This window comes from Propionispira arboris (genome assembly GCF_900109225.1).
GTDB classification, from domain to species: Bacteria; Bacillota; Negativicutes; order Selenomonadales; family Selenomonadaceae; genus Propionispira; species Propionispira arboris.
The window spans coordinates 115,343-173,013 of the sequence record NZ_FNZK01000001.1 but is presented as its reverse complement, the minus strand read 5'-3'; the positions used below and the strand labels follow the sequence as shown (position 1 = coordinate 173,013).

Below are 57,671 nucleotides of genomic sequence, written 5' to 3'. Positions count from 1 at the left end.
AGATTCATATATGAATCCATTCCATCCATGTTGACTTTACCATGCAAAGCAAGTTTTTGATCTGCTATAACCGCATTACTAAATACCAGCAAATCTTTTTCATTAAATACAAGTAATGCATTAATATCTTCAATATCCGTATTCATAGCATTTACGGACCCGCCACTAAGTTCAACTTCTCCATTGACGGTATAATCATCAATGTTTTTGACTTTCAGCAGTGTAACATTCACTGATTTTAAAACACCTTTTTTAATCGTAATTCCTAAATCAGCCGGTAAAAACTGCGTGTAATTTTCAACATCAAAATCACCGCCATTAATACTAACGGCCTGGTGTGCTCCCCCCAAAGTACCTGAAACATCAGCATGACCCGTTTCATCGGCGAATGCCGCTTTAAAACTGACCGCCGGCTGGCTGGCAAAATTAAGTTCACCATTGATTTCCGTAAGCTTTAGTGTTTTCCCATCTATTTTTCCGGTTACCATGGCATCTTCAATATAGACTTTACCCGCAAAATCATGCGTAGTCTGCTGGTTCTCACTTATAATATCGGAATAGTTCCATGTACCATCTGCATTTTGTTCAAGCAGAACGTTCGGTTTTATAACGGTAACTGACGCAATTCCTTTAAGCGGCGCAGCTTGAAACATCAGCCATGGATCGAAATTCACCTTCATGGAATCCGCTGTTACAAGTACTGCTCCAGTTTTATCATAAAGCGTAATGCCACCTGCCGTCATTGAATGAAATGAATCTATCTGAATTTGATCAAATTTCAATTTCGTTCCTACTATTTTCACTGCTTCTTGCGAAACCAACTCGCCTGCGGTTGTCATAAATGATTGCGATTTGCTATACCAATAACCACAGAATCCAACAAGCACCACGAATATGGTTATAATTCCTATTATAATAAACGGCTTATGCCTCACTGTCTTTCCCTCCAAGCTAAACTAACCATAAAAGGGTATCTTCGACATGAACCTGCTGCCTTCCTGTTAATCAGTAGACATTTCTATTATACGCACTGTTTCTTTGAAAAAACTTTGTCATTTCTAGTAAAATGCAGGACCATAGTTTTATTTTAAGGGTAAGCTCATATTATCCATCGTATCGATAATAAAAAGCAGGACAGAAGCTTAATGATTGCCCTGCTTTTTATTTAAACATGCTTGAACATCTTACTTATTTTGTGTTTTGTCTGTTGAAACCACCTTATTATCATTGTATTGACTAACATCAAGATCTACCTGTATACCCATTGCTTTATCGAGTGTGGCTTTACTTGTATTATAATCATATAATGTTTGAATATAATTGGTTTGTGCTGTCGTTAATGCTACTTGTGCATCAATAACATCAATATTGGTCCCCACACCGGCACTATAACGTACCTGGGCTATTTTATAATCTTCCTGAGCTTGTGCGACAGCTACTTTTGTTGTCTGAATATTTTTTTCAGCGGATATCATACTGAGATAGGCCGTGCGCACTTCCAATTGAATCGTATCGAGTTGTTGATTTGCTGCAATTTCTGCTTTGTTTTTTGCAGCTTCCGCTGTTTTTATTTGTGAATTTGTTACATTACTATCAAATAAATTCCAGCTGGCCGAAACACCAATCCCCCATTTATCCGTTTTATCACCAAATGCCTTTGTATCATCGATTGTGTCACTTGCTACTAAATTTACTTGTGGTTTCTGACCTGCCTGGGCAACTTTTATAGAAGCTTCAGCCTGTTTAATTGCTTTGACAGCGGAAATTCCATCAGGGCGATGCTGCTGAGCATAAACGATACAATTGTCTAAAGAAAGATCATATTTTTCGTATTTAAGTTCGTCACGGATCATAACATTCGTGTCAAGTGGAAGTCCTATAACATTATTGAATGTGGATACGGACAAATCATAATCATTCTGTGCTGTAACCAAACTTTGCTGGGCATTTGCGAGTTCAACCTGGGAACGAAGTACGTCCGACTTGGCAACTGTCCCAACTGCGTATTGCGCACTGACATTTTTCAAATGTTCCTGCAATTTATCAACAGAATCTTTATCGACTTGAACCAGGTTACGATTTTGCAAAATCGTAAAATAATCTTTCGTTACCGTAAGTTTTACAGTTTGTTTGGTGTTTTCGAGATCAAGGGCTCCAACATCAATGCCAATTTCGGCTTTTTTTATGCTGCCTTCAATTTTACCACCACTATAAATCGGTAAAGAAGCACTTAGCGTGTTGGAAAAATCTCGATCCTTGCTCGATCCAGAATAATAATTCCCACCAATTTTCTCAGCTGTTGAACTCCATGACAAGGAAACTCCATTGCTGCCTTTTGCTTCTTTCAATGCCCATTTTGCGGTTTCAGTATCAGATAAAGATTGTTGAATATCCTTATTGTTTTTCAAGGCAAGTTCAATGCTTTCATCCAATGTCAAATCCACGGTATCCGCAGCCAAAGCCACCCCGCTAGCCAAAGACATGGTCATAAGTCCGCCTAATACCATAGCTGTTAATTTCTTCTTTACACTATATTTATTCACGCTAAAAATCCTCCTAAAATTATCTTCATTTTATATATTTTATGTTAAAAGGTGCGGCGTATCCCAAAATACGTGACACGCTCAGCACTTTTGTTGACATTATTTGTTTGTCCAACTAAATACGTATCCGGCATAAATTCATATTGTCCTCTGAATTTCAGCCTTATATCATTTGGATCATAGGCATCAAGGGAAAATTTCAATTTATCATTTATATAGCTATCTACTCCTATACCAACTTTACTATCGATGATGCCAACTCTGCCTGCTAAGGTATCATTTCCTGAGCCAAGCTGCAAATTGGTTTGGTCATCTCCACCAATATCATCTACGCCCAGCAGTAAAAATTGATTTGGGCTGGTCGAAACTTTCAAATCAAAATTCGTCATCCATTGGTCTTTACCACCACTGTATAAAAAATCAATACCGGGTTCTGCTGTAATATTAGAAACTTGGCTCATCATGGTATCGGCACGGGCTGTGACATTTTTGGCACTGGCCAAAATTGTTTTAAGGTCTTGAGCCGTTTGCGGATCTGCAACTACCGGTTCCAGATTTGCTGCCATATTTTCAATGCGGCGGCTTGTACTGCTAAGATTGACAATGGCCTGCCGCATTTGCTCGGCAGTCTGACCATCTCGCGAAAAATCTCGAATCATTCTGTCCATTCCATCGGCAGCACTTTTTGCACTTTGCGACATCATACTGAGATTTGTTATCATGACACGCAAATCTTGTTCATTATTCACTGCCATTCGCTCCATCACGATACTCATGTGATTAAAATTATCTGTCATAGTCTTAATATTTTTTGCTGACTCTATCATTGAATTTTTAACTTGTTCATTCCCCAAAACATCATTTAATGATTTAATTAGTGTTTGCAATTCATCAAGCGTTGTTCCGGCATTGGCCATTAAATATTCCATGCCTCGTTCATCCACCCCTTGCACTACAGCACCATCTAATAGATAGGTATCACTTTCCATATCACCAGGCAATATATTAATGAATTTTTCTCCCATCAACCCATCACCACTGATTGTGACCAGCGCGTGATCCGGAATATTAATTCCAGGATTGATATGCAGCTTAACCCTTGCTCCTAAGCCATCTGCCTCAACAGTTTTCACACTACCAACCGTAACTCCGGCATAACGAACAAAAGCCGCAGGTTTTAGACCATTGACCTGTTTAAATAAAACTTGTATATGATATCCTTTTTCACCGCCAAAGCTAAATCCGCTTAAATGGATAACGATAAATGCTAATAATGCCAGTGAAATTAGTGTAAATGCACCAACTTTAGCTTCTGTCGACATGCGTCTGCCTCCTCTTTATTGGCTTAATTGTTCCATGGATGAATTCTCTGACCCTTAGATCTTGAGAATTTTTAATACCATCTACATCATCAATAGCAATCAGTTCACCATCATAAACCATGGCAATTCTGTCTGCTATATGAAAGGCACTATTCATATCATGCGTAACAACAACCGATGTAACCCCTAAGACTTGCTGCGTATTGACAATAAGTTCATCTATTTTTGCTGCCATAATTGGATCAAGTCCCGAACTTGGTTCATCATACAAAACAATTTCCGGTTCAAACGCAATCGCGCGTGCCAGGCTGATACGTTTTTTCATACCACCGGATAATTCATTCGGCATCATTGCCTCAAAACCTTCCAGCTCAACCAACTTTAATTTTTCCTGGACCACTTGCTGAATTTTTTCAGAAGTAAATTTTGTATGTTCTTTAAGACCAAAGGCAACATTATCGCCAACGGTCATGGAATCGAACAGTGCTGAATATTGAAATACCATTCCCATATTGAGGCGAATCTTATCTAAATCAATTTCAGGAAGCTGGGAAATTTCTGTATCTTTAATCCAAACTTCACCACTAGTTGGCTGCAAAAGGCCAATCATCAATCTGAGCAATGTACTCTTCCCTGAACCACTGGCACCGATGATAGCCAGAGTCTCCCCTTTTTCGACATTTAGATTTATGTTATGCAAAATAATTCTTCCATTAAATTCTTTATTTACATTCTTTAAATGAATCATAATCCACCTCTATCGATACAGTATAAGCGACATAAAACAATTTGAAATAAAAATCACAATAATTGCTCCTACCACGGATTGTGTCGTCGCTTTACCAACACCTTCAGCGCCATTCGGTGCATTAAGTCCATAATAACAACCGATCACTGCAATCGCAGCACCAAAAAACACGGACTTTATCAGACCACCTGTAATATCATGTACCACTGTAAAAGTAGTAATTGATTGTATATACATCGCCGAACTGATATTCGCGTAATATGTAGATATGATCCAACCGCCAAATGTTCCAATCACATCACCACAGATAACTAATAAGGGCAGCATTAGCATGCAGGCAATCACTCTGGGCACGACCAGGTAGCCAATCGGATTGGTGGCCATAACTTTAAGAGCGTCTATCTGCTCTGTTACTTTCATCGTACTGATTTCAGCCGTAATGGCAGCACCCACTCGTCCAGCCGCCACAACGCCGGTCAATACCGGTCCTAGTTCCCTGGCCACACCAATTGCAACGATCCCACCGATTGTGGATTGTGCACCATAACGGATGAATTCATTCGCTGTCTGCAATGTAATAACCATTCCCGTAAAAAGCATTGTCAATGCCACAATTGGTAAAGTGTCCACACCAAGGCTCGCCATCTGACGTAAAACATGTTTACCGCGGGGAACATGTTTTAATTGATAAAAAATCTGTCCAATTAAAATGATAACAGCGCCAAAGCCTTCCATGACATTTATAACACGGCTGCCTACTTTCTCTAAATAATGCATAAGCATGTTTATCTGACTCCTTCGACAAACAAAATTCCTCGTGACAGTCTTTTGAAACTTCCGTGAAAGCTCTTTCGAAAAAATCACTCACCGAAGTACTATTTATTGTATCAGTATTATTTATAATAGTACATATTAGTTTACTATTTTTTTGAATAATATTCAAATTTTTTTTACAAAGCGAAAAAGAGAGATGAAATATTTTTTTTCATCCCTCTACCATTAGTTCTTTTTTCCTATTACTTGAATTGAAGTTTTAATTATATTATCAATAATATAATTTGTATCAAATTTTGCTGGTAAGTCAGCTTCCGGTTTATCCAGTTTTGTTTTTTTATTTTCTATATTAACCTGGTCATTTGGTTTTATTTGATCCAATTGAGCCGATTGTTTTATAGCCGCTTCGATAGCAGCTGCCTGCTGAACTTCATTAAGCATTGGAGCCGCCGGACTAATAATAATTTCATTGTTTTTATTTGCTTTCATAAAGGCGTCTAACTTCTCGGACAATGGCTGCATTTTATCTTCTTCCGGACTTAAATCAAGACCTTGCTGCTGCATAAGAAGTTGTGCAACCGGCACCAGCCCACCACCACGAATTTCTAAAGTAGTCATCCCTGCCGGCTGGTTTTTTGCAATTTTATAAGGCACGATTAGAGTTTCTGCCGGTTTCCGATACGGCTTAATTTGAAGTTTTACATTAACCGTTTCACCCTGTTTTACTTTTTGTTTTTCAGGAACCGCTTCAATAATGGATGCTGTCCGACGATTTGCATCAACTTTTATGTTAACTTTAATGCCAACAATATCTGTTTCACCCATTGTATTCGTACAAAGAAGGTTTAACGCCTGATAAATTTCAGTAATTGAAAGTTGCCCTACATCTTGAGGACTATAGTACATATTCGATCGTTTTATAACTCCGCTGTCAACGGCATTGGTCAAAATCTCAAATTCTATTTTAGCTGTGCCGGTGCCAGCACGATCAATGGTTTGATCAATCGCATTGTAAACAACCGATGCAGCCAGCGATGAAGCCAATTCTTCATCATATGCAAGTTGTACTGCATAAGTTTGATGACGATTTAACTGCAGGTCATCCACATTAATTTGTATGGGGATAACACTTGGATATCTGCCAATGATACCAGCGACACCAGCTGAACGATCCTGATTAATCCGTCCCACTAAATTACCGGGAGCACCAACTTTAAATCCCGTATTATCTCCACTCGCCGTTGTGATAATATGAGCATCTGTCATAAAATAATTGACATTACCTTTGCGTAAAAAGGGATGTCCAAAGGCAAGGACTCTGCCATTATCGAGAGCAGTAACTGTACCGATTGCCGCTACGCTAAGGTCCCCTCGAACCACCTCAACGCCGACTGAGCTTCCCGGTTCAAGCGTTACAGTTTCACCTTTACCTTCATATGACCCTACTGCATAAGGAACCAGATTATAAGGAGCCATCTTTTCTTTCAAAAGGTTTAGTCCTGCATCCGTGAATCCCGATACCATCAAAGGGGTCATAAGTGGTTTACTTTTTTCTGCTGCAACCGCCGCCTGCGTCGTTGTTACTGTATTTTTCGAAGCCGTTTTTATATCTGTTTTATTATCTGCGGATAAAACGGTTGGCGGTTGTTTTAAATTCACTTGTTGAATCATCGTTTTATTTTTTAGATCTGGCATATCCCAAATTTTCATCATATCATGAATCGGTGTAATAATGCAGGTACGATTGTTAATTTCTTTCCAACCACCTGATACTGCACCAATCAGTTTATCGTCAATATATACAGGGCTGCCGCTCATCCCCTGAAGAACTCCACCTGTTTTATCAATAACGGGACCGGATGCAATCGCAATAATTCTGCCATCGCTGTCTTTGCCGGCATCAATAACACCCGTGATTTCAATATCAAATGTATCAATCGTTGTTCCTTCAATAACCGTTTTTGCAATTCCATGCATACCAGCCTGGATTTGATCTGTTCCCATTATTTCCGGCATTGCTGCTGCCTGGCTCCAAGGGAAAAAAACGATGATACAAAACGATACCATATAAATTTTTATGAACTTTGTCAAATATTTCACCTCTTTAGTTTCTCGATCCTGTTAGTTATTTCGCAATTCGAACTACAACTTCGCCGCTTTTCACGTTATCACCAGGCTTCACTAATACCTGCTGCACCGTCCCTGCTGTTGTAGCACGAGATGCTGCCGCTGAACCGGTAAGTGTTGACACCCGAACGAGTTCACTGCCTTCTGTCACAGCTTGCCCTACCGGAACAGTCCAGGTAACCTGTCCTGTCAAAGTCGTTTTTTCATCTATCATTGAAGCGGCCGCGGTAAGTTGCGCAAGCCCAAGTAAAACACAGACTAAAACTATAGCTATCAGCTTTTTTTTATGGAGCATAATCAGCCCTCCCCTTTCGTCTCGTACCTTTATCCCTGCTGAAATTATAAACAAGTATATTTAAAGCAGGTTTACTTTCATTATAACCGATTCATCCGTAATAGCAAGATTTATCCATCGCTTTTGTACGAACACGCTCCTGTATCACAACAATACTTCCCTCGCAAAAATTTATTTTTTTATTACAACTAAGGCTGCACCAACTTTACGTTCGCTGCCATCAGACGGGCTATTAATAATCGTACCACCAATGACCATTTCACTGGATCCCCCACCATCAAAGTTAATTGCATCAACTGCACCAAAGTCCTTCATCAGCTGCCCCATTTCATTCAAAGTGCAACCGATACTGCTGCTTTGTCGACCATCGACCACAAATAAAAGCACATGTTTATTTTTGGTAATTCCTACTGCAGTACGGGGAGCTCGACCGCTTGCCACATCACCGCCAAATTGTTCCTGCTGTGCCGTTACATTTACAAGACCATTTTTAACCAGAGTTGGGCCAACCCCAAGAATTTGTTTTGCCATGTTCCAGGGTGATCCAATATCTTCTTTTATTTCCATACGATCGCCAATTTTTACCGATGCTAGTGCATCCTTCGCTGTTCCATGTGCTGAAACAATAATTGTTCCCGGTAAAATTGGTGAGTTTGCCTGTTTTATATCAATTACTTTATTGTTCTTAACCGTGTATTCAATTCCGTATTCATTTGTCATCGTCGAATCGTCATAATAAGAATTGTAAATCGTCAGACCATTTTCGCCGCGTTCGCAGTTCACGCCTGCTATAGGTAAAATTATTCCCTTACTTGACACTGTACCAGTATAATCGACTACACCAGCAACCGGCGTACCATCGGGCATGATTCCAAAAGCGCTGCGAGGTAAATAGGTAGTGCTGACAATTGTTGAGTCAATCTTCGTAAGTCCTAAAAGTTCCCCGTTTAAAGCAAAGTATGAGGCGTTAACAGCCGCAATGGCGTTTGTATCATCTGATATCCCGCCAACTGTTTCACGTCCGCTGATTTTTCCATTTGCAATTGCCGGGCGTAAATTATAAAGAGCCGGATCTACATCCAAAATATGTGCCGTAAGCATCCCTAAATCATTATTTCGAACATAAGTAGTGTGAATCAGCCCTGGTGCAACCTCATCTATTTGTTTACTTTCATAATTTTTACTGATATCGATAAAAATCCGCTGTGGTCCCTGTAGTGTTTTTACAGTGTAGGCAGCTGCTCTCTTTAACTCAATAATCGTCCGAAAACCTTGATTATTTTTACTGAATATGACAGATTTAACGAGACTGTCATTTATATCTAAGTTCGCCAGATCAGTATGATTCACCGTAGCCGGAAAATCCAAAATCAAGCGAGTTCCATTGTTTTCCGTTGAAACTTTGTAATCAGGAATAACATCAACATCAAAAACAATCCTAACAGCAGCGGGCCCTGCACTAAAACGAATTCCATTAACATTTCCCTGAACACCTGCTGCCGAAGTAACCGCCGTTTGCACTAAAAACAGCAAAACTACTACTAAAGCTGTTAGATTACGATATGCGAATTTCATACTAAACCACTTCCAATCAAATTTTATTGCACTATACAAGGAATTAAAAAATTGTCGCTTTGTTTGACAGCCTGACCAAAAAGGACGATGGGCATTAATCCATATTTATCTTATTCAAAAAAAAGAATACAGAGTCAGGCTGTGCCTGACTCTGTATTTATTATAATTTATTTGTTAGAAAGTGACAACTGCTTATACATCATATCTGCTAAACCAACACCACCAGCATTGGCCATTTGCTTGGTGAGTTCTGTATCCATCATGGATTGCATGATTTTTTCACCATTCGATGAACCAAACAATGGATTATCCGGTACTGTTTCCCGCATTTTAGTGTACATCAAATTTAAATACATCGCTTCGAAATCTTTACAGGTATCACGAAGTTTCTTATCGTCTTTCGCTGCTGTTGTCACTTGTGTCTGTGCTTTTTTTAACTGATCGGAAAATGTAGTATCTTCCGCGACCGTTTGCGCACTCTGAAAGCTGTTGAAGCCCGACTGAGCACTAATTCCATTTATCTGCATAAATAATACACTTCCCCTTAAATGATTTGAAGATCTGCATGAAGAGCTCCCGCTGCCTTGATTGCCTGTAAGATTGATATGATATCACGTGGTGTTGCACCAACAGCATTCAGTGCACCAACGATATCATTTACATTGGCCGTGGCCTGCAAGACAATGGTATTGGCCTTATCTTCTTTCACGGTTGTCGTTGTATTTGAAGTCTTAATCGTTTCCCCTAAGGTATATGGTGCTGGCTGTGTCACATCCGTATTTTTTTGAATCGTAATATTCAAGCCGCCCTGAGCAATTGCGATTTCATCAACACCTACATTACCGCCCATTACAATCGTTCCAGTTCGTTCGTTGACAACAACTTTCGCAATATTATCTGTTGTTACATAAAGATCTTCCAGGTCCGCAACAAAACCAACAACGTTCCCCCGATAATAAGGCGGAACGGTAATGTCGACCCGTCCTGGATTTGCAGCACTTGCCACGCCCCCGTAACGAGAATTCACAGCGGCTGCTACCCGTGAAGCTGTGGTAAAATCCGGTTGACCAAGCGACAGAGAAATAGTTCCACTATCACCGAGTGAACTTTCCACTGTTTTTTCCACGATAGCACCATTTGGTGTCATCCCCACGGTAGGGAAGTTTTTCTGCTGGCTGCTTGCACCATTACCAGCAGCAAATCCGCCCGTTGAAACGGCTCCCTGCCCTACAGCATAAACTTGACCATTTGCCGCTTTTAACGGGGTCTGCAAAAGTGTTCCGCCTTGAATACTTTTTGCATCGCCCATTGATGACACTGTCATATCTATTGTATCCCCTTCACGGACAAAAGGCGGCAGAGTAGCCGTGACCATAACAGCAGCCACATTTTTTGTTTTCAAGGATGATGCCGTAATATTTACGCCAAATTCTTTCAGCATATTTGCTACGGATTGCAATGTTTCAAGTGTTTTATTTGAATCTCCTGTACCTGATAATCCGACGACAATTCCATAGCCCACGAGCTGATTGGAACGAACGCCCTGGACCTTGGCAATATCCTTAATTCTGCTGCTGACTACACTCGCTGCGGCAAAAGCCGTACTAAACGACAGAGACAAGACGATCAATGTCAAAATTGCTATAATTTTAGATAGTTTATGCATAGTTACCTCCATCAGATATTAAAATAATATATTTAATACCTGCGTCAAAATACCCTGACGTTGTTTTGCATTAAGTGGACCTTTTCCATCAAATTTAAGAGTAGCATTCGCCACCAGGTTCGATGGAACTGTATTATTTGATGTTACATCATCTCGGCGAACAATACCATTCAAAGTAATTTTATGTTCATCTTTATTTTGCCAAATTGATTGTGTTCCTTCGACGACCATGTTGCCGTTTGGTTGTACTTCTTTAACCGTAACAGACACATTACCCGTGACGCTGTTATTTGCACTAGCGGCACCATTTGCTTTAAAGCTGTCTGAACCAGCAGCTGAGGCTGCATTCAAAAATGTAAAAATCCCCACTCCGGCACTTAAGCTTTGGCTGCCTGATTTTGAGTTGGTATCACTTTTCGTTGTACTTGTTTTTGTTGATTCACTGATCACAATCGTAAGAATATCACCGACATTTCTTGCCTTATGATCGGCAAATAAATTCATTGCCCCATTATCGACCCAAAGCGACTCTGCTGCTGCAGACTGGATATTCGCAAAAGTCAAACTTCCCAGAACGACACAAAAAACCAATATATTTTTAATCCATTTATCCATTACTATCACCCGTTTTCATTAAGCTGCTACTTGGACCGTATCAGCATCAATAACTGTTCCGCTAACGATTTTTTTCGTAACGGTATTACGAACGCGAATAACCTGCCCATTTTTACCATCTTGCAGAGCAATGCCTTGCGTTTGCACGTTTGCCTCACCTATTTTAGCGGTAATATGAATCATACTTCCCGTTTTAAGAATCACTGGTTTATCGAGCATAGATTCCTCTATAACAGTACCACTATTTGTCATCCGTTTCATAATAAAGCCAATTGGTTTCTTACTATCCGTCATATACCCAGCCATCAAGGCACTAACTTCTTTTTTTTCGACATGAATATCATCCGGTGTCACTAATTCTCCTGCAGCCATTGCACGATTCGTCACCACCACAGATTCATACATATGAACTTTCGCGCGAAAAAATGCTTTTTTATAGGGCTCTCCATCAATGTTCACCCAAATATAAACACTAGTTGGCACAACAGATTTCACCCCCAAAGGTATCGACAAGTCATAAGATATTGTCCCCATTGGCACTCTCATGGGTTTAGGAACTGTTAAAACTTCGAGTGTATATTCCCGTTTATCCTGCTGTGATTTAAGTTGATCCGTGATCGCTTTTTGACCCATTTGAGAAAATATTTCACTGGCAATCGTTTGTGAATCGGTACTAATTGCAATCGTATCGGGAATAGTCCAAGAAATATCATCACAGTTGACACCAGAAGATCGTGTCCTGAGTTCAAAAACACGTGATGATAAAAGTATCTTCTGCCCCGGTACAGGAATAGTTCCCAGCTTCATAGCACTTAATTCAGCCGCACGATTTGCATCATCACAACTGATTTGTGCAATATCCCCCAACAAAATTTCCGATTTAGAAATCGTCACATTATCATAAACCGAAATCACTGCTGGTGCAGCCGCCAAAACTGTTGCTGTTGAAACAAAACATACCAGACTGATGCACAAAATACAAAATTTTTTAATCATAATACTTATCGTTTAAGACCATTAGCTACTTCCAGCATCGAATCTGATGTTGTGATAGCCTTCGAATTCGTTTCATAAGCACGCTGGGCGATAATCATATTTACCATTTCTTCCGCAATCTGTACATTTGACATTTCCAACGAGTTTTGTACAAGTTTTCCTGCGCCATCTTCCCCCGGGTTCCCCACAATTGGATCACCTGATGCTGCCGATTGTTCAAACAAATTATTGCCAATGCTCATAAGCCCTGATGGATTTACAAATCGAGCCAGTGTAATTTGTCCAACTTCTTCAGGAGTCGTAGTCCCAGCTGCTTTAGCTGAAACACGCCCATCTGCTGCAATCGTAATCGTATCACTCGGAGCATTTTCTGGTATATAAATTTCTGGTTCCAGCGGGTACCCTTCCGTTGTAACCAAACGACGGTTTTCATCAAGTTTCAACGACCCGTCACGTGTATAACCAAGAGTCCCGTCGGGCATTGTAATCTGTAAAAAGCCTTCACCATCGACCATTACATCTGTTGGATTGTCTGTAGTCTGATTATTCCCCTGCGTAAAAATACGATTCGTAGCTGACAAACGAGCTCCATGTCCCATTTGCAATCCACCTGGATACTGCGTATCTGCGCCACTAGGTGCACCGGCCTGACGTAAAGTCTGATACATAAGATCTTCAAACTCAGCGCGTTGTTTCTTGAAACCGGTTGTATTCACATTCGCTAAATTGTTTGCAATAACATCCATGTGTGATTGCTGCGTTCCCATACCCGTTGCAGCTGTCCAAAGTGCTCTCATCATAATAGCAAAACTCCTATCATTATATATGTGTTTCTTTAGTTTTACATTCCACTAAGGACCAAAAAAGCTTTATTTTTTTAAATAAAACCTTATGATCCTGTTCTTACTTTTATTATCGTAAAAAAACAGAAAATCTTAAGTCCTATTTTTTTAAAAAAACAGATTAAATTTAAAGAAAGCGAAAAAAGAAAGTTCCTCTAAACTTTCCTTTTCCGCTTTCTTTCATTCGTTTATAAGCGTCCGACTTCATTTACAGCCTTATCAAGCAGGCTGTCCTGTGTCGTCACTGATTTTGAATTTGCTTCATACATTCGGTAATTATTGATCAACTGCACCATTTCAGATACAACATTAACATTCGATTTTTCCAGTACACCTTGCGATACGGTTCCCGTCGCCGCGGTCGGCTGCGCACCTTGCTGAGGAGAAAATAAATTGTTTCCTTCTTTTAAGAGTGCACGCCGATCTTGAAAATCAACGAGTTGCAATGTTGTCAGCGGTTGATTGTCTGCATAGACCTGACCATTCGCACCAAATGTAAGTTTTGCATTTTGCGGCAATGTAACTGGTCTATTATTATTATCAAGAACAGCTTGTCCATCAACCGTCACAAGCTGACCTGTCTCCGAACGATAAAAATTACCATTACGTGTATATCGATTCCCCTGCGGTGTATTTACGACAAAATAGCCTTTACCAGATATAGCTAAATCATAAGGGTTCCCTGTTGTTTGCAATGCACCCTGATCTTGAATGGTTGCAATTTCAGATACTTTCGAACCTCGTCCCAGCGGACCAACAACAGGCGCTTCCGAACCAATACTGAAACCCTTAATCGAAGTTGCATTATTTTGTTTATCATTGATTCGATGTAATAATATAGCCTCAAACTCTTCACTTACCATCGTATCTTTTTTATAACCTGTCGTATCTACATTGGCCAAATTATTTGAAATTGTATCTGTTCGCAGCGATTCTGTAATCATCCCACTGGCTGCTGTATATAAACCACGTAACATTTAATCATACTCCAATCTATTCGTTCATTTCGGTAAGACTATATTGCTACGTGCCAGCCTTACCCTTTAAAGTTATTTGTTCTCAATGAAGTTAATCCATCTTCGATTTTATCCATCGAATCAAGAGCCTTACCTGTTCCAAGAGCTACGCAAGATAAAGGATCTTCCGCTAAATACGTAGGTATGCCGGTTTCATGCTGAATGAGTTTGTCCAAACCAAACAGCATGGATCCTCCTCCTGTCATAACAATACCACGGTCCATGATATCCGCGGATAGTTCCGGTGGTGTATCTTCGAGTACTTTTTTGACACATTGTACAATACGGTTTACTGGTTCATCAAGGGCTTCACAAGTTTCATTAACAACCATTTTAATTGTTTTCGGCAATCCTGAAAGTAAATCGCGGCCACGAACATCAAAAGACCCTTCACGGGCATTACGGCTGGCGGAACCAATCGTAATCTTAATTTCTTCGGCTGTACGTTCACCGATCATCATGTTATATTCTTTTTTGACATAACGAATAATTGCCTCATCAAATTTATCGCCGCCAATACGTAGCGATTCACTGATAACGATACCGCCTAAACTAATTACCGCAATATCGGTTGTACCGCCACCGATATCAACAACCATTGAACCATACGGTTCAGAAATTTCAAGTCCGGCACCAAGTGCTGCTGCTAAAGGTTCTTCAATCAAATATGTCTTACGGGCTCCAGCCTGGACAGCCGCTTCTAAAACAGCTCTCTTTTCAACAGTCGTTACGCCAGATGGAATACAAATCATAATACGAGGTTTAAACATGAAATTTTTGCCAGCAACTTTTTCAATAAAATGCCGCAGCATGCTTTCCGTTGTGTCATAATCAGCAATAACACCTTCGCGCAATGGACGGATTGCTACAATATTTCCCGGGGTTCGGCCAATCATTCGGCGAGCTTCTTCTCCAATTTCAAGAACTTTATTTGTATCTCGGTCAATTGCAACAACAGAAGGCTCTCTTAGTACGATTCCTTTGCCTTTTATATAAACTAAAACATTGGCGGTTCCTAAATCTACCCCAATATCCATTGACATTCCAAACATATGATTTATATTCCCCTTCCAAAATGATCTATTCCTAGATTTTTTTCCTACTTTATTATACACTATTGCATAATAGATTGCGTGGATTTTCCTTTAAATATTTATGCAATGTAAAATATTTTTGTCACTTTTATTAATATATAATAAATTAGAAGGGTTGACAATAGAAATCTAGTTTGTGTTGCCAAAAATACAGCATCTTGCTCAAACATAAAGATATCATTCTAAAGACAAGTAATTTTAACTAAAAATTAAATCATATACTAACTTTATCGTAAAAAAAAGATAAAACTTAATAGCCTAAAAAAAATTGAGCTATTGGTCTTAGACCTAAAGCTCATAAAAGAATGGAAGAATACATAATGAAAAATGTTTTAAAAAAAGATATGAAACCAGATATGCTATTAAAAACAGAACAGTTACATGAAATAGTCCATCCACTTTTACGCTGGTATCACAACCAGGCTCGTATACTTCCGTGGCGTGAAGATCCTACACCCTACCGCGTATGGATTTCTGAAATCATGTTGCAGCAGACTCGTGTGGAAGCGGTCAAACCATATTTTGAACGTTTTCTTACTGCCTTGCCGACTATAAAGGATTTAGCGGATGTGCCCCTTGATTCACTATTAAAATTATGGGAAGGTTTAGGCTACTATACCAGGGCCCGTAATCTGCAAAAAGCTGCCCAGCAAATTGTTGCTTGTTTTGGCGGGACTATGCCAAATGACTATAATGATCTTTTAAGTTTACCGGGAGTTGGTCGTTATACAGCCGGTGCAATCAGCTCAATTGCTTTCGGTCAAACTCGCGCTGCTGTTGATGGAAATGTATTGCGGGTAATTAGTCGAATCCTTGCGTATCATGAAGACATTATGTCTGCTAAAGTCAAGCTGGCCATCGAGCAAAAGCTGGAAAATATTTTACCCGCAGCACAGGCAGGCGATTTCAATCAAGCTCTCATGGAACTTGGTGCAATGATCTGCCTGCCCAAAACAGCTGCAAAATGTCCGTTATGTCCCCTAAAGCAGCTTTGCCTTGCTATGGCCCAGAATATTGTCCCAGATTTGCCTGTAAAAAAAGCAAAAAAGGCACGTCGAATTGAAAAGCGAACCATCTTGTTATTTGTCGAATCAGGTCGAACGGCACTAATGAGGCGACCAGCTGCTGGATTACTCGCCTCGATGTGGGAATTTCCGAATCTCGACGGCCATGTTTCGGAAAAATCCGTGCTTCAATACGCACGCAGCCTCGGTCTCACAGTAAAGAGCATCACAATTCTCCCTATCGCCAAACATGTTTTTTCACATGTAGAATGGCATATGATCGGCTATCAGATTAATCTGAACCCCGCCAGAAACATTGCTGAAACAAAAGCTGCTTATGATACCACACAAGTGCCTCCCCTGCCTCAGTTGCATTGGGCAGCCAAAAATGAGCTTCATACCGATTATGCCATCCCAACTGCATTTAAAGCCTATATTGATATTTTTACAAAATAATTTTATGAAGTTAATTGTCATCGTGCCTGCTGCTTAGTAAACGCGATTCTTTATAATGAACATATTATTTTACCAATTACAAATCACCGATTTTTTCTTCCATATTACACAGGATTCTATAATGTTAATATTTATTGAATTGCTGTCTTGCTTGTTTTATCGCTGCCACGAATACTTTTGCTGCCTGCGTTACCTTTTGATAATCTCCATCGTTGCTATGCGCTTTTGTGATATAACTGCCCACGCCAACAGCAACGCAGCCAGCAGACAGCCATTCACCAACATTCTCAGGGGTCACACCGCCGGTTGGTACAAGTGCCGCTTGCGGCAATGGACCATTCAATGTTTTTACATAATTGCTTCCAAATAGATCAGCTGGGAAAATCTTTACAATATCCGCACCCGCTTGAATAGAATTGAAAATTTCCGTTGGTGTTAAAGCCCCGGAAATAGTCACAATTTGATAATTATTCGCAAACTCAATCATCTTTGGATTCAAATTTGGGCTGACTAACAATTGAGCACCTGCTAAAACAGCAGCCGCAGCATCTTCTGAAGTAAGAACGGTACCAGCGCCAATAACAATTCCTGTTTTACTATATTCTTCTGTTAATCGTTTAATAGCCGTCAATGCATTCGGAACAGAAAATGTAATTTCAAGTGCTTTTGCGCCACCCTTAATTGCAGCTTTAGCAATTTGATAAGCATCTTCTGTATCTGATGAACGGATAATCACTACCATTCCACCATCTGTAATTGTTTTTAAAATTTCAAATTTTGTCCACATACGTATACATCATCCTTTTTTATAAATAGAAAACTCCCTAATTTTAATGCAAGTTATAATACGTTAATGTTTCTTGAATTTTCTCATCGATTTCTGCGTTAACAGCACTCACTGGAGAACGTGCAGATCCTACATTGATTCCAGATAAAGTCACAGCACGTTTAATAACAGACGGTGTGGTCCCGAGTTTCAAAACCGTTCGCAGTTTTTCAATTTCATCTTGATTTTTTTGTGCCTGTACCAAATCACCTTTTATAAAGTTCCGATAAATAGCTACATCAATGTCTGTCAGCAAATTACTGGTTGCCGCAATTGCACCAGTTGCACCAATTTGAAGAGCCTTTAGTATAAGTGAATCCGACCCTGATAATACAGAAAAATCCTCGCCCTTACTTACATTGATATAAGCTTCGATATTAGAAATATCACCACTGCTGTCTTTGATTCCGACAATGTTCTCTATTCGGGCTAATTCACGTACACTTTCCGGAGCTATATTAATTCCCGTATTTTTCGGGATATTATAGAGAACAATTGGCATATTTACCTTGGCAGCAATACATTTATAATGCTCTACCAGCTCATTTTGTTTAATTGGTACCAAAAAAGGCGTAATAATTGATAGTGCATCTGCTCCGACTTTTTCCATCCGTTTCGATAATTCAATAACGTGTTTGGTACTATTGCCCCCAGTACCTACATAAACAGGCACACGTTTATTCACTACCTTGACAACCATTTCTGTAAAATCGATTTTCTCATCGTCATTCAGAACATGAAATTCCCCATTGGTTCCCAAAATAAATATTCCGTCTACACCTTTGTTGATTAATTTGTTTATCAACTTTTGTGCAGCATCCTGATTGATGTTTTGGTTTTCATCAAATGGTGTAACCATCGCCGTAATAATGCCTTTTAACTGCATTCCGTTCAGCTCACTTTCCTTGAAGAATAGATTTCCCCAACGCACCACCTGGATGCCATTTTATATATTGTTCCAAATTTAATCCTTTTTCATATTCCAAAATCACACTTAGACATTGTAAAACGATGATTTCTGCCAGAATAGAAGTACGCGGTGGCTTATTTAAAATATCGCCTTCTACTTTAACACCAGCAAACAAAGTCACATCGGCCTGTTTTGCCAGCCAAGAATTTTTGTTTCCAGTGACTGCAATAATCTTAGCACCATTGTTTTTTAATGTTGTTATCGTCTGTTGCAGTTCTTTCGTTTCGCCGCTATTACTGATGGCAATAACCACATCACCTGCAGCTACTTGTCCTGCAGATCCATGCACGGCCTCTGTTCCATGCAATTCATAAGCCGCAGTCCCCGTTGATGATAGAAGTGATGCAATATAGCCAGCCACATGCCCTGGTTTTCCAATACCCGTAACGTGGACACGATTTTTATTTTTCTCAGCTTCAATAATTAGCTTTTTTCCCAAATCAATGGCTTCCATATCCAGTTCATCGGCAAAACTATAAACTTCACCGATGGAAATTTTCACATATTCTCGTAGTGCTTTTTTATTTTTTAAATCCATATATTTTTGCCTCCTCAAACGGTCTTTCTATACGGTTTTATCTTCTAATATTTTGAATTTAGCTTTCCCAGGCGAACACTCCCTAAAAAACACTTAACAGACTATTTAGCAGCATACCGATCATATTATAATCAACATTTGGGAACGTTGACCCTAACACCCCCATATCACCATATAATGGATACAATACACATGGCAGAAATGCTAGTAATAACCCAACAGCAAAGGAACCTGCTACAGCCCCTCGCCAGCCGCCATAAGCATTGCCAAACACACCTGCCGTTCCTCCTGAAAAGAAACATATATGCGCAGCTGGAATAATTACAACTGAAAATTTAAAAACAACCATCGTCACAATCGCCATCAACCCTGCAGCGTAAGAACAAAGGAACCCGACAATAACTGCCGTTGGCGCATAAGGGAATATAGTTGGTACGTCTAAAGCCGGACGAGATCCCGGAATGAATTTCTCGGAAATAGCAACAAATGCTTCTGTAATTTCTCCCAAGAACATGCGCACACCTGTCATCAGTACAGACATCCCTGCTGTGAATTGAAAAGCCTGCAACAATGGAAATACCAACCAATGTGTGGTACCGGACAATTTCGTAACAGCTTCTGGTCCTGCCGCAAAAGCAGAAACATAAAATAGAAGTAACATAACAAATGCACAGCCCATTAAGAAGTCACGGAAAAAAGATAACCAACCAGGGAAATTAATATCTTCGGTGGTTTCATCTCCCCACTTAATAAATAGCTTGCCGATATATCCGGATAATGCATAACCAAGCATGTTAAAATGTCCAATCGCCTGATCATCATTGCCTGTCATCTTACGCATAAAAGGCTGGCAAAGTTCTGGTAAAAAAGCAGAACAAAAACCTAAAATAATACCTCCGGTAAGAATTGCAGCCCCATCGCTAAACCCATGAAATTTTAAGATAAGGCCCAAAACACAAGCAAAAAACAGACTATGCCCCCCTGTAAAGAAAACATTTTTAAATCTTGTAACACGCGCAAAAAACAGATTCATAATAAACCCTAAAATCAAAATGGAGGATGTTACAAAACCATATGTGCTCTGCGCTAACGCAGTAGCCGCTTCTGGTGATGTGATAACCCCCGATACATGAAAGCCTGTCTGAAACAATTCATTAAAATTCTTCAAAGCTCCAGTCATAGTACTTGCACCAATTCCAAAGATCAAAAATCCAATTGCAGTCTTTGATGCTCCAGTGAATATCTCCGTCCCTGTTTTTTTCTGTGCCAACAATCCAATCAGGGCAACCAACCCCAGCATAATAGCAGGATTACTTAATAAACTTACTAAAAATTCCATTATTGCTCCTCCATTTTATAAAAATAATCTTTTCTTACTGCAAATTTTATATAAACTGTTTTTTTAATTAAGTATGGATGCTTATTCTTTTGTACTTTCTTCAACCAAAAATTTTTTCAGCTTATCAAAAATCTCTATTTTATTCATAATATTGTCTATACCAACAATTTTTTGTTTTAATTTTTTTGCTTTTAATTCTTTCGCAACATCACTTAATGTAATAATGACTTGTCCATTAAAACCCATAATAGAATCTAATGATCCATGTTCAATTTTAATTGGTAAATCATGTTCCTTAATTACCTGATTCAGTTTTATTTTCAGCATTAAACTCGACCCTACACCTGCACGGCAGGCAACTAATCCTTTGTATTGCATTTTCATTCACCCTTTTTTTATAAATTTTTAATAAAATCTATTATTTCTGATGGTTTTTCGGCACAATCTAATAATTCATAAAAATCTTTACGTTCCAATAAGTCCATCAGTTCTGCTAAAGCATTTAAGTGACTATTATTATCTGCAGCACTTAAACAGAATAAATATTTTACCGGATCATTCTCTTTATTGCCAAATGCAACAGGGTCTTTTAATGTTGCAATACCAATAGCACTTTCAATGGCCCCGGCTTCCGGTCTGGCATGTGGCAAAGCAACATACTTCGTGATTACGATATACGGACCAGTTTCTTGCACAGCTTTTATAATGGCATCAATATAAGCGTGTGTAATTTTTCCATTTTGCAGCAATGCATCTGCTGATTTTCGAATCGCCTCCTGCCAATTTTTTGCATCTATATTTAACCGAACAAGCTCTTCGTTAGTTAAGTCTTTCAGCATACTACTTAGCTCCTTTTCTCTACTATTGCTCTAATTTTTCTATCAGAACTTCAAATTTTGGATTTTTAATTAATGTATTTACACCAAAATCACTAATAAAATATCGATCTACTTTTTCAAAAACCGGTTCCCATATTTTACTTTTACTTTTAGGTATGCTCAATAAAAATACAACTTGTACTTTTTCCTTATCCCAAAGAATTGCTTTGTCTAAAATCGCCACTGAAATCACCGCTTCATCATTATGACTTTCCAATGCATGCGGAATAGCAACAAGATTTCCCAGCTCTGTTGATGACATATTTTCTCTATCAAACACTGATTTTTTCCCAGCTTGATTCATATATCCTTTTGTTACCATAACGTCTGTCAATTTTTCTAAAACATCGATTTTAGAATTGCCTTTTAATCTTGGAAAAAACAAGTCTTTGCGGAAAAATTTTTCCTGCTGCATATCCAATTTTCGTGTATCGTCTGTAATTACTGCTTCAATCCGACCTAGATCTTGTTCGGTTAAAATGGACTCTACAAAAACAATCTTTGCAGAAGAAATTGCCTGAATTGGTACGGTTGTAAAAACAAAGTCCACACTATTAACAAGTTCTTCGGTTATTTCGTATAGTGGACTTATCTTTACAACACGAAGCTGTTTGCCAAATTTTCTTTGCAGCCTGCTCTTTACAAGCATGGCTGTTGATAGACCTGTTCCACACACAATAATTGCTGTTTTTGCTGTCGGAACATTACATTTTCTACGTTCCAGTGCTGCCCCAAAATGAATCGCTAAAAAACCCATTTCGTTTTCATTCGTTCGTAAATTTTCTTTTTTTGCTAAAACTTTACTTGCAATAACAGCCATTTCAAAAGCCAAAGGATAATTTTTTTTAACAGGAACTAAAATTTCATTACGGATATTCATATTAAATTTCAACCGACTGACAGCAGCTCCCAAATGAATCATTAATCCAGAAATCAATTCCGTATCCGCAGATAAATCAACGCCAATATCTATTTGGATTTTTATTAAAATACTATCAATCAAATCCCTATATTCTTTTTTTATTTGTGTGTTCTTTTCATTTTCCATCAGCTTTTTACTCGATATAAAATGTTGTGTCAAATAATACACTTCATTTTCAATATCTATATTCATTTGGCTGGAAATAATAGTTATAATTTCTTGTGCTACAGAAAAATAAATAGACTGTTCTAATGTTTTCATTTCCATTTTGCTATACTCTGTTGTATTTTTGCTATCGGCCCGTTTCAATGTAATAATGACATGCACCAATAAATTTTTAAACGCAATATCTGTCAAATGAATATCATATTTTAAAATAATTTGTAATAAGATTTTCTTTACTTTCTCAATCTCTTCTGTTGAAAAAATATCACAATAAAATTCATTTTGCGCTAGATCTAATAGGTCATTGCTATTAAAAATATACTCTGAAATGCAGTAACGAATTTGCGCTTCATCTCCCTGAATACGAATTCCATTCAATCTATCAGCCATAATTTCCAGTCCAAAACGTTTCAGACTTTTCTTAATATCTTTTAAATATTTCTTTAATGTGGAAAGACTAATGTACAGTTTGTCTGCCATTTCTGATTCTGTGATTATTTTTTGATGTAGTGAATTCATCAATAGTTCAGCGATAATAAAAGAAATTCTGTCATTTGGATTGGATGGAATAATATGATTGACCAATCGATCCCGTCTGTTTTCATTAACTTGCCTATTTTTAAAAGCTTGATACCGTTCTGGATCGTCAACCTGCAGCCTATATCCAACACCTGTTTCCGAATAGATTGCTGCACCTTCATTGCGACATAAAGCATTGCATTCTTTAATATCATTACGGATTGTTCTGGAACTCACCCCAATTCGTGCTGCAATACTTGCACCATCCCATATTTTTTTTTCGCCGTTAAGTAATTCTAATATTTGAAAAATTCGTTTATTTTGAGTTTCCAATGCCTGATCACCTCGCTTACTACAAATTTATTATATAATCCTTTCAAGCATCCAACCTAGACATTTAACTGCCACAGCTTACGGAATCACAAATTAAAACCTGCGTATTTATTGAGCTGATCCACCTTTTTAACTTTCTCAACAAAAATATCATTCTTATTCAAAAAAAAGAATCAACTGCATAAGTTATTGAACCCTGCACAGTTGACCCATTGTTAAAAAAAGATAAATTGAATCGTTTATTTGATTTTCGCAAAAAAATAAATGTTGGAATTAACCAGCTATCGCCAGCATTCCAACATTTATTATAATATCTATATTGTTATAAATTTTCTATCATTTTTAGCAGGTTTTACATTTATCGTAAATACCGTTTTCTTTTAAAACTTTAATCATCGTTTCACCCATATGGGCTACTGTATCAGCAACTTGAATACCTGCTGCATTCAAAGCTTTAATTTTATCAGCCGCTGTACCTTTACCACCTGAAATAATAGCTCCAGCATGACCCATACGTTTCCCTGGAGGGGCTTGGCGCCCGCTGATAAAGCCAACAACTGGTTTTTTCATATTTTTATGAATCCATTCAGCTGCTTCTTCTTCTGCCGTACCACCGATTTCACCAATCAACATAACCGCTTCTGTATCAGGGTCTTGGTTAAAAGCTTCTAATGCATCAATAAAGTCAGTGCCTTTGATCGGATCGCCGCCAATACCAATTGCCGTCGTTTGACCGATACCAGATGTAGTCAATTGATATACAGCTTCATACGTGAGTGTTCCTGAACGCGAAATGACACCAACATGACCTTTTTTATGGATATATCCCGGTATAATACCTATTTTACATTCATCTGATGTAAGTATTCCTGGACAATTTGGACCAATAAGACGTGTTTTTTTGCCTTCCATATAACGTCTTACTTTTACCATATCAAGAACTGGAATATGCTCAGTAATACAAACAACAAGATCCAGCTCTGCATCCACAGCTTCAAGAATTGCATCAGCAGCAAATTTTGCCGGCACATAAATTACTGAAGCAGTAGCGCCCGTAGTATCAACCGCTTCTTGAAGTGTATTATATACCGGGATACCATCCACAACCTGTCCGCCCTTACCTGGCGTAACACCTGCAACAACATTTGTCCCGTAATCACGCATTTGTTTTGTATGAAATAACGCCGTTTTACCAGTAACACCCTGTACTACAACTTTTGTATTTTTATCAACATAAATGCCCATGATTTTTTCCCCCTCAGCCGATCAATTTCGCGTTTTGTTTTGCAACTAATTCGATAATCTTCTGTGCACCTTTTTCCATAGACTCTGCAAGAATTACTTCTGGAACATCTGCTTTGCGCAAGATTTCTCTGCCTTCTTTAACATTTGTTCCTTCAAGTCTTACAACAACCGGCACAGTCAAACCAACAAGTTTTGCCGCTTCTACGACACCACCTGCAATTACATCACACTTATTGATTCCGCCAAAGATATTGACAAATATACCTTTTACCTGATCATCAGAAAGCATAATTTTAAATGCTTTCGCTATTTTTTCAACGCTGGAATCACCACCAACATCAAGGAAATTTGCTGGTTCACCACCATAATGTTTAATGATGTCGACCGTAGCCATTGCTAAACCTGCACCATTTACCATACAAGCAACATTACCATCTAAGGTTACATAACTGAAACCTTCTTTAGCAGCATCATGTTCTTTAGGGTCTTCTTCCGATTCATCACGAAGTTCAGCAACATCCGGATGACGGTAGAGTGCACTATCATCAAAATTCAGTTTCGCATCAAGTGCAATAACTTTATCATCATTCGTTACAACCAACGGATTAATTTCAGCCAAAGAACAATCTTTTGCCATAAAAGCTCTATACAAAGCCCCCATGAGTTTTTCAACCTGACCAATAACTGTTGGGGCAAAATTCATTTTAAAAGCCATGCGTTTTGCTTGGAATGACGCAAGACCAACAAGCGGATCTATATATTCTTTAATAATTTTTTCCGGCATTGTATCAGCAACTGCTTCGATATCCATGCCGCCTTCTTCAGAACCCATCATAACTACACGAGCCGTATTGCGATCAATTACAAAGCTGAGATAATATTCTTTTTTGATATCACAACCCTCTTCGATCAGGAGCCGATTTACAACTTTACCAGCTGGACCAGTCTGATGTGTAACGAGGGTTTTGCCTAAAATTTCTGTAGCATATGCTTTGACTTCTTCAATGGATTTTGCTACTTTAACGCCGCCGGCTTTACCACGGCCGCCAGCATGTATCTGTGCTTTTACGACACATACTTTTGTGCCCAATTCTTTTGCTGCAGCCACTGCCTCTTCCACTGAAAAAGCTGCCTTTCCGTTCGGTACTACAACGCCATACGATTTCAATATGCTCTTGCCTTGATACTCATGAATGTTCATGTTTTTGCCTCCCCTATTTACTTCGTAATATAGACAAGACACCGGGATTTTCCATTGTATTCCACGAACGAATATACACTCAAAAATTCTGAGTCCAGCACGTTCCAGAACATCCCTATGTCGTGTTAACAACAATGATTTTTCATAAACAAAAAACTGTATTCACCTAGCTTTTAGAATCTCTTATATTATTTATTATTAATTCGTATCAGTTCAACAGTTCAATTGTATATGAATCGCAACAATTCGTCCACTACTTATTAACAATAGTAAAATTTACACAATTTATTATAAATTCTTTTTTTTTCGCAGAAAAAATTTTCCTCTGTAAAACCTTCAATAAACTAGGCATAATAGAAATATTATACAAAAATTCCATTTTATTTTAAATTATGATGTCATATATTCTATTTATTATTAATTTGGTCGAATTTGAAATGTTTCGTCGTCAAAGCACCACATCATACCTCTGTTTATACTTCGCTAAACAGAAGACTTATCCTCTTTCTTCGACAGCCTTCCGAGCCTATTAATGCAAATTTTACGATCATTCTATAAAAAAACAACCAGACTTTCTTTCATTCGAAAAAAGTTGGTTGTCCTTGTATTCGTCCATAAAAAAGATGCTGCTATTTTTTATTATAATCTTCCAGGGCCTGCACTGCATCCTGCAGCATTTTTTTACTAACTGGATATGGCGAATGAATAAGTTCCGCACTTTTAGCAGTAGATTCAAGAATCGGAACCAATTCTTCTAGTTTTATGTCAATATCAGCTAATTTCGTTGGTAAACCAACGCTTTTGCAAAATTCATATACTCTTTTCAAATCATCTAACTGCTGATCACACATCAGTAACACCAACACGCCATACATCACAACTTCACCGTGCAGATGCTTTGCCTCAATCTGCGGCAAAGTCGTGAGTTCACAAAATAAAGCATGGGCAATATGGCCATTGAAATCTTGCTGAACAAAATTGGAAACCATGCCCGTACTGACAACGATAGCCAGCATTACCTCTTCAAACGAGGCACTTGTCAGTTTGTTTTCATTATCAAGCAAAGCCTGTGCGCCATATTGTAGAATTGGTGCAGCACACATCGTACTAATTGCTACACCAAGTCCATCCGAATGTTTTAGACTATCCCCACGAGCAGAAATGTTTGCTTCATAATATTTTGCAATCGTGTCCCCCATGCCTGCCCACAGGAATGATTTCGGTGCCTCCACGGCAATCCGTGTACACATAAATACATGAACGGGTGGTATATTGGAAAATGAAATTTCTTTGTGCCTGCCATCAGGGTAGTACATTACCGCCAAACTAGTGAAGGCTGCACAATTGCTGGCAACTGTTGGGAATGTAAAAAATGGTATATTCAAAGTATGAGCCAGTACTTTAGCTGTATCAATGGCCTTGCCACCACCAACGGCAAAAATCATATCGGCTTCTTCAACTGCCTGATCCCTACTTAATTTATGTACATTTTCATAAGAGGCCTCGCCGCCATATAGTAAAAATCCGGTAAATTCCAAGCCAACCCCTTCAACGGCTTCAATCAATTTATCTTCAGCCTTAGCAATGGCCTTTTTCCCACCAATTACGACAACTTTTTTTCCATAACGTGGGCAGACTTGTTTTACGACCTCATAGGCATCTTTACCAATCGTGTATCCCGGAAAAACTACAGTGTATTTGCTATCGTTCATGTATTTTAGCTCCTTTATTGCGCATATTTCCCTATAAAGCGAATACTCCAAAAATTCTTATGAAGAATGAAGTATCATAAATTCAGTATAGCATAAAACATATCGCTTGCCAAAAACAAAACTACAATAAGATAGTGATAACTCAGCTATCTTACTGTAGTTTTTAAATTTTATAGTTTTCCAGCTTCCACAACAACATCATCCGGTTTAACGGTATCACCATAAGCTGGTTTTAACGTCGCTTCAAAATCTTTATGGAAAAATTGTTCAGCACCGAGTTTTGTTATTTCATCATTAAGCCAATTGAGTAATTCTGTATTACCTTTTTTAACGGCTGGCGCAATGGAATCCAAATCACCAAGTTTCGTTACACCAACTGTAAATCCAGCATTTTCTCTAGCCCAGGCAAAAACTAAAGTATTATCATGTGCCAGTGCCGCACCACGCCCATCTTTCAATGCTTGGAATGCTTCTGTATTTTGGTCATATTTCAAAAGTTCAATATCAGGATAGTTTTTCGTAAAATATGTTTCTGCTGTTGTACCTTTGTTTACGATTACTTTTTTGCCCTTAAGCTGATCCACACTCGTAATCGGCTGACCATCTGGCGAAACAATCCCCAAGGCAACTTTCATATACGGATTGGCGAAATCGACTTTTTCTTTACGTTCTGGTGTCACCGTAAAGTTCGCCAATGTAATATCAACCTTGTCCGCATCGAGAACTTCAGCCCGAGCAGCCGCTTCTGTCAAAACGAACTCAACGGCATTTTCATCTCCGAGTAAGTCTTTGGCAATGCGATGCGCAAAATATACGTCATAGCCTTGATTTTTCCCATTGGCATCCACAAAACCAAATGGTGGTTTGTCGCTAAATACTGCAATACGGATTTTACCACGATCTTTGATCTGCTGCAACGTAGATTTTTGATCCGCGGCTTTCGTATCAGAAGAAGCTGCTTCTTTTGTTTCATTGCCGCATCCAGCTAAAAGCCCTATTGCAAAAACCAAAGTAAATAAAAGTGCCAGTATTTTCCCTGCCTTATTCATCTAAATTCCCCTTTTCTATTTATAAATCTATTTTAATTTATAACGGCTTGCGCCTAAATTAACAAAATTAATGCTTTACGATACTTGTTCATTAAATTTAAAAATATTCAAAAACTTTTTGGCCCGTTCACTTTTAGGGCTCGTAAAAAACAATTCTGGTGTCGCTTCTTCAATAATTTGCCCCTGATCAATAAAAATGACACGATCGGCTGCCGCTTTAGCAAAACCCATTTCATGTGTTACAATGACCATCGTCATGCCAGCTTGTGCCAACTCCAGCATAACATCCAAAACTTCGCGGACCATTTCAGGATCTAATGAGGCAGTAACTTCATCAAATAACATAATTTCCGGATTCATACATAATGCCCGGATAATCGCAATTCTTTGTTTTTGACCACCAGAAAGTTGTGATGGATATGCTTCTTTCTTATCAAGCAAACCCACGCGTTCCAGTAATTTTTCTGCCTGCTGCAAAACCTCTAAACGGTCTCTGCCCTGTGCTTTAATAGGTCCTAATAAGATGTTCTCCAAAATCGTCATATGCGGAAATAAATCATAGCTTTGAAAAACCATTCCTATTTTTTGGCGAACGACATGCCATTTTGTAGCATCGGCATTGATGATCTGTCCATTTAGCTTGATTTCTCCTGCCTGAATTTCTTCAAGACCATTCAGACAGCGCAAAAAGGTTGACTTCCCGCAGCCAGATGGTCCAAGCAGCACCACAACTTCGCCCCGCTGAACCTCAAAATTAAAGTCCGGCAAAACCACAGTCTCACCATATTTTTTATTTAAATGTCTAACTTCCAATACTTTTTCATTGGACTGTTTTGCCATAACAACACACACTCCCTAAGCTTCTCTTATTTTTCTATCCATACTATAATGCTGTGTCGTTCTCTCATTTTTTTATTGCTGCCATTTCGTCTCTAGTTTTTTTGAAAACAAGGATACCGGATAACAGATAATAAAATAGAGAAAAAAGATACAACCATAAACCCAAAAAGATGCCGTCGGGGTTTTTAAAATCGATACTTCGATAATCTGCTGACCAACTTTTAATACTTCAACAACACCAATCAGAACAACGAGTGATGTCGTCTTAATCATCCGCGTGGCAAGATTGATTGCCGAGGGGATGAGGCGACGTAATGCCTGCGGAATCACAATGTATCTATAGACTTGCAATTTGGTAAGCCCAATCGCAAAACCACTATCCATTTGGTGTTTTGGCATGGAAGTAATTGCTCCCCGCACCAGATCACCCATTTCGGCCGTACCCCATAACGAAAAAACAATATCCGAAGCAAACTCAGCACTTAAATGAAAATGCAATATTTTCGTAAGACTGAAATAAAACAAGAACAGCCAGACAAGTGTAGGTATGATACGAATTGCTTCCAGATAAAACCGACAAATATAACGAATCAGCCGATAGCGTGACGTCATCAAGACCCCCAGCAAAATTCCAAAAACAGCTGAAAAAGCAATCGATACAGCTGCAATCCGAATACTCACGCTAAGTCCGTCGACAAGCCTAAATAGATTTTGACCTTCAAAAAGAACGCTAATTCCCCACGCCTGCATGACGCACTCTCCTTTCTATATACGTCAGAAAAATTGATATCGGCAATAAAAGAATCAAATACGCCAAGACCAAAAGCACCAATGCTTCCGTAGTTTTATAATACATACCGATCAAATCTTTGGCGACAAACATCAAATCCGCCAGGGCAATCGCTGACACAACGGATGTTTCTTTTAATAAAAAAATAGCATTCGCACCAAGAGCAGGTACAGCCACGGCGAAAGCCTGCGGTAAAATAATATACCGTGTCAATTGCCAGCGAGTAAGCCCAATACTGAGTCCTGACTCAATCTGGATTTTGCTCACAGCTTCCAGTCCAGCTCGAAATGCTTCTGACATGTAGCTGCCACCGAGAAAAGCCAGTCCTAATATTGCACAAGTATAGGCTTCCAGTTTAATCCCCAGCTTCGCCAAACCATAATACAAGAAAAACAACTGGATTAAAAGAGGTGTATTTCTTGATAATTCAATATAAATCCGCACGATTTTATCAAGTATTTTAATCTTATAATAGCCAATCAAAGCACAAATAAAGCCTATAATTAAAGACGATAAAATACCCCACACTGCCAAATCCAATGTCATTTTTGCCGCTTTGATATATAAGGGAATACTAGCTGACATAAAATTGAAATCCATTAAATCAGTCCTTTATAATATTTAAAGCATATTTGTAATATATGTTTTATTTTTTATCTGTTTGTATTATAATCTCTTTCATTTTCCTTGTCAATAGTTTTCATATATATATTATATGTTTTACTGTAAACAAAAAGCACGGCAGTCCACAATTGGTCTGCCGTGCCCCTGCGTTAAATAATATAATCAAAATAAAAGGTAAGTTTACGATATTTATTAAAGAAAAACCATTTATTGGAGAATTTTGCATTTACTTGTGGATTATTGTAATCAATCCCTGCATAATCTTTGAAGATATCTTGCACATCCAAAGTTGAATTCGCTTTGATCCCAAAGCCCCGCCCATTAACGAGTGGATACGCTTCATATTCGTATTCGCTAAATGGAATCAATGCCGCAACTTTGCCGCTGCGAATCTTGATTGCGACTTGATCACGAAATACTAAAATATCAAAATGCTCTGGGTAATCAAAACTTTCACCATGCGTTTTGATTGGATCACCAATTGTATATACATTGCTATGACCCGCTATTTTTGTGACTTCCAAAGAGTCAACATCATAATAAAATTCATCAAAAATGTCGCCATGAGCCGTCAGTTCATTGCCGAAAAATGTTGGCATTTTTTCAGCAATTGCTATTTTTTCACCGGCAATAACAATCCCGCCGCCAGCAACATCATATCCATCCACAACAACAAATCGTCCAGTCACATGGTTTTGCTGAAATACATCAAAAGCAATCGGCTCTTTTGTCTTAAAAATGACTTCCGCCACATCATTCAAAACAATTTTATCAACGACTTCCGTCGCGTGGAGCTGAGTTGCATCAATCACTCGAACAATCTGTTCCGCTTCGCATTCGACTTCTTGTGTCGCCAATTTCAGTTTATATTTTTTATGTAATACTAAATCGGTTTTTCCCATCCAAAAGATCGAAGCACGGAATCGGTTAGAAATAATGGGTTCGGAGCCGACACGTGTAATAATTTCACCACGCTTATTAAAAAATTCATCTTTCACCGTAATACCGGTCGACTCTCCGGCCGAAACAGTTTGTTTTTTATCACGTTCACTCCAATGTTCAATGGATTGAACGGTTGTTTTTTTGCCGCCCGGACAGATGATGATCTCATCGCCTACCGTCAACGTACCAGCTTCAATACGTCCGGCAATAATACGACGGTCATCAAATTTGTAAACATCTTGTATGGGAAAACGCAACGGCTTATTGCCGATCCCAGCGGCTGGTTCCAGTAAGTCAATCGCTGCCAGGATTGGTTCACCTTTAAACCACGGCATTTTATCCGACTGCTGCGAAATATTTTCACCAAAAAAACCAGAAACCGGAATATATTTGAGCGGATAAACGCCGAGCCCTGACAAAAATTCTTTCATTTCAGCCACAACGGAATGAAAAACGCTTTCGGAATAATCCACTAAGTCCATTTTATTGATTACTACATATACTTTTTTGATTCCGAGCAGCGACAGCATATAACCATGGCGCTTGGACTGTTCTTGCACCCCTTGTTTGGCATCAATTACCAAAAGTGCCGCTTCGGCATTGGCTGCACCGGAAATCATATTTTTCAGGAATTCTTTATGCCCGGGGGCATCGATAATGACATATTCTCTTTGTTTCGTGAAAAACTGTATCTGGGTCGTATCAATGGTAATGCCTTGTTTCTGTTCTTCTTCAAATGCATCGAGCAAATAAGCATACTCAAACGGTTTTCCTGTTTCTTTGGCAATGCGTTTGACTTTATCTACTGCACCTTCCGGCAGCGAATTCGTATCATATAAAAGTCTGCCGATCACCGTTGACTTCCCGTGATCCACATGACCAACTACAACAATTTTCAATCCATCTTTCTCTTGCGCCATAACTTAAACCTCCTAATAGTTCCCCATATATTTTGCAAAATCAATCTAAAACCGTGCTCTTATTTGCGCTTACATATAACCATCTTTCCTAAGTTTCTGCATGGCATAAGAATCTTCCTGATCCTGTTTGCGGCCAGCCCGTTCACTTGTTTTGGTCGTTTTTAATTCTTCAATAATTTTATCGAGTGTATCCGCCTCTGAATCGATTTGGCCGGTACACATTTCACAGCCCAAACTCCGATAGCGTTTACCATTTTTGGCAAAATACAGATCGATGATCGGTATATTTTCCCGGCGAATGTATTCCCAAATATCCACTTCACTCCAAGCTAAAAGTGGATGAACCCGAATATGATTGCCTTTTGGGAAATCGGTTTTAAACTGATCCCAAAGTTCCGGCGGTTGATTGGCATAATCCCACGAATAATCTTTGCTGCGTTCACTAAATACCCGCTCTTTGGAACGTGAGCCTTCTTCATCACGTCTCACCCCAACGATCAATCCTTCAAAACCATATACCTGCACGACCTGCTGCAACCCTTCTGTTTTGAGTGCTTTGCAGCAAGCCAGCCGGCCTTTATCCGGACCCATTCCGGCATCGATTGCTGCTTGGTTCGTATGGACAATTAAATCCAGATTAAGCTCTTTCGCTACACGATCCCGATAAGCAATCATGGCTGGAATTTTATGTTTTGTATCAACATGAATAAACGGAAATGGACAGTGACCATAAAATGCTTTTTTTGCTAACCATAAAAGGACTGTAGAATCTTTACCAATTGACCATAACATGCCTAATTTACCAAGTTTTTTATATGCTTCCCGCAAAATATAAATACTTTCCGCTTCTAACTTATCTAAATGATCCATAGCCTAAGCCCTCCCGTTAATACGAATTTGAATTTGATTTGTTAATAATAATACTTTCCGTTGTCCCGTCGCCTTTATCAATGACCCACTCGATAGTTGTTTCATTATCTTTCACATAGAGTAAGGTACCATTGCCCCCCATATCCGCTCCCAAATAATAACGAATGGCATTTTGTGAACACTCTTTCAGACAAGAAGCACAACCCCAGCACTCCTCGGCGGCATGAATTTCGGCTTTCCCCTGTTTATCCAGCCGAATTAAATTCCCCGGACAAACCTGTTTGCACTTTTGGCAGCCAATACATTTTGTTTTGTCAATTTTGATGCTCATATCGTTCACCTCGACCGACTAATTTACGAAAAATAATTTTGATTTCACCTGCATGATAACGCGAGTTTACATATTTTTCCCAAGCTTGACTTTTGTTCGGATAATCAAGATTTTCAGCAAAACTATGCCATCTGGTTTCATGACGCGCTTTCAGATGAGCAATCAACACCTGGCATACCGTCAGTCGTTCCTTCAGTTCAAAAATCCTGACCAATTCATACGTATCCGCCGCATTTAATTTTTTGCTTAATTTGACTATTTTTTCAATTTTCTGCTGTGCCAAATCCAGTTGCTTTTCATTAAATTGATAATGACTGGTTATACCACCAGCATAGGTATCCATGACCTTCTGCATTGCTTCTTCCAGTTCACCCGTAGAGTATAAGCTTATTTCATTGTGAAAATACTCCTGTACATATTGATACTTTTGCTCAAGTAAGCCTTCATTTAATTTTGGCAATTTCTGCTTGGCTGCATAAACGACTGCTGCCTTACCAGCTATTTCGCCTTCTACAAACGCTCCGGTAACATACTTTTGCGGGCAGCCTCCAGCAACATCCCCCGCCGCAAAAAGGCCCGGTAGTGTTGTAGCCCTATTACCATCAACCCAGTAGCCGCTGGCAGTATGACCACCTACAATATAAGGTTCTGTTGCTTCTATTTCCACATTATCCTGCCCCGGACCGGTACCGGATTCAATCCACTTGAGCGTCTGGGCTGGAGACATATTCAGGTAAGCTTTTTTCAGGGCCTCTTCTTGCGCTAAGCTAATACCCTTTGTCTTTAGATAACACGGCCCACGCCCCGCCAGATTTTCTTGAATCGTTGCATAAACCCGTTCGGCTGTTGTATTACCATATTTATATTGATACTCTTCACCGCAAGAATTGATTTGTGCTGCCAAAACACCTTGGGCAAGCGTACCAGTCGGTGAAATTGTATCCTTACAACGAAGAGCAATAAAGCGCATCTCAAAGGTTGTCATCTCGGCTCCCACGCGAATCCCCATCGCATAGCCCGCCCCCGTGTTAAAAGGGCTGTACCACATCTTGTGCCGTGAAAACCCCGGATTATTGGGTTTGTATAAGCCGGCAGCTCCGCCGGTTGCACAAATCACAGCCTTCGCCGTCAAAACATAAAACAGATTATGTTCAGCCGATAAGCCATAGGCACCAATCACTGCACCAGATTGATTGATATAATCAATGATATTAACATGATTTAAAACGGTAATATTTTTATGCCGTGCAACTTCTTTGGCCAAAATAGGTTTAATGTTTTCACCGTTGATCTTCAGGTTACGATTTCCTCTTGCCACATACTCACCATTTGCATCCTTCAAAATCACCAGGCCTAAACTTTCTACTTTTTGCGTAACCCGGTTCAAACCTTGCGCCATTGATAAAAGCAAATCTTCCCGCACAATGTCTTCGGCATCTCGTTTTGCATAAGCAACGTAGTCTTCAGGTACCTGCCCTTTGGTAATATAGGCATTCAAGGCATTAACACCAGCTGCTAAACAACCGCTGCGCTTAATGTTAGCTTTATCCACAAGAAGAATCGATAACGCGGGGTTTTGTTCGGCTATCGTAAATGCCGCATAACAACCAGCTGCCCCACCGCCAATGATCAAAACATCTGTGGCTTGTTGTTTTATTTCCATAAAAGCTACTCCTGTCCCCGTTAAATATACACGGAATTCTGCTCTGTTTTAATGCGATTTTCAATAACTTCTGTATGACTTCCTTCAAAGGTGTAGACACGATGAATCAGCACAAAAACTTCCATACCAATCGTCAGGTCTTCCTGTTCGAGGGTTCGATACCCTGTTAGCGGCTGACCTTTGACTTCAATATCGACCTGAATATTATTGCCCCGGAAATAAATGGCTCTTACAATTCCCTTTTCTGCCGCGAGCGGCGTAAGTATTTCTGTTTCATCTTTGGCTATCTCAATAAACTCCGGACGTAAAACGCCTTTTTCTTTGGGTTTTGCTCCATCATTGCTTTCAAAGCCTTTAAATTTCGTATAATCCTCAATGATCGTTGATTCGCCAATAAACTGCGCCACAAAAGGCGTTGCTGGTTTTTTGTAAATTTGCAGAGGCGTACCTTTTTGCTCAATCTGACCACGATTCGTTATAATGATTTCATCAGCCACTTCAACAGCCTCTTCCTGATCATGCGTAACGAAAATACTCGTGACCCCCAGCTTACCTATCGTCGTACGAAGCCACTGGCGCAGTTCTTTTCTTACTTTTGCATCAATCGCGGCAAATGGTTCATCAAGTAAAAGCAGTTTTGGATTTGGAGCTAAAGCCCGTGCAAAAGCAACCCGCTGACGCTGCCCGCCTGACAACTGATTTGGATACCGCCCTTCAAAGCCGGTCAGACCAATCAGTTCGGTCAATTCATTTACTTTTTGGATAATTTCTTTTTTACTTTTTTTCTGCAAAGTAAGACCAAAAGCTATATTATCAAAAAGCGTCATATGTCGAAACAAAGCATAACTTTGAAACACAAAACCGATACCACGTTTACCCGGTGCAATATCGTTGACACGGCTGCCGCCAATCATAATATCCCCACTATCTGGTTTTTCCAGACCAGCAATCATGCGTAAAATAGTTGTCTTGCCGCTGCCACTCGGTCCCAATAATCCAACAAGTTTCCCCTGTTCGATCGAAAAATTCACATCCTGAGATGCTTTGAAATCACCAAATTTTTTATTGATCTGCTTCAATTCAACATACATGCGGCTAGGCCTCCTTTTCATTCTTCCATTCAACAATATTGCGGACAATCAAGATAAGTATCGCAAAAATGACAAGAATGGATGCTACCGCAAATGCAGCGGTGAAATTATATTCATTATAAAGAATCTCAATATGCAGCGGCAGCGTATTGGTCTTGCCGCGAATGTGTCCGGAAACAACCGATACTGCACCAAATTCTCCCATAGCACGTGCCGTGCAGAGAACTACACCATAAATCAGCCCCCACTTGATATTAGGCAGCGTGACTTTTCGAAAGATAGTAAAGCCGCTGGCTCCCATCATCGTTGCTGCTTCTTCTTCATCTTTCCCCTGTGCATGCATCAACGGAATCAATTCTCGTGTCACAAAGGGAAATGTGACAAAAATTGTGGCTAAAATAATGCCCGGTGTCGCAAAAACAATTTTCAGGTTGTTTGCCGTAAGAAAATCATTTAGATAACTAATCCTCCCAAAAGTCATAACAAAAACCAACCCGGCAATAACCGGTGAAATAGCAAAGGGCAAATCAATCAGGCTGCTCAAAATATTTTTCCCTTTAAAGCTGTATTTCGTAAGAAGCCATGCCGCACATAAACCAAAAACAGTATTGCAGACAACAGCAACTACGGTAGCAATCAGTGTCAAATTCATCGCCTTTAGAGCAAATGGATCTAAAATCGCTTTAAAATAAACAGCAAAACCTTTTGATAAAGCTTCTACAATTACCACGAGCAATGGGATAATCAGCATCAAAGTCAAAAACACAACACTAATACCAATCAAGGTATATTTTACATATTTATTTTCTTGCATTTTCTCACCTCATATTCCCTTTAATCGGCTCATCCGCCACTGAATCAAATTGATACTGAATAAAATCAGAAACGATAAAATGAGCAAAACCAGAGCGATCGCTGTTGCACCGTAATAATCATATTGTTCCAGTTTAGACATGATCATGAGTGGAGCAATTTCAGTTTTCATGGGTGTATTGCCAGCAATAAAAACAACACTGCCATATTCACCAACGCCTCGTGCAAAAGCTAAACCAAACCCCGTCAAAAGTGAAGGTAGTATTTCAGGGAAAATGACCCGACGAAACGTTGTCCAACGATTCGCACCGAGCATCATAGAGGCTTCTTCGTATTGCGTATCCAAATCTTTTAAGATCGGTTGAATATTTCTTGTTACAAAAGGAATCCCAATAAAAATCAAAGCAATGGTTATTCCCACAAGTGAAAAGGACGATTCAATACCAATCGCATAAAAAAATCTTCCAATCCAACCATTTTCAGAATACAAAGAGGTCAGAGCAATCCCGGCTACCGCAGTTGGCAGAGCAAAAGGCAAATCAATCAACCCATCGATGATTTTCTTGCAGGAAAATTCATAACGCACTAAAACCCAGGCCAAAATAATGCCAAAAATACTATTGATAATCGCTGCAAAAAAAGCGCAGCCGAAGCTCACAAGATAAGAATGTAAAACCCTGGGATCCAGTACTGTTTGCAAAAACTTACCAAATCCAATGCCCCCGCCTTTTAAAATCAAACTCGCCAGCGGAATTAAAACAATCAAGGTTAGATAAAATAACGTGAACCCCATTGTAAAGCGAAATCCAGGAATCACTCGCGTAACTTTTGCCATATGCTGCGCTCCTTTTCAATTAAAATAAGCTTATATCGTATTGTCCTTATATTTTCATAAGTAAAGGGATTCAATGTATGAATCTATACACTTGAATCCCCTTTACTTTTAAGCTTGATTTTTGGGAAAATACAGCTATTTTATTTATCTGTATAGATTTGATCAAAGGAACCGCCATCGGCAAAATGATCGGCCTGTGCTTTAGCCCAACCACCAAAGGCACCATCAATCGTCACAAGTTTAAGTGTAGGAAATTTATCTTTATATTTTTCGGCAATTTCCGGATCGCGTGGCCGATAGAAATTTTTTGCCGCGATTTCCTGGCCTTCTTTTGTATAGAGGAAGTCTAGATAGGCTTTAGCAAGTTCTCGTGTTCCTTTTTTATCAACAACTTCATCAACAATAGCGACAGGAGGCTCTGCCAAAATACTAATGGACGGTACAACAATTTCAAACTGATCCGGACTTTCCACAAGCGATAAAAAAGCTTCATTTTCCCAAGCGATCAAAACGTCACCTTGTTCACGCTGCACAAAGCTTGTTGTCGCACCACGAGCTCCTGAATCCAAAACTTTGACATTGTGAAACAATTTAGCCATAAAGGCTTTAATTTGACTTTCATCCCCACCAAATTTTTCACTGGCATAAGCCCAGGCGGCAAGATAATTCCATCTAGCACCACCGGAGGTTTTCGGATTTGGCGTAACAATCGACACATCAGAACGAACAAGATCATCCCAGTCCTTGATGTTTTTCGGATTTCCTTTTCTGACAAGCAATACAATCGTTGATGTGTATGGCGAGGCATTGTCTTTAAAATTCTTCTGCCAATCCTTATGTATAAGACCCGCTTGACTTATTTCGTCAATATCATAAGCCAGTGCCAATGTCACAACATCGGCATCTAAGCCTTCAATAACTGAACGACCTTGTTTTCCAGAACCACCATGTGACTGGGCAAAGTTAACTTCTTGACCTGTTTTATTCTTCCAGTATTCGGCGAAACTTTTATTAAACTCTACATAGAGTTCGCGCGTTGGATCATAGGATACATTTAAAAACTCTACAGGTGCTTTATCATCGGTTTTTGCTGCTGATTCATCGCCACAACCCGTGAGTCCAACCACTGCAAATAAGATTGCCGCCGCTACACTCAAAATGCTTTTTTTGTTCATTTTGCCGCCTCCAAATTATAAAATAAATCCATTGTTAATAAGTATGTTTTGTATGCTTTCTCTGTTTATAAATTATAATCTTTCATTGTAATGTTGTCAATATATTTTTCATATTTAGCATACTACTTTACTATGCATTAACGTGAGAAAAAAGCATGACCCAAGTCGATGGATCATGCTTTACAATTAGCTATATATAGGAATTACATCAGCCTATCAGTCTGCCAGAAATGGGATATAGGGCATCGTTTGCTTCCTCCGTAACGCCACTCAACCCTATACCCCATTCCTGACGATTTCCATATAGAAGAATATTTAATGTAACATATATATTACATATTTATAATTTTATCTTGACGTGCGAGTACATCGCCAGTCAGAAGTTCTTGTTGAAACCATTTGAACCCTAAACGTTCAATCATTTTTCCTAAACGTTCTTTGGTCCTGCCATTTTCTTTAAATAAAAGAATGGTCTTTTCGATCAGGTCCATCGCTTCCTGACGAGTATAAAGACCTTTGATTGGTTTGCCGATGTTGATAAATTTTCCCCAGGTACCACCAACAAAAATGCGAATTCCCTCTTCATAACCATCAAGTGCTTTAAATGGACATTTTGCCCCGCAGCGCCCGCATTGAATGCATTTATTGCGATTTAGACGTTTTTTTCCATCCGGTCCTGTCGTATAAGCTCCCACTGGGCAAATTAATTCACAGCCACATTTTTTACAGCCATGGCACTGACTGCGATGAAAAATTGGTTTGTGACTGCCGACAAGACCAATATCATTCAACATTGGTTTAATACAATTATGCGGACAGCCCCCCACACCGATCTTAAATTTATGCGGTAGCTTCACCTGCCGATAGCCCATATAAAATCTATCATGTGCTTCTTTCGCAATACTATGTGTATCGATTTTGCCAAATTTACAAACAGTACCTTTACAGCTTGTCACCGGACGGACTTTATCGCCGGTCCCACCAACTTGCATACCATGGTCTTTAAGAAATGCTGTAAACGGTTCAATATTTTCATAAGGAATCGCCAAAACCTCTACCGTCATTCGCGATGTCAGGGAAACCCTGCCGTCTGCATAAAGGCGACTCGCTTCGGCAATTGTTTCCAATTGTTCGGCGGTTAAACAAGTATTTTCTGTAAGCACCCGAGCGGAAAATTTTTCAGTTCCACGATTGTTTAAAAAACCAAGTCCTTTTACTCGCATAATTTCCTCATTGCTGATTGTCATCTGCCTGCCCCCAAATACAAATTAAATTTACACAAAATATCTAAAACTATGGATGAGTATATCATGCGCCGGAAAAAGCGTCAATACAAAACATATATGCATTATAAGATATGTATGTTTATAAAATGGTCAATAAAAAATGACCTCACACAAAAAAGTGAGATCATTCTCTTCCATTCAATTTAAAATAGTTTTTTCTGTAGCTTGGTCAAAAAGATGAATTTTATCCATATCGAAAACAATTTCTATCGTTTCGCCGGTCCGGGCTTTGGTCTTGGGGCTCACTCTGGCAACGACATTGCTATCCGCTATTTTCATAAATAAATACGTTTCTGCCCCCATCAGTTCAATCACGTCAACGCTGCCCTTGATAATCATAGCATTTGCCTCTTTTAAAGCATTTGCATCATCATACAAATCTTCCGGGCGTATTCCCATGATAATTTCTTTACCAATATACTCTTTCAGCTTTGGATTATTCGTTATAACTGGCGGTAAAACAAGACTCTCATCAGCAAAATCCAGCGTAAAAACTGCCGCTTTTTGCGTCACCGTAACTTTGAAAAAATTCATCTGCGGGCTGCCTAAAAACCCAGCTACAAATAAATTACAAGGATGTCCATACAATTGCTGTGGTGTGTCAACCTGCTGCACAATGCCATCTTTCATTACCACAATCCGCGTCCCCATGGTCATCGCTTCACGCTGATCATGGGTAACATAGATAAAAGTTGTTTGTAATTTTTGATGTAATTTGCGAATTTCTGTCCGCATTTGATCACGTAATTTTGCATCTAGATTTGACAGCGGTTCATCTAATAAAAAGACCTTAGGCTGACGCACCATGGCCCGGCCTAATGCCACGCGCTGCCGCTGTCCGCCAGACAAAGCTTTTGGTTTACGGTCGAGCAGATCTTCAATTCCCAATGTATACGCGGCCTCTAAGACACAACGCTGTATTTCCGGTTTCGGCAATTTACGGATTTTTAAACCAAATGCCATATTTTCATATACAGTCATATGCGGATATAATGCATAATTTTGAAATACCATGGCAATATCTCTATTTTTGGGTAAAATATCGTTTACCACCATACCATCAATCGATAATTTCCCCGTTGTAATATCTTCTAAACCAGCAATCATACGCAAAGTGGTAGACTTACCGCACCCAGATGGACCTACTAAAACAACAAATTCTTTATGTTTGATATCGAGGTTCAAGTTTTTTACAACCTCAACCCCGCCCGGATATGTTTTACTAATATTTTGTAATTGTACACTGGCCATAGCTATCACAATCCTCTCTACTATCTGGTTTTTCTTACAGAAGATTTTTGTATCATTCCCGCCTCATTCATTATGTGTGGGAAACAGCATTAGCTTTTATATTTTGCTTTATATTCTACTGGCGTTACACCTTCCATGACTTTAAACACTTTAAAAAAATACGTATAATTATTGAAACCTACCTGTTTGACAATTTCCTTAAGTTTCGTATCCGTATGCTCCATTAAGTGCTTAGCCTGTCGAACCCGAATCTTATTTAAATATTCGGCAAACCCAATGCCACAATCTTCTTTGAATATACGGCTGAGATAAGAGCTATTGCCGCCAACATAATCTGCCGTCTGATGCAGTGAAATATCTTTGGTATAGTTTTGCCGGATATACTCCATCACCTTTTTTGTTAATTCACTATAATTGCTTTTTATATCTACATCCAAAAGCAAAATAATCAAACGATGATACACTTCCAAGATCCAATTTTTTACATCAACGATTGTCTCATGTTTTTTCATTTCATCATATGGTATGTCTTTATTCGTATACAAAACAGTAACATCAATGGAAGCTGCTCTGGCAAGGCGGTTTGCAATACCAATCAGCTCTGCACAAATCATCTGAACTGACTTATAACTCACTTTAAGAACAATCATTTTGTCAAAAAGCAGATCAAGCTGTTGTCTGACTTTTTCATAATCGCCAATACGTAAAAACAGCATGATTTTCTTTTCATCTTTTACATCCAGATTAAAAAAATCAACGGTATTTTCCACAGGCTCAGCATCGCGAAAAACCTGATCTTTTCCCACAATCATTTTCCTGTTTAATAAGTCAGAGGCTTCCTGATACATTTGCCGTGCATGCTCAATATGATCAAAATTTTTACCAATACTAAAACAAGCTGTAATATTCAAGTACCTTTTAATACTGACGCTGATCCGATTGACTGTCGTATTAATTTGATTCCCGATACTGCGTTGACTGCGAATTGTCCCAAATGAAAATAAAATTACAAATTTTCCCATCTCAAGATAAGTCAACACACCATTGTTCATATCCCGTAAAATATCTTCTGTAAGATTCATCACGGAAGCCACCAGTCGAATTTCTTCTGCCTTTGTCAAACGACCCTTAATTAACTGGAAATCATCAATAGAAATCACGACCAGAGAAAAATTATTTACTCCCAGCGGCAATTCTAAGTCTTTGATTTTCCCCTGAATGACCAGGCTATCCTGCTCATCTCCTAAAACCAACGACCTTATAAATTCATGCTGCAAAATCTCTTTGCTTTGTGCGAATTGCCGACGAAGCTTATGTTGTTGACTAATGGTATCTGTAGCTGCTTTTAATACGTTCAGCAATACTGTACGATCCAATTTATGTTTTAACAGGTAATCAACCGCTCCATTTTTCATACTGTCTTTCACATAAGAAAAATCTTCATAACCACTCAAGGCGATACTCTTGATATCTTTGTAATGTTCTTTAATATATTCAATCAAAGCCACACCATCCATAACGGGCATACTCATATCCGTAATAACTATATCTGGCAGACATTCCTTGATCGTTTCAATTGCATTTTGTCCATTCGTAGCCTCGCCACAAATTTCAAATCCATATTTTTCCCATTCAATGATAGTACGTAAATTTGTTCGCGTTGTAAAATCATCATCAACAATCAATACCCGAAACATGGTGCTCACCTCCTTGCTGCATTGCAGGTAAGATGATTTCTACCGTCGTATAAAAATTGAGCTCACTCTCAATTGATACGCCATAGGAATTTCCAAAATACATTTTTATTCTTTCATTTACATTTGCAATACCAATACCAGTTAGCCCTGAACTACTCGCTGTTTGCCTGTTCAACAAAACTGCTAAAATTTTTTTAGACATGCCAACACCATTATCCGTAATAACAAATTTAACCGTCTTATCTTCCAAATACCCTTTAAGGACAATAGTACCCTGTCCATCCATTGGTTCAATGCCATGAATCAGCGCATTTTCAATGATTGGCTGCAATAACATTTTTGGGATTCGATACTGTAAAAGTTCTGGTTCAATATTATAAATAATATTGAATTTATTTAGATAACGATATTCTTGAATATTTAAGTAATTTTTAATATATTCAATTTCTTCGCCAATACCAATAAGTTCATCGCCGCTTCCAACCATAGTATGAAAAATATTAATCAAGGAGGTTGTAATATTTTCAATATTATAAGCATTTTGTGCTTTTGCTAAAAACCTTACAGTATTTAAGGTATTGGATAAAAAATGAGGATTAATCTGTGACTGCAACGCTTTAAGTTCCGCCCGTCTTTTTTGCTTTTCTTTATATTTTATATTTTCTAGCAACTTGTTGATTTGCCGCAGCATCGCATTAAACCGCTGCGTCACTTCACCAATTTCATCATTATACTCATCTTTTATACTAACCGATAAATCCCCCTGACGGGCCTGATTCATTGCTGTACGCAAACGCTGCAACGGCGCCAAAATCGTAGCAGCAAAAAAATAAGCTAAAAAGACCGCTGCAAGAAAACAGCCAATCGCAATAACAAGTGTTTTTTCATAAATTTCCTGGCTGTTTGAATTTAGATAACTAAACGGGATCACACCGACAACAAACCAGTCCGCACCTTGAATAGGGGCAAAGGCAATCAGATTTTTATTCTCTTCAATGGAATAATTAAAGACACGTTTGCCCGCTTGTGCTTGTTGCTTAAGCTCAGCAATCAGTTCCATGTCCTGATAATGACTGCTGATACGCATTTGCGGATCACCACTGGATATAATCGTCCCTTTTGTATCTACGACAAAAATTTTAGAACCGACTCCAATATCAATGTCTTTATAAATATCAGATAAATATTCTTCACTGCTCCGAATAATCAAAAAACCAATTGCCTCTCCTGTATCGATTGATTTTATGGCTCGTCCCAGTAAAATACCATCACTGCGCCGCAATTGTTCAGCACTCGTGGCATATTTGACCAGATAAAACTCATTATCCGAATTCACAGCATCCCAGACGACACCACCATCCTTGTCTTGCAGCTGCAGCAGAAAATCTTTTGTATAATCTGCCGTTAAATTCAATTTCATGCCCGGATCACCATAGGCATTTATTTTTTTTCCTTGCCTGGTATAGATCAGGACATCCGAGACATTACGCAATGAATAAAATTTTTTCGTATATTCTTCACGCATACCAAGCTGGGCATGCTCAACTTCCCATTCGCTCATTGCATCATATTTTAACAAAGTGTTTTGAACTACATCCGAAAATTCAATTTCGATACTGTCATTTTCGAGTCTGTCGAGATCCCGTTTAATATTTTGGGCGATCTGACTCATAACCTGAACGGAATATGTACTGATTTTTTCTTGAAGCGAATAATTGAATTGCTGATAAAAAACAAACACCGTCACCAGTAAAGGAATCAGTGAAAGGACCATAAAGAGAAAAACCAGCCTCGTTCTGATTTTAAGATTTCTAAACAACATAATAAGTTTTGCCACAAAATAATTTTGGACCAATCGTTTACTAAAGCTATTCTTTAAATATCGCATAACGATGCTCCTGTCTGCTCTGCTGTATTTTAGAAAAAAAATCCGTCCGATTTTTTATTTAACACATATCCATATTTCTCCAAAATCAGTATACCATAAAGCAGACAGCGAAGCGTCGATAAGTATGAGTCGATTTTTACACCTGTTTATTTTTTTATTTTATGACAAAAAAGCGAAAAACATGCCAGGAAAGTTTCGGTAAAACGATTTGAAATACGGTAGTACCAACTACAGGAATTTCATTTTTTGGCACAACTGCTAGCGGATGTTCAAATGTATTTTTGGCAAATAAATCAGGACCTGCCAATATACTATGTTCCACCATCTCAACTTTTCCAAAAGAACGCAAGTCTATGGTAAATTCTGTGTCTTCTGTCATTTCACAATTTAGAACAAAAACACTTATACTGCCATCTTCGTCATTGTACGAAGCAGCGGTCTGCATAGCAGGTACCATACCCCGATCTGGTGTATTTATACAATCTGCTTTCGTAAGTGTCTTCAAAGATTTGCCTCGCCCATAAGTGGACACTTGCTGAAATGGATAGTAGATAGCTTGTTTTAAGACGCGTCCACCTTTTTCTGTAAAAATAGGTGCTATTACATTGACAAGCTGCGCCAAGCAAGCCATCTTTACACGATCGGCATTATTAAGCAATGTACATAACATACCGCCAAAAACTAGCGCATCCAATAAAGAATATTGATCTTCTAAGATCGGTGGTGCTTCCATCCAGGGAAAACGGACTTGTTTTTGAATATACCAAACATTCCATTCGTCGAAAGAAATCTTCATCGTTTTCTTACTTCTGGTTTTGGCTTTTGCATAATCTGCGGTGGCGGCAACTGTTTTGATAAACTCATCCATATCAATATATGACGTCAGAAAGTTTTCCACACTGTCTTCATTTTCATAATATCTATGCATTGAAATATAATCTACCTGTTCGTAAGTATGTTCCAAGACAATACGATCCCATTCGGGATACGAATCTAAAAGCGGACTCGAGCTTCCACAACAAACCAGTTCTACCGATGGATCAATCCACTTCATAATTTTAGCGGCTTCACGAGCTTTTTCACCATAAGCCGCCGCCGAAAGAGCGCCCGTCTGCCAAGGTCCATCCATCTCATTACCCAGGCACCATGTTTTTATAGCATGTGGCTCTTTATGTCCATTTTTTCGACGTAAATCACTCCAATATGTTCCGGCAGGATGATTGCAGTATTCCATCATATATCCGGCATCCTGTGGCGTCCCTGTACCTAAATTGACCGCCGCCATAACTTGGGTATTCGCTTTTTTACACCAATCAACAAATTCATCAATACCGATGTGATTTGGCTCAACAGAGAGCCACGCGTAATCCAGACGTTTGGGTCTTGCATCTATCGGGCCAATACCATCGGTCCAACGATAACCAGATACGAAGTTTCCACCCGGATAGCGGACAATTGGTACGGAAAGTTCCCGAACCAGCTCCAAAACATCCTGTCTAAACCCCTGCTCATCGGCACGAGAATGGGTAGGTTCATAAATACCAGAATAGACCGCTCGTCCTAAATGTTCAATAAAAGATCCATATAATTTCGGGTCAATATCTGCGATAGTATATGCTTTATCAATTTGACACGCTGCGTGTTTCATTACCAAACCCTCCAATAGTTATAATTAACCTTTCACTCCACCAACTGTAAGTCCTGAAATAAATGCTTTTTGATTTAAAATAAACAAGATAATAATTGGTATAACTGACATCACTGCACCAGGAAACAAAATATCATAATTGTTGCCATAAGGAGTAATCAAAGATTGCAATCCAATCGGCAAAGTCAGCATATCGTTCGAACGCAGTACAATCAGCGGCCAAACAAAATTATTCCAGCTAAACATGGCCTGCAAAATCCCCATAGCACCAAAAGCCGGTTTCATGAGTGGTAGCATGATCTTGAAAAAAATTTTGAATTCACCGCAGCCATCAATTCGCCCTGCGTCCAAAAGTTCACGTGGCAGGGATTGGGCATACTGCCGAAAAAAGAAAATGGACATCGGTGCCACAACAAAGGGCAGAATGACACCCAGATAGCTATCAATCAAACCGGTACTAATCGATAATTCATATAGTGGTAATATCAATATCTCCACTGGAATCATCATAACGACTAAGACAATAATAAAAACTGCATTTTTCCCCTTGAAATTATACATCGCCAAACCATAACCAACCATAGATGTCAATAACAGCGATAACAATGTATGAACCACGGTTATAACTACACTGTTAAAATACCAGGAAAGATAAATTCCTTCCTTGCCATCCAGTAAAAGCACATAATTATCAAAGTTCAATGCTGAAAAATCGATATTGAGGGAAATTCCCTGGCGTATCATTTCCACACCAGGTCGTAAGGATGAAATAACCAAGAAGAAAAAAGGAGCTAAACAAAATACTGCAAAAATCAATAAAATGACAAATACCAATGCATTGGTTATCTTTGGTCCCATATCAGTCAACCTCCTTTTTAAAGAAACCATTCAACCATAATTGAATAATGTTTAAGACCATTACGAGGACAAACAAACCAACACCAATCGCTGATCCTAATCCCAAATTATTGTTATTAAACCCTTCTTGATACAAATATGTGACAATCGTTGTACCAATTTCACCGGGAGAACGCGCGCTGCTAAATAAGGCAAAGGATTCAGCAAACATAGAATATCCACCATACACACTGATCGTCAGCACATATACAATCACTGGTTTCAACCCAGGAATCGTTATGTGTAAAAACTTTTCCCAAGCATTGGCCCCGTCAATCGAGGCTGCTTCATATAATTCATCAGGAATGCTTTGCAGTCCTGATAAAAAGTAGATCACATTGACACCAAGCCAGCGCCATGTACATAACAAAACCATAACAAACATCGCTGTATTGGGATTTTGGAGCCATACTGTAGAACTTATGCCAAATACATTAAGCATTGAATTGATCAACGTTGTATCCTGTTCACCAAAAGCCAGACGGAAAAAAAGTCCGGCTACAATAACCGATGTCAGTGCTGGCATAAAAAAAGCAGAGCGAAAAAAGTTACGGCCCGGCAGTGTTTTTTTATTTAAGCATACCGCAAACAACAAAGGCAGTGGAATCAAAACAAGTAAGGTCCAAAACGTATATTTTGTTGTAATCCAGATCGCATTAAAAAAATGCGGATTCAATAAATTCATATAGTTCTGCCAACCAATAAAAGTCACATCACCCGGTCCATCAATTCTCTCAAAACTCATAATAACGGTAGAAATAATCGGGTATAGGAAAAAAATCAAAAAAGAAATAACAAAGGGTAACACAAACAGATATGGAGCCGCCGTCTGTGAAAAAAATAAATCGCCCCACTGTTTTTTCTTCTGTTTTTCGGTACAAATTGTTCTTGCTATAGGTTCTGGCACGTAAAAAAACCTCCTCGCCCACTGGGGAAATTTTGAATAAAATGATACGACCCAGCCTGCCACAGCCGAGTCCTACCAGGCCCATTCATACAAAACCACCATTTTCTTTATTGTGCTTTAAGATCTTCTCCCGCTGCTTTTAAAGCTTCTTCTGGTGATTGGCTTTGTTCCTTAAGCACTCTAAAACAAACATTCTTTTGCAATAAAGAAATAGCCGCTGGATATTTCGCCCCAACATTTAATTGTCCAATATCAGCTACAACCGATTGCAATGTACTAAATATATCTGTACCAAAATAATCGGTATATTTATTTGGTGCTGACATGGCTGGATCAGACCAGGCATCTTTTCTGATTGGATCAAACCCTAATAAAGTCCATGTTTTGATACTGCCTTCTTTTGATAATTTTGCTTCCGCTAAAAATTGTTTAACTAATTCTGCATGTTTACTCTGCGTTGTAATAACAGTTGCGGTTCCCCCCATCCCCACTGATCTTTTACCACCAGCAAATACTGGCATCGGACGGATGACAATTTTACCTTTTAATTCCGGCATATATTGGACAAATCGCCCCATATACCACATTGGCATCCAAACCGAAGCCGCATTGCCTTTATTCATCCAAGCCCAGTATTCTTCGGAATGATGATACCCTCCTGGTGCCGGTACCGCAATTTTATCTTTATATAACATATCTTTCAACATTTGTAGTGTTTTGATATTAGTCGCATTGTCAAAACTTGAATTCCCGTCTTTATCTAAAACATCAGACCCTTGCATATTCATCAGTGGATAGACCGACCAGTGTTCTGTCGTTTCAATTGTTGTCATTGGTTTACCAGTTTTAGCAACGACTTGTTTACCGGCGGCAATATAATCATCCCAAGTAACAATTTTATTGATATCCACGCCAGCCTGATCTAATATTTCTTTATTGTAATACATGACTTCAGCGCCAACATGATAATCCACACCATAATATTTACCATCTTTCGCGTAATTGTCCATTCTCCCCATAATCAAATTATCTTTGACTGGATCAACAATATCATTCAGTTCTACCAGGCCTGGTTTACTGCCCTTAATATAATTTGCAAATTTCCCTATTTCAATATCTGCCAAATCAGGTGCTCCAGTACCAGACTGCAAAGCAATTAATAATTTATTATGCTGTTCATCATACGGATATACGTCCGTTTTTAAAATTATTTTTTTATCGGGATGCTTTTCATTCCAGGTACTAACTGCATCATCCATAAACCCCTTGTGTAATTCTTGAAATGTCCAAAAATTAAGTACGGTTGCATCACCATCACCTGACGATTGTGCTGATTCTTTTTTTTGGCCACACCCTGCGGCAGCTACCGCTAACAAAACGACCATTGAAAGTACATAAACCCAACTTTTTTTCATGAATACGTCTCCTCTCGTTTTTTAAAATTGATTACCATTTTTCGATACCCATTATGTAACATTTCCTCATAATATATAGTGTAACAAAATTCCACAATTTTTAAGCTCAATATTTTTTACATTTTATTTAAATTTTCTGTTTTTTCTGTAGATTCTGTCACTTGTTGTCAATTCAAAAAATCCAACAAAAATACAGGAAGCAACGACTCCATGGATACATTCAAATCCAGCCCGTTACTCCCTGTATTTTTGTCGTTTTCTGTACAAAATCTATTTTCAAGCCCGAAGTACCCGCCCCGGTTTTTTACCAGTAAATGCCCCCTGGACAACAACTGGCACACCATTCACTAAGACATATTCTATACCTTCCGGCTTATTATCAGGGAAACCTTGATCTGGGAAAACCGCTGTGTCTTTAATCGTACTTAAATTGAAAATCGTCAGATCCGCATCCATACCAACTTCAATCTGCCCTTTTTTTGCCAAATGAAACGTTTGCGCTGGCAGCAGCGTTGCTTTATAGATGGCTGCTTCCAATGTCAAATCATGCCGTTCCTGTACCATTTCTTTAATATACTTAGGAAAAGACCCGGCAATTTGCGGATGACCTTCACCTGGCAGATATTGCCCTATATCGGTGGATGGCATCGCATAATCTGGTTTTAAAGCAGCATAAATTTGTGATGCATCATTTGGCACGCAACAAATAACGGAATCATTGGGATAATTTTTGCGCATAAGTCGATACAACTCCAGATTCAGCCGCTGCCCTTTATAGGGACCGCTGGCTGCAATCATATCTGAAAAACGTATTTCATTATCATTAATTGTCTGTTCATCAAACGTAGCTGTCCCAATAAATGTAAGCCAATCCATATACATTCCGCTGTCAATCTTAATATCGAGTCCATCGTGTATTGCTTTTTCAATAATCTCTAAAGCATCGCCCATAATACCTGAACCATACTGGTAAACAAAATGAGAAAACAATAATTTAACGCCCGTTCGTTTAGCAATCGATAACACTTCAAATAAAGAATATAAATCATTTTGCGTAAACAAACGCGTGTGAATCGGCATAACACGATCAAAATCGGCACAAATACTGGCGAGGGCTGTAATTTCATCATAAGATGCTCCCGGTGAATAATCGAGCCCAAACGAAATACCACACGCTCCAGCATCCAATGCCGCACGCGCCATATACTTCATCTTCTCGAACTCACACGGCAAAGCCCTCCGATAGGGATTAGCAATTCCTGCCGCTTGACGCAAAGAAAAAGAATGGCCAACTAACTCACCTTGATTGATATAAAAGCCATCTCTTTCCTGGCAATTAAAAAAATCATCAAAATCAAGCGGACTTAGACCACAATTACCACCAATGCTTGTTGTAATCCCTTGGCAGGCAGATAATTCACCACTATAAAGGTATCCATCAACATGTCCATGCACATCAATAAATCCCGGACTTACAATCAAGCCTTGTGCATCAATTACGACAGAAGCAGTCAAATCATCCCCTGTAACACAGACAATTTCACCAGCTTTAATTCCAATATTCGTTATTCGTTTTGTCTGTCTCTTTGTGTTAATAACTAAACCTTTGCAGATTGCAACATCAAGCATTTCCTCACCTGATCTCCCCTACATCAATATAAAATCCTTTTAAATATTACCAGAGTAATCCCCACCGATTACACCGCTTTTTTGATCAAGTGACTGCTGTTTCCAAAGCCTCAGCCAACGAAAAAGTTCATTGCGCCCGAGTGGCTGCGGCATAATTATTTGCTTTGTAACTGTAATCTTTTCCACCAGGTCGGTAAAAAACAAAGCCGCCTTACTGTCTGGCTGCGAAACAAAGATTGTCTCCCCCGCCAATTCGCTATGCTCAAGTCGCTGATAATAATCTAAATAATCTAAGATAGTCAACTGTGTCGTCACTGCATATGCATCTAACTGTGATCTGGTTGGATAACGATCCGCATAATTCACCAGCATTTGAATGGAAATAGGCTCATTGCGTCTTGCTTTTACAATTCCAGCAATAATACTATTGGCTGTAACAAACGATGTGACCGAACCATCGGTGACTACAATACAAGTATCCATGATTCCATCACGCATTGGCAGAATATAGCCGGTACACGGAATATCCCCCGCAATATCATAAATGATGTAATCTAAATCTAAAGCATCCGTAATCCCCTGCATCTCCATCATTTCATCAATAATCTGAATGCCTCGCGCCATACAACCTACCCCTGGTTCTAAACTACCAAGTTCTAAACAATAAACTCCCGAAGCAGTTTTTATAATATAATCAGCCAGTTGAATCACATAATTTTTCCTGTATTCTTCCAGTGCTGGCACCGCATCTGTAAAACCACGGAGTAAAATCGTTGAGCTTAAACTACTATCATTACCAATTTGCAATACATGGTATCCAGCCCGTACCAATGCTTCACTCAAATTTGACGCAATGATCGATTTGCCTACACCGCCTTTTCCTAAAAAGCAAATTTTCTTCGCTTCTTTCATAAAGCCTGCCACCTTTGCTATGATCTTTTCTTTACTATAACATTCTATTATAGCACCGTCAATAAAACATATATGTTTTATATGTAATATATGTTTTGTCGTTTTTCTTTATTAAAAACAAAAAGCTGCTAGCAGAAACCATCTCGACTACAAAAGATAGTTTGCTGCCAGCAGCTTCATTATCTATTTATTTTTGTCCATAATATGAATTTGCACCATGTTTACGCAGATAATGTTTATCGAGCAGTGTTTGCTGCATCGGCAATAAAGAAGGATTAAGCGTCATCGCCTGATACGCCATAAATGCAACTTCTTCCAAAACAACTGCTTTTTTTACAGCAGCAATTGGATCAGGGCCCCAAGCAAACGGTCCATGTGAATAAACAATTACGCCTGGTACTTCTTCCATCATGCGCTGCCCCATAGTCTCTATGATTACCTTTCCGGTCTCTTTTTCATAATCTCCCTGAATTTCTTCATTTGTCATTGCTCTCGTACAAGGAATTGCACCATAAAAATCATCCGCATGCGTTGTCCCCAATGCGGGAATACTCATCCTTGCCTGTGCCCAGGATGTTGCATAACGTGAATGGGTATGGACTATGCCGCCAATGCTTGCACAAGCTTTATACAGCTCAATATGAGTTGCTGTATCCGATGATGGATTGAGTTCACCTTCGATAATATTTCCCTCCAGATCAACAACGACCATATCTTCAGCTTTCATTTTATTATATTCAACCCCGGATGGCTTAATAACAATCAATTTGCGTGTTTCATCAATGGCTGAAACGTTACCCCAGGTAAAGGTCACCATTTTATATTCCGGCAGCATCATATTTGCTTCATAGACTTTTTGTTTAAGTTCTTCCAGCATCCAGCTTCACCCTACTCTCTTATTTCAATTTCCAAACAAGATCTGCCATGAGTAAATCCTGTTTGAATTGATTGATCTCTGTTTTTTCGCCAATATGCACAAATTCAATATCCATGATTTCGGCCCAATCTCGCAGCTGTTCTGCTGTTACACTGTAGCTAATTACACTGTGATGAGCACCGCCCGCTAAAATCCAGCTTTCGGCAGACGTTTCAAGATTAGGAAGTGGTTTCCACATAACTCTGGCCACTGGCAGATTCGGCATCGACAGGATTGGCTTTACTGCCAGAACATCATTCACAATCAGACGCATCCTGCCGCCCATATCAATCAAGGTAGCCGTAATAGCCGGACCTGCTTTACCTTCAAAAACAAGTCGTGCCGGAGCATCTTTTCCGCCGATACCTAAATCATGCACTTCAATCCTTGGTTTATCCGCAGCCACACTTGGACAAACTTCAAGCATATGTGCCCCTAAAATAAGGCTTTCACCATGATCTGCATAATGATACGTATAATCTTCCATTAGAGCCGTACCCTTATCATCATCTTGCGCCATAATTTTCATAACACTTGCCAAAGCAGCAATTTTCCAGTCACCTTCCGGCCCAAATCCATATCCGGCAGCCGTCAGATCTTGTGTAGCAAGTCCCGGCAGCTGATCCATTCCAAACAAGTCTTCAAAATTATTGACAAAAGCATCAAAACCACCTGCTTCAAGGAATGTTTTCATCCCAATTTCCATTTTGGCCTGATACCGCACCGATGCAAGATTATCTGTATGCATCGTATATTTCTGACCGTATTCCTTCATGAGGACATCAATTTGACTTTCCGTTACTTTATTAATATATTGCACCAAATCCCCTACAGGATAGGTATTAACAGCCCAGCCAAGCTTGATCTGTGCTTCTACTTTATCTCCTTCTGTCACTGCAACATCACGCATATTATCAGAGAAACGTGCCACCTTCAGTTCACGGCTGCCCATGACGCCTATAGCAGTACGCATCCATCTACCGATTTTTTCCTGAACGATTTCATCTTCCCAATAGCCCACGACAACTTTACGTGCCAATCGCATACGCGTACCGATAAAACCGTGTTCTCTATCGCCATGCGCGGACTGATTTAAATTCATAAAATCCATATCAATCCCTTCATTGGGGATTTCTCGATTAAATTGCGTATGCAAATGCAGATATGGTTTTTGCAGTTTTCCTAAACCGCGTATCCACATTTTAGATGGCGAAAACGTATGCATCCAAGTGATAATACCCGCACAATTTTTATCATGATTCGCATCTTCAATCACCTGTTCAATTGCATCTGAAGTTGTCGCTACCAGCTTGAACGAAATGCGCGCCGGTATTTTTGCTGATTCATTTAACTTTGCCACAATCGTTTCCGAATGGCTGCCTACCAAACGTAAAGTTTCTTCACCATACAAGTGTTGACTACCGGTAATAAACCAAAATTCTGCTTTTTTTAAACATTTCATAAAAATCTGCCTCCTATTATTATGATACTAAAATTCAAAGTATCATTTTTATTGTAAAAACATCACTTAGCTGTTAAAAATTTCAGTTATTTTTGGCTTTTATTACATCTTTTTTTATTTTTTTAAGACGTTTCATCGCATTATTATCACCACGGCCAAAATAATCATGCAAGATATCATATTCTGCATACAGTTTATCATACACGGCCACATTGACCGGATTTGGGATGTAAACATCATCACGAAGTTTCCCCATGTCACGTGTTGCCTGAAATATATCGTCATACCCGCCACGTGTTTTGCCTGCAGCTACCGCACCAAAAATTGCCGACCCTAATGCCGGGCCCTGTTTTGAACCGGCAATTCTAACTGGCAAATTAATTACATCTGCATAAATCTGCATTGCCATAGCATTTTTTTGTGAAATGCCACCTGATGCATAAAACTCTTGAATTGGGACACCACTCTTAATAAAGGTTTCGATAATTTTCCGGGTGCCATAAGCCGTTGCTTCAATCAAAGCACGATACATTTCTTCTGGTTTTGTCTGTAAGGTCATTCCAAGCATAAGTCCGGTCAGATCGACATCAACTAAAACAGAACGATTACCATTCCACCAATCAAGTGCCACAAGTCCCGACTCACCAGCATCCAGCATGGCTGCTTTGTCCGTCAAATATTCATGGATATTCTTATGTTCTTTTTTAGCGGCTGCTTCATATTCACTAGAAACGCAATTTTTAACAAACCAGTCGAAATGATCCCCCACACAAGATTGTCCTGCTTCATAGCCAAAAAATCCCGGTAATATTCCATCTTCGACAACACCGCACATCCCGGGAACGATTTTTTCTTCATCTCCCAAAAGCACGTGGCAGGTAGAAGTTCCCATAATACCAAGTATCTTTCCTGTTCCTTCGATCTTGACTGCCGGAATTGTTACATGGGCATCGACATTGCCAATAGCTACCGCCGTTCCGGGATTGAGTCCCGTAAGTTTAGCCATCTCCGCTGTGATTTCCCCAGCTTTTTCACCAAGTGCTGTAACTGGACAACTTAGTTTGGTGGTAGTTATATCTTCTAAACGCGGATCAAGAGCTTTAAAAAAAGCCGAAGATGGATAACCATCTTTTTTGTTCCACATCGCTTTATATCCCGCTGTACAGGAATTACGAGACTGTACTCCCGTCATCTGCCAAATAATCCAATCAGCAGCTTCAACAAAATAATCCATCGCCGCATAAATTTCCGGAGCTTCATCAAGAATTTGCCAAATTTTCGGTATTGCCCATTCCGATGAAATTTTTCCACCATATCTGTGCAGCCATGACTGGCCCATCTTGGCTGCAATCTCGTTGAGTTGATTCGCTTTATCCTGCGCTGCATGATGTTTCCATAGTTTCACATAAGCATGCGGCTGACTGCGATATTCCGCGAGAAAACAAAGTGGTGTTCCATCCGCTTTGACAGGTAAAACTGTACAAGCCGTGAAGTCAGTACCGATTCCAATAATATCATCTGGGGAAACACCTGTTTTTTTGATCAATTCCGGAATTGTATGCGATAATACATCAATATAATCTTGCGGATCCTGTAATGCCCAATCCACACCAAGTTTTGTTCCATCCGGCAGCTGCTTGTCCATCACTGCATGGGGATAGTCAAAAATACAACTATCTAATTCTTTACCTGTACCTATTTCCACTAAAACCGACCTGCCAGAAAGTGACCCAAAGTCCACACCGATTGAATATTTTGGCATGTATACCCCTCCTAAAAATTTATGACTCAACTTATTTTCTAAAAAATATGCCCAAATCGAATGATCCAGTCACTATATTATTGAATATTCTTATTTTTAAGACTATTCAATAATATAGTGACTCTTCGCAATAACGAGACTTTTTCACTCCCCATTTCTACTTCAGTTTATCAAAACTGTATGTTGAAATTTCATAAATCATACAACTAAGCTTATTTATCATACAAGTTCTATTGTTAGTATACTATTTAAAATAAAATTTTTCAATATTATTTTACTAAAATTTTAGAATTATCAATTTATTTAAAATGCTTTTCTGTTGCTCTGTCATAAATAA

Annotated in this window: 51 protein-coding genes (1 of these 51 cut by a window edge); 1 reads left to right on the top strand and 50 read right to left on the bottom strand. The window is 39.1% G+C overall.

The window, feature by feature from the left end; translation table 11 throughout:
• The 15 genes from BMY14_RS00775 to mreB form a co-directional block, all read right to left on the bottom strand.
• A protein-coding gene (locus BMY14_RS00775) for a translocation/assembly module TamB domain-containing protein (RefSeq protein WP_091828382.1) crosses the window boundary here: on the bottom strand, nucleotides 1-935 show its start. It extends 3,370 nt beyond the left edge of the window; the window shows 935 of its 4,305 coding nt (coding positions 1-935); the start codon lies at nucleotides 933-935; its stop codon lies off the left edge, out of view.
• Between the two features lie 249 nt (nucleotides 936-1,184).
• Entirely contained in the window at nucleotides 1,185-2,543 is a 1,359-nt protein-coding gene (locus tag BMY14_RS00770; protein ID WP_091828381.1) for a TolC family protein, read from the bottom strand.
• A gap of 44 nt (nucleotides 2,544-2,587) precedes the next feature.
• Nucleotides 2,588-3,865, bottom strand: coding sequence for an MlaD family protein (locus tag BMY14_RS00765; RefSeq protein WP_091828380.1), 1,278 nt, complete (start codon nucleotides 3,863-3,865; stop codon nucleotides 2,588-2,590).
• Nucleotides 3,849-4,613: an ABC transporter ATP-binding protein gene (locus tag BMY14_RS00760; protein WP_019551863.1), complete on the bottom strand. Its 765-nt coding sequence runs from the start codon at nucleotides 4,611-4,613 to the stop codon at nucleotides 3,849-3,851. The genes BMY14_RS00765 and BMY14_RS00760 overlap by 17 nt, the downstream gene beginning before the upstream one ends.
• A gap of 9 nt (nucleotides 4,614-4,622) precedes the next feature.
• Nucleotides 4,623-5,396 (bottom strand): MlaE family ABC transporter permease, encoded by a 774-nt coding sequence (locus BMY14_RS00755; RefSeq protein WP_091828379.1) that lies wholly within the window; start codon nucleotides 5,394-5,396, stop codon nucleotides 4,623-4,625.
• A 216-nt stretch (nucleotides 5,397-5,612) separates the two neighbouring features.
• Entirely contained in the window at nucleotides 5,613-7,478 is a 1,866-nt protein-coding gene (locus BMY14_RS00750; protein ID WP_091828378.1) for a SpoIVB peptidase S55 domain-containing protein, read from the bottom strand.
• A gap of 34 nt (nucleotides 7,479-7,512) precedes the next feature.
• Nucleotides 7,513-7,809 (bottom strand): biotin/lipoyl-containing protein, encoded by a 297-nt coding sequence (locus BMY14_RS00745; RefSeq protein WP_019551860.1) that lies wholly within the window; start codon nucleotides 7,807-7,809, stop codon nucleotides 7,513-7,515.
• A 171-nt stretch (nucleotides 7,810-7,980) separates the two neighbouring features.
• Nucleotides 7,981-9,384, bottom strand: a complete 1,404-nt coding sequence (locus BMY14_RS00740) for a phosphodiester glycosidase family protein (protein ID WP_091828377.1) — start codon at nucleotides 9,382-9,384, stop codon at nucleotides 7,981-7,983.
• A gap of 167 nt (nucleotides 9,385-9,551) precedes the next feature.
• Complete coding sequence (locus BMY14_RS00735) at nucleotides 9,552-9,911, bottom strand: rod-binding protein (RefSeq protein WP_091828376.1); 360 nt, start codon at nucleotides 9,909-9,911, stop codon at nucleotides 9,552-9,554.
• A 17-nt stretch (nucleotides 9,912-9,928) separates the two neighbouring features.
• Nucleotides 9,929-11,050, bottom strand: a complete 1,122-nt coding sequence (locus BMY14_RS00730; RefSeq protein ID WP_091828375.1) for a flagellar basal body P-ring protein FlgI — start codon at nucleotides 11,048-11,050, stop codon at nucleotides 9,929-9,931.
• Nucleotides 11,051-11,068: 18 nt separating this feature from the next.
• Nucleotides 11,069-11,665 (bottom strand): flagellar basal body L-ring protein FlgH, encoded by a 597-nt coding sequence (locus tag BMY14_RS00725; RefSeq protein WP_019551856.1) that lies wholly within the window; start codon nucleotides 11,663-11,665, stop codon nucleotides 11,069-11,071.
• An 18-nt stretch (nucleotides 11,666-11,683) separates the two neighbouring features.
• Nucleotides 11,684-12,661, bottom strand: a complete 978-nt coding sequence (flgA, locus tag BMY14_RS00720) for a flagellar basal body P-ring formation chaperone FlgA (RefSeq protein ID WP_091828374.1) — start codon at nucleotides 12,659-12,661, stop codon at nucleotides 11,684-11,686.
• Between the two features lie 5 nt (nucleotides 12,662-12,666).
• Complete coding sequence (flgG, locus tag BMY14_RS00715) at nucleotides 12,667-13,461, bottom strand: flagellar basal-body rod protein FlgG (RefSeq protein ID WP_091828373.1); 795 nt, start codon at nucleotides 13,459-13,461, stop codon at nucleotides 12,667-12,669.
• Between the two features lie 230 nt (nucleotides 13,462-13,691).
• Nucleotides 13,692-14,480, bottom strand: a complete 789-nt coding sequence (flgF, locus tag BMY14_RS00710) for a flagellar basal-body rod protein FlgF (RefSeq protein ID WP_091828372.1) — start codon at nucleotides 14,478-14,480, stop codon at nucleotides 13,692-13,694.
• A gap of 59 nt (nucleotides 14,481-14,539) precedes the next feature.
• Entirely contained in the window at nucleotides 14,540-15,571 is a 1,032-nt protein-coding gene (gene mreB / locus BMY14_RS00705) for a rod shape-determining protein (RefSeq protein WP_019551852.1), read from the bottom strand.
• 362 nt (nucleotides 15,572-15,933) lie between these two features.
• Between mreB and mutY the strand changes: the two genes are divergently transcribed.
• Nucleotides 15,934-17,073, top strand: coding sequence for an A/G-specific adenine glycosylase (mutY, locus tag BMY14_RS00700; protein ID WP_091828371.1), 1,140 nt, complete (start codon nucleotides 15,934-15,936; stop codon nucleotides 17,071-17,073).
• 124 nt (nucleotides 17,074-17,197) lie between these two features.
• Here mutY and BMY14_RS00695 read toward each other — a convergent pair whose 3' ends face one another.
• From BMY14_RS00695 to araB, 35 genes are all read right to left on the bottom strand, one after another.
• Nucleotides 17,198-17,860, bottom strand: a complete 663-nt coding sequence (locus BMY14_RS00695; RefSeq protein WP_091828370.1) for a bifunctional 4-hydroxy-2-oxoglutarate aldolase/2-dehydro-3-deoxy-phosphogluconate aldolase — start codon at nucleotides 17,858-17,860, stop codon at nucleotides 17,198-17,200.
• Nucleotides 17,861-17,903: 43 nt separating this feature from the next.
• Nucleotides 17,904-18,785: a 4-hydroxy-tetrahydrodipicolinate synthase gene (gene dapA, locus BMY14_RS00690; RefSeq protein WP_091828369.1), complete on the bottom strand. Its 882-nt coding sequence runs from the start codon at nucleotides 18,783-18,785 to the stop codon at nucleotides 17,904-17,906.
• A gap of 10 nt (nucleotides 18,786-18,795) precedes the next feature.
• On the bottom strand, nucleotides 18,796-19,407 hold the full coding sequence (locus tag BMY14_RS00685) for an SIS domain-containing protein (protein WP_091828368.1): 612 nt from the start codon (nucleotides 19,405-19,407) through the stop codon (nucleotides 18,796-18,798).
• A gap of 82 nt (nucleotides 19,408-19,489) precedes the next feature.
• Nucleotides 19,490-20,746 carry a PTS ascorbate transporter subunit IIC gene (locus tag BMY14_RS00680; protein ID WP_091828367.1) on the bottom strand — a complete coding sequence of 419 codons (1,257 nt, stop codon included), beginning with the start codon at nucleotides 20,744-20,746 and terminating at the stop codon, nucleotides 19,490-19,492.
• A gap of 81 nt (nucleotides 20,747-20,827) precedes the next feature.
• Nucleotides 20,828-21,124, bottom strand: coding sequence for a PTS sugar transporter subunit IIB (locus BMY14_RS00675; protein WP_019551846.1), 297 nt, complete (start codon nucleotides 21,122-21,124; stop codon nucleotides 20,828-20,830).
• 17 nt (nucleotides 21,125-21,141) lie between these two features.
• Complete coding sequence (locus BMY14_RS00670) at nucleotides 21,142-21,585, bottom strand: PTS sugar transporter subunit IIA (RefSeq protein ID WP_091828366.1); 444 nt, start codon at nucleotides 21,583-21,585, stop codon at nucleotides 21,142-21,144.
• 22 nt (nucleotides 21,586-21,607) lie between these two features.
• On the bottom strand, nucleotides 21,608-23,563 hold the full coding sequence (locus BMY14_RS00665; RefSeq protein WP_091828365.1) for a BglG family transcription antiterminator: 1,956 nt from the start codon (nucleotides 23,561-23,563) through the stop codon (nucleotides 21,608-21,610).
• Between the two features lie 342 nt (nucleotides 23,564-23,905).
• Complete coding sequence (gene sucD, locus BMY14_RS00660; RefSeq protein ID WP_019551843.1) at nucleotides 23,906-24,808, bottom strand: succinate--CoA ligase subunit alpha; 903 nt, start codon at nucleotides 24,806-24,808, stop codon at nucleotides 23,906-23,908.
• A 13-nt stretch (nucleotides 24,809-24,821) separates the two neighbouring features.
• Nucleotides 24,822-26,009 carry an ADP-forming succinate--CoA ligase subunit beta gene (gene sucC / locus BMY14_RS00655; protein WP_091828364.1) on the bottom strand — a complete coding sequence of 396 codons (1,188 nt, stop codon included), beginning with the start codon at nucleotides 26,007-26,009 and terminating at the stop codon, nucleotides 24,822-24,824.
• 629 nt (nucleotides 26,010-26,638) lie between these two features.
• Nucleotides 26,639-27,721, bottom strand: a complete 1,083-nt coding sequence (locus BMY14_RS00650; RefSeq protein ID WP_091828363.1) for an iron-containing alcohol dehydrogenase family protein — start codon at nucleotides 27,719-27,721, stop codon at nucleotides 26,639-26,641.
• 170 nt (nucleotides 27,722-27,891) lie between these two features.
• Nucleotides 27,892-28,770: a cysteine ABC transporter substrate-binding protein gene (locus BMY14_RS00645; protein WP_091828362.1), complete on the bottom strand. Its 879-nt coding sequence runs from the start codon at nucleotides 28,768-28,770 to the stop codon at nucleotides 27,892-27,894.
• 75 nt (nucleotides 28,771-28,845) lie between these two features.
• A complete protein-coding gene (locus BMY14_RS00640; protein ID WP_091828361.1) occupies nucleotides 28,846-29,610 on the bottom strand; it encodes an amino acid ABC transporter ATP-binding protein in 765 nt (254 codons plus the stop codon).
• A 72-nt stretch (nucleotides 29,611-29,682) separates the two neighbouring features.
• Nucleotides 29,683-30,360 carry an amino acid ABC transporter permease gene (locus tag BMY14_RS00635; RefSeq protein ID WP_091828360.1) on the bottom strand — a complete coding sequence of 226 codons (678 nt, stop codon included), beginning with the start codon at nucleotides 30,358-30,360 and terminating at the stop codon, nucleotides 29,683-29,685.
• Nucleotides 30,341-30,985 (bottom strand): amino acid ABC transporter permease, encoded by a 645-nt coding sequence (locus tag BMY14_RS00630; RefSeq protein WP_245542063.1) that lies wholly within the window; start codon nucleotides 30,983-30,985, stop codon nucleotides 30,341-30,343. Before BMY14_RS00630 ends, BMY14_RS00635 begins: the two co-directional genes overlap by 20 nt.
• 188 nt (nucleotides 30,986-31,173) lie before the next feature.
• The gene (locus tag BMY14_RS00625; protein ID WP_091828359.1) at nucleotides 31,174-32,886 is read right to left on the bottom strand and encodes a sulfate adenylyltransferase subunit 1; all 1,713 of its coding nucleotides are present in this window, start codon (nucleotides 32,884-32,886) and stop codon (nucleotides 31,174-31,176) included.
• Nucleotides 32,887-32,955: 69 nt separating this feature from the next.
• Nucleotides 32,956-33,756 (bottom strand): sulfate adenylyltransferase subunit CysD, encoded by an 801-nt coding sequence (gene cysD, locus BMY14_RS00620; protein WP_019551835.1) that lies wholly within the window; start codon nucleotides 33,754-33,756, stop codon nucleotides 32,956-32,958.
• A 16-nt stretch (nucleotides 33,757-33,772) separates the two neighbouring features.
• A complete protein-coding gene (locus BMY14_RS00615; RefSeq protein WP_091828358.1) occupies nucleotides 33,773-34,087 on the bottom strand; it encodes a 4Fe-4S dicluster domain-containing protein in 315 nt (104 codons plus the stop codon).
• Nucleotides 34,071-35,750 carry an adenylyl-sulfate reductase subunit alpha gene (locus BMY14_RS00610; RefSeq protein ID WP_091828357.1) on the bottom strand — a complete coding sequence of 560 codons (1,680 nt, stop codon included), beginning with the start codon at nucleotides 35,748-35,750 and terminating at the stop codon, nucleotides 34,071-34,073. The genes BMY14_RS00615 and BMY14_RS00610 overlap by 17 nt, the downstream gene beginning before the upstream one ends.
• Before the next feature lie 20 nt (nucleotides 35,751-35,770).
• Nucleotides 35,771-36,841, bottom strand: a complete 1,071-nt coding sequence (locus tag BMY14_RS00605) for a sulfate/molybdate ABC transporter ATP-binding protein (RefSeq protein ID WP_091828356.1) — start codon at nucleotides 36,839-36,841, stop codon at nucleotides 35,771-35,773.
• A gap of 4 nt (nucleotides 36,842-36,845) precedes the next feature.
• The gene (gene cysW / locus BMY14_RS00600) at nucleotides 36,846-37,655 is read right to left on the bottom strand and encodes a sulfate ABC transporter permease subunit CysW (RefSeq protein ID WP_091828355.1); all 810 of its coding nucleotides are present in this window, start codon (nucleotides 37,653-37,655) and stop codon (nucleotides 36,846-36,848) included.
• 9 nt (nucleotides 37,656-37,664) lie between these two features.
• Complete coding sequence (gene cysT / locus BMY14_RS00595; RefSeq protein WP_091828354.1) at nucleotides 37,665-38,489, bottom strand: sulfate ABC transporter permease subunit CysT; 825 nt, start codon at nucleotides 38,487-38,489, stop codon at nucleotides 37,665-37,667.
• Between the two features lie 140 nt (nucleotides 38,490-38,629).
• The gene (locus tag BMY14_RS00590; protein ID WP_091828353.1) at nucleotides 38,630-39,664 is read right to left on the bottom strand and encodes a sulfate ABC transporter substrate-binding protein; all 1,035 of its coding nucleotides are present in this window, start codon (nucleotides 39,662-39,664) and stop codon (nucleotides 38,630-38,632) included.
• Nucleotides 39,665-39,996: 332 nt separating this feature from the next.
• Entirely contained in the window at nucleotides 39,997-40,911 is a 915-nt protein-coding gene (locus tag BMY14_RS00585) for a 4Fe-4S binding protein (RefSeq protein ID WP_091828352.1), read from the bottom strand.
• A 177-nt stretch (nucleotides 40,912-41,088) separates the two neighbouring features.
• Entirely contained in the window at nucleotides 41,089-42,201 is a 1,113-nt protein-coding gene (locus BMY14_RS00580) for an ABC transporter ATP-binding protein (protein ID WP_091828351.1), read from the bottom strand.
• A gap of 89 nt (nucleotides 42,202-42,290) precedes the next feature.
• Nucleotides 42,291-43,898 carry a response regulator transcription factor gene (locus tag BMY14_RS00575; RefSeq protein ID WP_091828350.1) on the bottom strand — a complete coding sequence of 536 codons (1,608 nt, stop codon included), beginning with the start codon at nucleotides 43,896-43,898 and terminating at the stop codon, nucleotides 42,291-42,293.
• On the bottom strand, nucleotides 43,876-45,786 hold the full coding sequence (locus BMY14_RS00570) for a sensor histidine kinase (protein ID WP_091828349.1): 1,911 nt from the start codon (nucleotides 45,784-45,786) through the stop codon (nucleotides 43,876-43,878). Before BMY14_RS00570 ends, BMY14_RS00575 begins: the two co-directional genes overlap by 23 nt.
• A 154-nt stretch (nucleotides 45,787-45,940) precedes the next feature.
• On the bottom strand, nucleotides 45,941-47,434 hold the full coding sequence (gene arfA / locus BMY14_RS00565; protein WP_091828348.1) for an arabinosylfuranosidase ArfA: 1,494 nt from the start codon (nucleotides 47,432-47,434) through the stop codon (nucleotides 45,941-45,943).
• 24 nt (nucleotides 47,435-47,458) lie between these two features.
• A complete protein-coding gene (locus BMY14_RS00560; RefSeq protein WP_019551823.1) occupies nucleotides 47,459-48,292 on the bottom strand; it encodes a carbohydrate ABC transporter permease in 834 nt (277 codons plus the stop codon).
• Nucleotide 48,293: 1 nt separating this feature from the next.
• On the bottom strand, nucleotides 48,294-49,238 hold the full coding sequence (locus BMY14_RS00555; protein WP_091828347.1) for a carbohydrate ABC transporter permease: 945 nt from the start codon (nucleotides 49,236-49,238) through the stop codon (nucleotides 48,294-48,296).
• 107 nt (nucleotides 49,239-49,345) lie between these two features.
• A complete protein-coding gene (locus BMY14_RS00550; protein ID WP_091828346.1) occupies nucleotides 49,346-50,653 on the bottom strand; it encodes an ABC transporter substrate-binding protein in 1,308 nt (435 codons plus the stop codon).
• 276 nt (nucleotides 50,654-50,929) lie between these two features.
• Complete coding sequence (locus BMY14_RS00545; RefSeq protein ID WP_091828345.1) at nucleotides 50,930-52,282, bottom strand: amidohydrolase family protein; 1,353 nt, start codon at nucleotides 52,280-52,282, stop codon at nucleotides 50,930-50,932.
• Nucleotides 52,283-52,321: 39 nt separating this feature from the next.
• Nucleotides 52,322-53,194: a nucleotide-binding protein gene (locus BMY14_RS00540; RefSeq protein WP_091828344.1), complete on the bottom strand. Its 873-nt coding sequence runs from the start codon at nucleotides 53,192-53,194 to the stop codon at nucleotides 52,322-52,324.
• 187 nt (nucleotides 53,195-53,381) lie between these two features.
• Nucleotides 53,382-54,071, bottom strand: coding sequence for an L-ribulose-5-phosphate 4-epimerase (gene araD / locus BMY14_RS00535; RefSeq protein WP_091828343.1), 690 nt, complete (start codon nucleotides 54,069-54,071; stop codon nucleotides 53,382-53,384).
• Between the two features lie 19 nt (nucleotides 54,072-54,090).
• Nucleotides 54,091-55,572, bottom strand: coding sequence for an L-arabinose isomerase (gene araA, locus BMY14_RS00530; RefSeq protein ID WP_091828342.1), 1,482 nt, complete (start codon nucleotides 55,570-55,572; stop codon nucleotides 54,091-54,093).
• A gap of 82 nt (nucleotides 55,573-55,654) precedes the next feature.
• A complete protein-coding gene (araB, locus tag BMY14_RS00525; protein ID WP_091828341.1) occupies nucleotides 55,655-57,334 on the bottom strand; it encodes a ribulokinase in 1,680 nt (559 codons plus the stop codon).
• Nucleotides 57,335-57,671 lie beyond the last annotated feature (337 nt).

Bases quoted from the DNA above. Each gene is read 5' to 3' on its own strand.
- arfA (WP_091828348.1), bottom strand. From the start codon at position 47,434: ATGAAACACGCAGCGTGTCAAATTGATAAAGCATATACTATCGCAGAT.
- BMY14_RS00675 (WP_019551846.1), bottom strand. From the start codon at position 21,124: ATGCAATACAAAGGATTAGTTGCCTGCCGTGCAGGTGTAGGGTCGAGT.
- mreB (WP_019551852.1), bottom strand. From the start codon at position 15,571: ATGTTTGGAATGTCAATGGATATTGGGGTAGATTTAGGAACCGCCAAT.
- araA (WP_091828342.1), bottom strand. From the start codon at position 55,572: ATGAAATGTTTAAAAAAAGCAGAATTTTGGTTTATTACCGGTAGTCAA.
- sucD (WP_019551843.1), bottom strand. From the start codon at position 24,808: ATGGGCATTTATGTTGATAAAAATACAAAAGTTGTAGTACAGGGTGTT.
- dapA (WP_091828369.1), bottom strand. From the start codon at position 18,785: ATGCAGTTAAAAGGCATTATTACGGCGATGGTTACACCATTTGATGAA.
- BMY14_RS00550 (WP_091828346.1), bottom strand. From the start codon at position 50,653: ATGAAAAAAAGTTGGGTTTATGTACTTTCAATGGTCGTTTTGTTAGCG.
- BMY14_RS00755 (WP_091828379.1), bottom strand. From the start codon at position 5,396: ATGCTTATGCATTATTTAGAGAAAGTAGGCAGCCGTGTTATAAATGTC.
- BMY14_RS00670 (WP_091828366.1), bottom strand. From the start codon at position 21,585: ATGCTGAAAGACTTAACTAACGAAGAGCTTGTTCGGTTAAATATAGAT.
- BMY14_RS00540 (WP_091828344.1), bottom strand. From the start codon at position 53,194: ATGAAAGAAGCGAAGAAAATTTGCTTTTTAGGAAAAGGCGGTGTAGGC.
- flgA (WP_091828374.1), bottom strand. From the start codon at position 12,661: ATGATTAAAAAATTTTGTATTTTGTGCATCAGTCTGGTATGTTTTGTT.
- BMY14_RS00735 (WP_091828376.1), bottom strand. From the start codon at position 9,911: ATGCAGATAAATGGAATTAGTGCTCAGTCGGGCTTCAACAGCTTTCAG.
- cysT (WP_091828354.1), bottom strand. From the start codon at position 38,489: ATGGCAAAAGTTACGCGAGTGATTCCTGGATTTCGCTTTACAATGGGG.
- BMY14_RS00695 (WP_091828370.1), bottom strand. From the start codon at position 17,860: ATGTGGACAAAATTTGAAATTTTAAAAACAATTACAGATGGTGGAATG.
- BMY14_RS00725 (WP_019551856.1), bottom strand. From the start codon at position 11,665: ATGGATAAATGGATTAAAAATATATTGGTTTTTTGTGTCGTTCTGGGA.
- BMY14_RS00605 (WP_091828356.1), bottom strand. From the start codon at position 36,841: ATGTATGTTGAATTGAAGCAGATCAATAAAAAATTTGGTGATTTCAAA.
- araB (WP_091828341.1), bottom strand. From the start codon at position 57,334: ATGCCAAAATATTCAATCGGTGTGGACTTTGGGTCACTTTCTGGCAGG.
- BMY14_RS00585 (WP_091828352.1), bottom strand. From the start codon at position 40,911: ATGACAATCAGCAATGAGGAAATTATGCGAGTAAAAGGACTTGGTTTT.
- BMY14_RS00575 (WP_091828350.1), bottom strand. From the start codon at position 43,898: ATGTTTCGGGTATTGATTGTTGATGATGATTTTACAACGCGAACAAAT.
- BMY14_RS00640 (WP_091828361.1), bottom strand. From the start codon at position 29,610: ATGGCAAAACAGTCCAATGAAAAAGTATTGGAAGTTAGACATTTAAAT.
- BMY14_RS00560 (WP_019551823.1), bottom strand. From the start codon at position 48,292: ATGGGACCAAAGATAACCAATGCATTGGTATTTGTCATTTTATTGATT.
- BMY14_RS00610 (WP_091828357.1), bottom strand. From the start codon at position 35,750: ATGGAAATAAAACAACAAGCCACAGATGTTTTGATCATTGGCGGTGGG.
- flgG (WP_091828373.1), bottom strand. From the start codon at position 13,461: ATGATGAGAGCACTTTGGACAGCTGCAACGGGTATGGGAACGCAGCAA.
- sucC (WP_091828364.1), bottom strand. From the start codon at position 26,009: ATGAACATTCATGAGTATCAAGGCAAGAGCATATTGAAATCGTATGGC.
- BMY14_RS00760 (WP_019551863.1), bottom strand. From the start codon at position 4,613: ATGATTCATTTAAAGAATGTAAATAAAGAATTTAATGGAAGAATTATT.
- BMY14_RS00545 (WP_091828345.1), bottom strand. From the start codon at position 52,282: ATGCTTGATGTTGCAATCTGCAAAGGTTTAGTTATTAACACAAAGAGA.
- flgF (WP_091828372.1), bottom strand. From the start codon at position 14,480: ATGTTACGTGGTTTATATACAGCAGCCAGTGGGATGATTACAGAATCG.
- BMY14_RS00580 (WP_091828351.1), bottom strand. From the start codon at position 42,201: ATGGCCAGTGTACAATTACAAAATATTAGTAAAACATATCCGGGCGGG.
- mutY (WP_091828371.1), top strand. From the start codon at position 15,934: ATGAAAAATGTTTTAAAAAAAGATATGAAACCAGATATGCTATTAAAA.
- BMY14_RS00685 (WP_091828368.1), bottom strand. From the start codon at position 19,407: ATGGATTTAAAAAATAAAAAAGCACTACGAGAATATGTGAAAATTTCC.
- BMY14_RS00590 (WP_091828353.1), bottom strand. From the start codon at position 39,664: ATGAACAAAAAAAGCATTTTGAGTGTAGCGGCGGCAATCTTATTTGCA.
- BMY14_RS00625 (WP_091828359.1), bottom strand. From the start codon at position 32,886: ATGGCGCAAGAGAAAGATGGATTGAAAATTGTTGTAGTTGGTCATGTG.
- araD (WP_091828343.1), bottom strand. From the start codon at position 54,071: ATGCTGGAAGAACTTAAACAAAAAGTCTATGAAGCAAATATGATGCTG.
- BMY14_RS00765 (WP_091828380.1), bottom strand. From the start codon at position 3,865: ATGTCGACAGAAGCTAAAGTTGGTGCATTTACACTAATTTCACTGGCA.
- BMY14_RS00680 (WP_091828367.1), bottom strand. From the start codon at position 20,746: ATGGAATTTTTAGTAAGTTTATTAAGTAATCCTGCTATTATGCTGGGG.
- BMY14_RS00745 (WP_019551860.1), bottom strand. From the start codon at position 7,809: ATGCTCCATAAAAAAAAGCTGATAGCTATAGTTTTAGTCTGTGTTTTA.
- BMY14_RS00730 (WP_091828375.1), bottom strand. From the start codon at position 11,050: ATGCATAAACTATCTAAAATTATAGCAATTTTGACATTGATCGTCTTG.
- cysW (WP_091828355.1), bottom strand. From the start codon at position 37,655: ATGCAAGAAAATAAATATGTAAAATATACCTTGATTGGTATTAGTGTT.
- BMY14_RS00570 (WP_091828349.1), bottom strand. From the start codon at position 45,786: ATGCGATATTTAAAGAATAGCTTTAGTAAACGATTGGTCCAAAATTAT.
- BMY14_RS00740 (WP_091828377.1), bottom strand. From the start codon at position 9,384: ATGAAATTCGCATATCGTAATCTAACAGCTTTAGTAGTAGTTTTGCTG.
- BMY14_RS00635 (WP_091828360.1), bottom strand. From the start codon at position 30,360: ATGCAGGCGTGGGGAATTAGCGTTCTTTTTGAAGGTCAAAATCTATTT.
- BMY14_RS00650 (WP_091828363.1), bottom strand. From the start codon at position 27,721: ATGAACGATAGCAAATACACTGTAGTTTTTCCGGGATACACGATTGGT.
- cysD (WP_019551835.1), bottom strand. From the start codon at position 33,756: ATGGATCATTTAGATAAGTTAGAAGCGGAAAGTATTTATATTTTGCGG.
- BMY14_RS00645 (WP_091828362.1), bottom strand. From the start codon at position 28,770: ATGAATAAGGCAGGGAAAATACTGGCACTTTTATTTACTTTGGTTTTT.
- BMY14_RS00615 (WP_091828358.1), bottom strand. From the start codon at position 34,087: ATGAGCATCAAAATTGACAAAACAAAATGTATTGGCTGCCAAAAGTGC.
- BMY14_RS00630 (WP_245542063.1), bottom strand. From the start codon at position 30,985: ATGTCAGCTAGTATTCCCTTATATATCAAAGCGGCAAAAATGACATTG.